The organism is Arthrobacter sp. LAPM80 (genome assembly GCF_046736435.1).
Taxonomy (GTDB): domain Bacteria; phylum Actinomycetota; class Actinomycetes; order Actinomycetales; family Micrococcaceae; genus Specibacter.
The window spans coordinates 1-57,671 of sequence record NZ_JBCHVD010000019.1 but is presented as its reverse complement, the minus strand read 5'-3'; the positions used below and the strand labels follow the sequence as shown (position 1 = coordinate 57,671).

At 64.1% G+C, this 57,671-nt stretch carries 44 protein-coding genes and 3 tRNA genes (1 of these 47 running past the window's edge); 17 read left to right on the top strand and 30 right to left on the bottom strand.

The window, feature by feature from the left end:
* Positions 1-1,031, top strand: the 3' portion of a protein-coding gene (glgP, locus tag AAGW05_RS15745) for an alpha-glucan family phosphorylase (protein ID WP_411805503.1). 1,585 nt of this gene lie to the left of the window's left edge; 1,031 of the gene's 2,616 nt are visible here — the last part of the coding sequence; the start codon falls outside the window, past its left edge; its stop codon occupies positions 1,029-1,031.
* An 83-nt stretch (positions 1,032-1,114) separates the two neighbouring features.
* Here the strand turns inward: glgP and glgX are convergent, their stop codons facing one another.
* The 6 genes from glgX to AAGW05_RS15715 all read right to left on the bottom strand — a co-directional run bounded on the left by glgX (position 1,115) and on the right by AAGW05_RS15715 (position 8,011).
* Positions 1,115-3,289, bottom strand: a complete 2,175-nt coding sequence (gene glgX / locus AAGW05_RS15740; RefSeq protein ID WP_411805502.1) for a glycogen debranching protein GlgX — start codon at positions 3,287-3,289, stop codon at positions 1,115-1,117.
* Between the two features lie 2 nt (positions 3,290-3,291).
* On the bottom strand, positions 3,292-4,287 hold the full coding sequence (gene rlmB / locus AAGW05_RS15735; RefSeq protein WP_411805501.1) for a 23S rRNA (guanosine(2251)-2'-O)-methyltransferase RlmB: 996 nt from the start codon (positions 4,285-4,287) through the stop codon (positions 3,292-3,294).
* Between the two features lie 377 nt (positions 4,288-4,664).
* Complete coding sequence (cysS, locus tag AAGW05_RS15730; protein ID WP_411805500.1) at positions 4,665-6,089, bottom strand: cysteine--tRNA ligase; 1,425 nt, start codon at positions 6,087-6,089, stop codon at positions 4,665-4,667.
* A gap of 4 nt (positions 6,090-6,093) precedes the next feature.
* A complete protein-coding gene (gene ispF, locus AAGW05_RS15725) occupies positions 6,094-6,606 on the bottom strand; it encodes a 2-C-methyl-D-erythritol 2,4-cyclodiphosphate synthase (protein WP_411805499.1) in 513 nt (170 codons plus the stop codon).
* 4 nt (positions 6,607-6,610) lie between these two features.
* A complete protein-coding gene (gene ispD, locus AAGW05_RS15720) occupies positions 6,611-7,390 on the bottom strand; it encodes a 2-C-methyl-D-erythritol 4-phosphate cytidylyltransferase (RefSeq protein ID WP_411805498.1) in 780 nt (259 codons plus the stop codon).
* A gap of 138 nt (positions 7,391-7,528) precedes the next feature.
* A complete protein-coding gene (locus tag AAGW05_RS15715; RefSeq protein WP_411805497.1) occupies positions 7,529-8,011 on the bottom strand; it encodes a CarD family transcriptional regulator in 483 nt (160 codons plus the stop codon).
* A 275-nt stretch (positions 8,012-8,286) separates the two neighbouring features.
* Between AAGW05_RS15715 and AAGW05_RS15710 the strand changes: the two genes are divergently transcribed.
* Positions 8,287-8,805, top strand: coding sequence for a hypothetical protein (locus AAGW05_RS15710; RefSeq protein WP_411805496.1), 519 nt, complete (start codon positions 8,287-8,289; stop codon positions 8,803-8,805).
* 222 nt (positions 8,806-9,027) lie between these two features.
* On the opposite strand, the gene AAGW05_RS15705 is transcribed toward AAGW05_RS15710, so the two are convergent.
* The 3 genes from AAGW05_RS15705 to AAGW05_RS15695 all read right to left on the bottom strand — a co-directional run bounded on the left by AAGW05_RS15705 (position 9,028) and on the right by AAGW05_RS15695 (position 15,922).
* Positions 9,028-13,785 carry a beta-galactosidase gene (locus AAGW05_RS15705; protein WP_411805495.1) on the bottom strand — a complete coding sequence of 1,586 codons (4,758 nt, stop codon included), beginning with the start codon at positions 13,783-13,785 and terminating at the stop codon, positions 9,028-9,030.
* Positions 13,786-13,942: 157 nt separating this feature from the next.
* On the bottom strand, positions 13,943-14,623 hold the full coding sequence (locus tag AAGW05_RS15700; protein ID WP_411805494.1) for a response regulator: 681 nt from the start codon (positions 14,621-14,623) through the stop codon (positions 13,943-13,945).
* A 21-nt stretch (positions 14,624-14,644) separates the two neighbouring features.
* Positions 14,645-15,922: a sensor histidine kinase gene (locus AAGW05_RS15695; protein WP_411805493.1), complete on the bottom strand. Its 1,278-nt coding sequence runs from the start codon at positions 15,920-15,922 to the stop codon at positions 14,645-14,647.
* 162 nt (positions 15,923-16,084) lie between these two features.
* Between AAGW05_RS15695 and phoU the strand changes: the two genes are divergently transcribed.
* Positions 16,085-16,747, top strand: coding sequence for a phosphate signaling complex protein PhoU (phoU, locus tag AAGW05_RS15690; protein ID WP_411805492.1), 663 nt, complete (start codon positions 16,085-16,087; stop codon positions 16,745-16,747).
* 121 nt (positions 16,748-16,868) lie between these two features.
* On the opposite strand, the gene AAGW05_RS15685 is transcribed toward phoU, so the two are convergent.
* Entirely contained in the window at positions 16,869-17,615 is a 747-nt protein-coding gene (locus tag AAGW05_RS15685; RefSeq protein WP_411805491.1) for a phosphoglyceromutase, read from the bottom strand.
* A gap of 165 nt (positions 17,616-17,780) precedes the next feature.
* Between AAGW05_RS15685 and AAGW05_RS15680 the strand changes: the two genes are divergently transcribed.
* Both AAGW05_RS15680 and AAGW05_RS15675 read left to right on the top strand, forming a co-directional pair.
* Entirely contained in the window at positions 17,781-18,635 is an 855-nt protein-coding gene (locus AAGW05_RS15680; RefSeq protein WP_411805490.1) for a class I SAM-dependent methyltransferase, read from the top strand.
* A complete protein-coding gene (locus tag AAGW05_RS15675) occupies positions 18,586-19,086 on the top strand; it encodes a PhzF family phenazine biosynthesis protein (RefSeq protein ID WP_411805508.1) in 501 nt (166 codons plus the stop codon). Before AAGW05_RS15680 ends, AAGW05_RS15675 begins: the two co-directional genes overlap by 50 nt.
* A gap of 116 nt (positions 19,087-19,202) precedes the next feature.
* Here the strand turns inward: AAGW05_RS15675 and AAGW05_RS15670 are convergent, their stop codons facing one another.
* Both AAGW05_RS15670 and AAGW05_RS15665 read right to left on the bottom strand, forming a co-directional pair.
* Complete coding sequence (locus AAGW05_RS15670) at positions 19,203-19,562, bottom strand: DUF2516 family protein (RefSeq protein WP_411805489.1); 360 nt, start codon at positions 19,560-19,562, stop codon at positions 19,203-19,205.
* A gap of 74 nt (positions 19,563-19,636) precedes the next feature.
* Entirely contained in the window at positions 19,637-20,830 is a 1,194-nt protein-coding gene (locus tag AAGW05_RS15665) for a trans-sulfuration enzyme family protein (protein ID WP_411805488.1), read from the bottom strand.
* 129 nt (positions 20,831-20,959) lie between these two features.
* Between AAGW05_RS15665 and tmk the strand changes: the two genes are divergently transcribed.
* The 5 genes from tmk to AAGW05_RS15640 all read left to right on the top strand — a co-directional run bounded on the left by tmk (position 20,960) and on the right by AAGW05_RS15640 (position 25,962).
* Positions 20,960-21,679, top strand: a complete 720-nt coding sequence (gene tmk, locus AAGW05_RS15660) for a dTMP kinase (RefSeq protein ID WP_411805487.1) — start codon at positions 20,960-20,962, stop codon at positions 21,677-21,679.
* Entirely contained in the window at positions 21,676-22,845 is a 1,170-nt protein-coding gene (locus tag AAGW05_RS15655; RefSeq protein ID WP_411805486.1) for a DNA polymerase III subunit delta', read from the top strand. The genes tmk and AAGW05_RS15655 overlap by 4 nt, the downstream gene beginning before the upstream one ends.
* A gap of 18 nt (positions 22,846-22,863) precedes the next feature.
* Positions 22,864-24,420, top strand: coding sequence for an alpha/beta hydrolase (locus tag AAGW05_RS15650; protein WP_411805485.1), 1,557 nt, complete (start codon positions 22,864-22,866; stop codon positions 24,418-24,420).
* Positions 24,421-24,530: 110 nt separating this feature from the next.
* A tRNA-Thr gene (locus tag AAGW05_RS15645) sits at positions 24,531-24,606 on the top strand.
* 168 nt (positions 24,607-24,774) lie between these two features.
* A complete protein-coding gene (locus AAGW05_RS15640; RefSeq protein ID WP_411805484.1) occupies positions 24,775-25,962 on the top strand; it encodes a low temperature requirement protein A in 1,188 nt (395 codons plus the stop codon).
* A gap of 54 nt (positions 25,963-26,016) precedes the next feature.
* Here the strand turns inward: AAGW05_RS15640 and AAGW05_RS15635 are convergent, their stop codons facing one another.
* The 8 genes from AAGW05_RS15635 to AAGW05_RS15600 all read right to left on the bottom strand — a co-directional run bounded on the left by AAGW05_RS15635 (position 26,017) and on the right by AAGW05_RS15600 (position 34,921).
* On the bottom strand, positions 26,017-27,195 hold the full coding sequence (locus tag AAGW05_RS15635) for an ABC transporter ATP-binding protein (RefSeq protein WP_411805483.1): 1,179 nt from the start codon (positions 27,193-27,195) through the stop codon (positions 26,017-26,019).
* Entirely contained in the window at positions 27,192-28,790 is a 1,599-nt protein-coding gene (locus AAGW05_RS15630) for an ABC transporter permease (RefSeq protein WP_411805482.1), read from the bottom strand. Before AAGW05_RS15630 ends, AAGW05_RS15635 begins: the two co-directional genes overlap by 4 nt.
* 5 nt (positions 28,791-28,795) lie before the next feature.
* Complete coding sequence (locus tag AAGW05_RS15625) at positions 28,796-29,860, bottom strand: iron ABC transporter substrate-binding protein (protein WP_411805507.1); 1,065 nt, start codon at positions 29,858-29,860, stop codon at positions 28,796-28,798.
* A gap of 130 nt (positions 29,861-29,990) precedes the next feature.
* Positions 29,991-30,497, bottom strand: coding sequence for a hypothetical protein (locus AAGW05_RS15620; protein WP_411805481.1), 507 nt, complete (start codon positions 30,495-30,497; stop codon positions 29,991-29,993).
* 5 nt (positions 30,498-30,502) lie between these two features.
* On the bottom strand, positions 30,503-31,141 hold the full coding sequence (locus AAGW05_RS15615; RefSeq protein WP_411805480.1) for a bacterial proteasome activator family protein: 639 nt from the start codon (positions 31,139-31,141) through the stop codon (positions 30,503-30,505).
* Positions 31,142-31,289: 148 nt separating this feature from the next.
* Positions 31,290-31,490: a YbdD/YjiX family protein gene (locus tag AAGW05_RS15610; RefSeq protein ID WP_411805479.1), complete on the bottom strand. Its 201-nt coding sequence runs from the start codon at positions 31,488-31,490 to the stop codon at positions 31,290-31,292.
* Between the two features lie 2 nt (positions 31,491-31,492).
* Positions 31,493-33,760, bottom strand: coding sequence for a carbon starvation CstA family protein (locus AAGW05_RS15605; RefSeq protein ID WP_411805478.1), 2,268 nt, complete (start codon positions 33,758-33,760; stop codon positions 31,493-31,495).
* Positions 33,761-33,937: 177 nt separating this feature from the next.
* Positions 33,938-34,921 carry an NAD(P)H-quinone oxidoreductase gene (locus AAGW05_RS15600; RefSeq protein WP_411805477.1) on the bottom strand — a complete coding sequence of 328 codons (984 nt, stop codon included), beginning with the start codon at positions 34,919-34,921 and terminating at the stop codon, positions 33,938-33,940.
* 95 nt (positions 34,922-35,016) lie between these two features.
* Between AAGW05_RS15600 and AAGW05_RS15595 the strand changes: the two genes are divergently transcribed.
* Positions 35,017-35,104 (top strand) — tRNA-Ser (locus tag AAGW05_RS15595).
* Positions 35,105-35,444: 340 nt separating this feature from the next.
* Positions 35,445-40,157, top strand: coding sequence for an ExeM/NucH family extracellular endonuclease (locus AAGW05_RS15590; protein WP_411805476.1), 4,713 nt, complete (start codon positions 35,445-35,447; stop codon positions 40,155-40,157).
* A 97-nt stretch (positions 40,158-40,254) separates the two neighbouring features.
* Here the strand turns inward: AAGW05_RS15590 and AAGW05_RS15585 are convergent, their stop codons facing one another.
* On the bottom strand, positions 40,255-42,210 hold the full coding sequence (locus tag AAGW05_RS15585; protein ID WP_411805475.1) for an FAD/NAD(P)-binding protein: 1,956 nt from the start codon (positions 42,208-42,210) through the stop codon (positions 40,255-40,257).
* A gap of 52 nt (positions 42,211-42,262) precedes the next feature.
* Between AAGW05_RS15585 and AAGW05_RS15580 the strand changes: the two genes are divergently transcribed.
* The 3 genes from AAGW05_RS15580 (at position 42,263) to AAGW05_RS15570 (ending at position 45,412) form a co-directional block, all read left to right on the top strand.
* Positions 42,263-44,380 (top strand): prolyl oligopeptidase family serine peptidase, encoded by a 2,118-nt coding sequence (locus AAGW05_RS15580; protein WP_411805474.1) that lies wholly within the window; start codon positions 42,263-42,265, stop codon positions 44,378-44,380.
* 132 nt (positions 44,381-44,512) lie between these two features.
* Positions 44,513-44,603, top strand: a tRNA-Ser gene (locus AAGW05_RS15575).
* Positions 44,604-44,740: 137 nt separating this feature from the next.
* Positions 44,741-45,412: a FadR/GntR family transcriptional regulator gene (locus AAGW05_RS15570; RefSeq protein WP_411805473.1), complete on the top strand. Its 672-nt coding sequence runs from the start codon at positions 44,741-44,743 to the stop codon at positions 45,410-45,412.
* Between the two features lie 97 nt (positions 45,413-45,509).
* On the opposite strand, the gene AAGW05_RS15565 is transcribed toward AAGW05_RS15570, so the two are convergent.
* From AAGW05_RS15565 to AAGW05_RS15530, 8 genes are all read right to left on the bottom strand, one after another.
* A complete protein-coding gene (locus AAGW05_RS15565) occupies positions 45,510-46,493 on the bottom strand; it encodes an ABC transporter substrate-binding protein (protein ID WP_411805472.1) in 984 nt (327 codons plus the stop codon).
* A 65-nt stretch (positions 46,494-46,558) separates the two neighbouring features.
* Complete coding sequence (locus AAGW05_RS15560) at positions 46,559-47,581, bottom strand: ABC transporter permease (RefSeq protein ID WP_411805471.1); 1,023 nt, start codon at positions 47,579-47,581, stop codon at positions 46,559-46,561.
* Positions 47,582-47,599: 18 nt separating this feature from the next.
* Positions 47,600-49,141, bottom strand: coding sequence for a sugar ABC transporter ATP-binding protein (locus AAGW05_RS15555; protein ID WP_411805470.1), 1,542 nt, complete (start codon positions 49,139-49,141; stop codon positions 47,600-47,602).
* Positions 49,142-49,359: 218 nt separating this feature from the next.
* The gene (locus tag AAGW05_RS15550) at positions 49,360-50,217 is read right to left on the bottom strand and encodes an amidohydrolase family protein (RefSeq protein WP_411805469.1); all 858 of its coding nucleotides are present in this window, start codon (positions 50,215-50,217) and stop codon (positions 49,360-49,362) included.
* 4 nt (positions 50,218-50,221) lie between these two features.
* The gene (locus AAGW05_RS15545) at positions 50,222-51,190 is read right to left on the bottom strand and encodes an aldo/keto reductase (protein WP_411805468.1); all 969 of its coding nucleotides are present in this window, start codon (positions 51,188-51,190) and stop codon (positions 50,222-50,224) included.
* Positions 51,187-51,501 carry an L-rhamnose mutarotase gene (locus AAGW05_RS15540; RefSeq protein ID WP_411805467.1) on the bottom strand — a complete coding sequence of 105 codons (315 nt, stop codon included), beginning with the start codon at positions 51,499-51,501 and terminating at the stop codon, positions 51,187-51,189. The genes AAGW05_RS15545 and AAGW05_RS15540 overlap by 4 nt, the downstream gene beginning before the upstream one ends.
* Entirely contained in the window at positions 51,498-52,076 is a 579-nt protein-coding gene (locus AAGW05_RS15535; protein ID WP_411805466.1) for an alpha-L-fucosidase, read from the bottom strand. Before AAGW05_RS15535 ends, AAGW05_RS15540 begins: the two co-directional genes overlap by 4 nt.
* A gap of 4 nt (positions 52,077-52,080) precedes the next feature.
* Positions 52,081-53,430, bottom strand: coding sequence for an L-fuconate dehydratase (locus AAGW05_RS15530; RefSeq protein WP_411805464.1), 1,350 nt, complete (start codon positions 53,428-53,430; stop codon positions 52,081-52,083).
* 206 nt (positions 53,431-53,636) lie between these two features.
* Between AAGW05_RS15530 and AAGW05_RS15525 the strand changes: the two genes are divergently transcribed.
* Both AAGW05_RS15525 and AAGW05_RS15520 read left to right on the top strand, forming a co-directional pair.
* Positions 53,637-54,521, top strand: a complete 885-nt coding sequence (locus tag AAGW05_RS15525) for a fumarylacetoacetate hydrolase family protein (RefSeq protein WP_411805463.1) — start codon at positions 53,637-53,639, stop codon at positions 54,519-54,521.
* Positions 54,522-55,280, top strand: coding sequence for an SDR family NAD(P)-dependent oxidoreductase (locus AAGW05_RS15520; protein ID WP_411805462.1), 759 nt, complete (start codon positions 54,522-54,524; stop codon positions 55,278-55,280).
* 72 nt (positions 55,281-55,352) lie between these two features.
* Here AAGW05_RS15520 and AAGW05_RS15515 read toward each other — a convergent pair whose 3' ends face one another.
* A complete protein-coding gene (locus AAGW05_RS15515) occupies positions 55,353-57,539 on the bottom strand; it encodes a RecQ family ATP-dependent DNA helicase (RefSeq protein ID WP_411805461.1) in 2,187 nt (728 codons plus the stop codon).
* Positions 57,540-57,671 lie beyond the last annotated feature (132 nt).

The window sequence follows — 57,671 nt, the reverse complement described above, 5'->3', positions numbered from 1 at the left end:
AGGCGCTGCTGCTGCATCCGGAGCACCCGATCCAGATCATCATCGCCGGAAAGTCGCACCCCGCCGACGACGCGGGCAAGAAGATGATCCAGGACCTGGTGCAGTTCACCGACGACCCCGAGGTGCGCCACAGGATCGTATTCCTGCCCAACTACGACATCGCCATGGCCCGCACGCTGTTCCCCGGCTGCGACGTGTGGCTCAACAACCCGCTCCGGCCGCTGGAGGCGTGCGGCACCTCGGGCATGAAGGCCGCCATCAACGGCTCATTGAACCTTTCGGTCATGGACGGCTGGTGGGATGAGATGTACGACGGCGAAAACGGCTGGGCGATCCCCACGGCAAATACCGGCACCAGCGAGGAGGAACGCGACGACATCGAAGCCGCGGCCCTGTACGAGTTGCTGGAAAAGCAGGTCGCACCCCGCTTCTACGGCGAGGTGGTGGCTGCCGCCGCCGGTGCGGCAGGCCCGTCCCAGCCGCACAACGGGGGCCTGCCGTCCCACTGGATTTCCATGATCAAGCACACCCTGGCGCATCTGGGCCCTGCCGTGTCAGCGAACCGCATGGTGGCCGAATACGTGCAGCGTTTGTACCAGCCTGCCGCTGTGGCGGGGCGCCTGGCCCGGGCCGACTCCTACTCCGCCGCGAAGGAGCTCGCGGCCTGGGTTGCGAGGGTCAGGCCGGCGTGGCAGGACGTTCACATTGAGCATGTTGACTCGCACGGGCTCACCGACGAACCGCAAATTGGAGAATCGCTGCAGGTCCGCGCCCACCTCAACCTTGGCCGGCTTTCACCCGAGGACGTGCACGTCAGCGTTGTCTACGGGACAGCCGGCGACTCCGACGAGCTGAGCGAAACCCGCGTCCTCACCCTGGACTCGGTGGAGGAGGACGGCCCCGGCCGCTATCAGTTCTCGGCCGGGCTGCTCATTGATCGATCGGGGAACTTTGGCTACGGCGTCCAGGTCCTCCCCCGCCACGAGGCACTGGGCAATCCTGCAGAGTTGGGGCTCATCACCACCGCGTAGGGCCCCGTTGAGATTGGAGATAATGACGCCCCGTCAGCGTCCGCCGTGCCGGCGGCCGCCCCGGGGCGTCATGATCTCCAATCTCAACTGGCGGTGAGGTCGTTGCGGTACAGCTGGACGGTGTTGGCTTCGACCCGTACGGCGGCGCCCGCCTCCACCACAGGAATGGACCGCGGCAGGTGGAAGGTGGGTTCGCCGTCGGGCGTCGTTGACGACGCCGCGGTGGTCATCCGCAACATGTAAGGCCTGGGCGCCTCGGCAGCGGAGCCTTCAGGGACGGAATCGGCGGCACCAAAGCGCGGATTGGCGGGCAGGATCACGTCCTCATCGGTGATGCCGGTGTTGAACACGACCAGACCGTCAACCGTGCCATCGGGGGAACCGAGCAACATGGTCAGGACGCGTTCGTACGGGTTCTTCCACCGCTCGGCAGTCATGGCCAGGCCATCGGCGCCGAACCAGTGGATGAAGGACTGTCCGCCGCGGGTGGGATAGCTGCTTGGCTGGGCGGCCAGGAAGTGCTTGCGGATCCGCAGCAGGCGGGTCGTGGCGGCCATCATGGTCTTGGCCTCGTCATCCATGGTCCAGTCGACCCAGGCAATTTCATTGTCCTGGCAGTAGACGTTGTTGTTTCCGCCCTGGCTGCGTCCAATCTCATCCCCTGCCGTGATCATCGGAACGCCCTGGGCCAGGAGCATGGTGGCCATGAGGTTCCGGCTGGTCCTGGCACGCTTGGCCTGGGTATCGGGGTTATTGGTGATGCCCTCGACGCCGTGGTTCCAGCTGCGGTTGTTGCTGGTGCCGTCGCGGTTGTCTTCCTGGTTGTCCTGGTTGTGCTTGTGGTTGTACGCGGTGAGATCGGCAAGCGTAAAACCATCATGTGCAGTAATCAGGTTGATGGATGACAGGCGGCTGCGGCCCGATTCGGCGAACAGCTCGACAGAGCCACCCAGCGCATCACCAAACCTGGCCAGCCCGTTGTGGTGGTAGCCGGACAGCATGGCAGCCCTGTCGGTGAGCCACACTTCACGCACTGTGTCGCGGAACGAGTCGTTCCAGTCGGCCCAGCCAGTAGGGAATTTTCCCGTCTGCCAGCCGCCGTAGCCAACATCCCACGGCTCCGAAATGAGCTTCGTCGAGGACAGCACGCCGTCGGTGGCCGCTGCCAGCAGGAACGGGTGCTGATTGGTGAACTCGTGGACGCCGTTGCGCGCCAGGGAAACTGCAAGGTCAAAGCGGAAGCCGTCGATGTGGAACTCTTCGACCCAGTACCGCAGCGAATCCATGGCCATCTTGATGACGTGGGGATTGCCAAAGTTCAGGGTGTTCCCGCACCCGGTGGTGTCGTAGTAGTGGCCGTCGCGCATGCGGTAGTACTGCTCCTCGGCCAGGCCGCGCCAGCTGTAGCTTGGCCCGCCGGCCCCGCCCTCGGCCGTGTGGTTGTACACAACGTCAAGGATCACCTCGATGCCGGCCATGTGCAGCAGCTTGATCATGCCCTTGAGCTCGGCCTGGACCGCAGCCGGACCGGCCGCGCGCGCGGCGGCACTTGCGTACTTCACGTGCGGGGCAAAGAAGCCCAGGGTGTTGTAACCCCAGTAATTGCTCATCCCTGAACCGACAAGGTGTGGCTCGTCGATGTGGAAATGAATAGGCAAAAGCTCGACGGCGGTCACGCCCAGGTCCTGCAGGTGCTTGATCATGGCGGGGTGGGCCATGCCGGCATAGCTTCCACGGATTTCCTCAGGCACATCCGGGTGCAGCATTGTCTGGCCGCGCACGTGTGCTTCGTAGAAAATGGTTTCGCGCCATGGCGTGTTGGGGCGGGCGACGGTGCCCCAGTCAAATTCCGAATCCATGCGCACCGACAGGTACCTTGTGACACCGTCGGGGCCGCATTGTTCGTCGATGTAGCGGCCGTACGGATCCAGCAGCAGCTGCACTGCCTCAGGATCGATCAACAGCATTTCAGCCTGCGCTGCCTCAAGGCCCACGTGGAAACCATAGCGGCTTCCAACAGGCATGTTCTCGACCAGAACGTGGTGCACGCCGTCGGTCTTGTCAGGCAGGATCATTGCCTTCCACTGCCCGCCGGGAGGCTGGAAGCACAGCACGACGCTGTGGTAGGCGGGCGAATAGACTGCAACGTTCACCGCCGCTGGCCCCTCCTCCCGCGGAATGTCACTGACACCCAGCGGAAAGCGGCGTGACTGTGCTGCCCCCAGAGTGCTGATGGCCTCGACGACGGTGACTGACACCGTCAGGCCTTTGCCGCGCGTTGCCTCGAGATCTCGTACAGGCTGATGCCCACTGCCATGGAGGCATTGAGGGATTCCATGGCCGAGTTGATCGGGATTGACACAATTTGGTCGCAGTTCTCGCGCACCAGGCGGGACAGGCCCTTGCCCTCTGAGCCGACAACGATGCACACCGGTTCCTGGGCCAGGGTGAGGTCGGGCAGCGAAACGTCGCCGTCGCCGTCGAGCCCCAACACGAAGAAGCCCATCTTCTGGAACGCACCGATGGCACGGTTCAGGTTGGGCGCCTTGGCGACGGGGACGCGCACCGCTGCGCCGGCACTGGTCTTCCAGGCTGCGGCCGTCACGCCGGCGCTGCGGCGTTCGGGGATGATGACGGCGTGTCCGGAGAATGCCGACACGCTGCGGATGATCGCACCGAGGTTGCGGGTGTCTGTGATCCCGTCAAGGGCGACGATGAGGGGCGCGTTGGCAATGTGCCCGCGCTTCCACTTGGCCATGATCTCGCTCGCGGTATCCACGGCGTCCTCGTACTCGTACGGGGGAATCTGCAGGACCAGGCCCTGGTGGATGGCGTCTTCGGTCAAGCGGTCAAGTTCAGGCTTCTGCGCTTCAAGCAGCGGGATGCCACGCTCGGCAGCCAGCTTGATGGATTCGCGGACGCGGTCGTCCATGTCAACGCGCACGGCCACGTAGAGTGCCTTCGCGGGGATTGCGGCGCGCAGTGCCTCCAGGACGGAGTTGCGGCCCGTGACGAGTTCCTCCATGGCCTTGCCCTTGGGGCCGCTGTTGCGGCGCGGCGAGGCACTCGTGCCGGCGCGCTTGGCAGCGGAACGCTCGGCCAACTCATTGTTCTTGTACGCCTTGTGGTAGGTGCGCTCTGCAGCCTTGGGAGTGGGGCCCTTGCCCTCAAGTGCCTTGCGACCAAGCCCGCCCGTGCCCTTGATGGGGCCCTTCTTGAGCTTGCGTACTGCTCCGCGGTGTGAATCATTGGCCATGGTGAAACCCTTACGATTGGTGCGGCGCCTTTTATGCAGACCCCGAAGTTCGTCAAACAAATCTTTGAGCGGGCACGTTTTTGGCACGCCTCATAACGGGAAACAAAACACCCGTAGCTAATAGCCTACGTCCTCAATGCAAATCGAGGCATGGCTGGCACCCAAAAGTGCGCATTCTCACCGTTACTGCTGGCGTGGCGATACCCCGTCCGGCGTCGCTTCGGGTTTCGGGTGAGGGAGCGTTCCTTCCAACACGACGAAAGGTGAGGGAGCGTTCCTCCCAACACGACGAAAGGTGAGGGAGCGTTCCTCCCAACACGACGAAAGGTGAGGGAGCGTTCCTCCCAACACTACGAAAGGTGAGGGAGCGTTGGGGGCTACTTTTTCAGGGACCAAGTTGAACCGTTGGCGGAATCGGCCACTTCCACGCCGGCTGCCGCCAGAAGATCACGGATTCTATCCGATTCGGCCCAGTTCTTCTCGGCCCTGGCCAGCGCACGCGCCTCAAGCTGGGCTTTCAGGAGCACCTCAAGCGCGCCAAGTGCGGCCGGCGACCCTGCCGCCGCGGCCCACTGTTCATCCAGCGGGTTGATCCCCAAGGCGTCCGTCATGGCAAAGGCGGCAAGGAAGGCTTCTTCCGCGGCAGCCTTGTCCTGTGCCGCAAGCGCGGTGTTGCCGGTCCTGACGGTTTCATGGAGCACGGCCAGGGCCGCGGGGACGTTCAGGTCCTCGTCCATGGCTGCACGGAAGGCCTCCGGCAGCGCCAGAGTGCCCGACGTCATGAATCCGCCGTCGGGGAAGACCTGCCCAAGGGCCGCCTGCATGAACGTCTCAATGCGTTCGACGGCGGCCCCGGCCTCAGTGAGCGAGCCCGGACGGTAGTCAAGCACCGAGCGGTAGTGGGCCTGGCCCAGGTAGTAGCGGACAACCAGCGGGCGCGCGATCTCAAGCATTTCGCGCGGGTTGATGGTGTTGCCGATGGACTTGGACATCTTTTCACCCTCAAAGGTGACCATGCCGTTGTGCATCCAGAAATTTGCGAACCCGTGGCCGGCAGCCTGGGACTGGGCCATCTCGTTTTCGTGGTGCGGGAAGCGCAGGTCCAGCCCGCCGCCGTGGATGTCGAACTCCGTGCCAAGGTACTTGGTGACCATGGCCGAGCACTCCAGGTGCCAGCCAGGACGCCCCGCACCCCACGGGGACTCCCACCTGGCAGTCTCCGGCTCGCCCTCCTTGAAGCCCTTCCACAGCGCAAAGTCGCGCGGATCGCGCTTGCCCCGGGGGTCGGCGTCGGGCGCGGCCTGCATGTCGTCAATGTTCTGGTTTGTCAGCGAGCCGTACTGCTTCCATGAGCGCACGTCGAAGTAGACGTCGCCGGAATCATCGAGGGCCGGGTAGGCGTGGCCGCGCTCGATGAGGTTGGCAATCAGGGCGTGCATTTCGGGAATGTGGCCGGTGGCGCGGGGCTCATAGGTGGGCTTGAGAATGCCGAGGGCGTCATAGGCGTCCTCGAAGGCCTGCTCAAACCTGTAGGCCAGCGCCCACCACGGCTCGTTGTTTTCGGCGGCCTTGAGCAGGATCTTGTCGTCAATGTCAGTCACATTGCGGACAACTGTGACCTCGTAGCCACTGACCTTGAGCCAGCGCGTCAGCTGATCAAAGGCAAGCGCGGAGCGGACATGGCCGATGTGCGGCTCACCCTGAACGGTGGCGCCGCAGTAGTAGAGCGAAACCTGCCCGTCCTTGAGCGGAACAAAGTCGCGGACGGCAGAGGTGGCGGAGTCATGGAAGCGCAGGGTCACGGCTCTAGGGTATCCCGTCGCCCGTGTCAGTGGGCACCATGGCGACCACGAGCGCGGTGGCCACCGCGGTGATGCCCTCACTTCGACCGGGGAACCCCAACCCGTCCGACGTCGTTGCACTGACCGAGACGGGTGCGCCGGCGGCCTCGCTCAAGGCAGCTTCGGCCTCGGCTCGGCGTGGACTGAATTTGGGCCGGTTGCCAATAAATTGCACGGCAATGTTGCCGATCTCAAAGCCTGCCACCCTGACAATGCGTGCGGCTTCGGCCAGCAGGCGCACGCCCGATGCGCCCTGATATTCGGGGCGGTCTGTGCCAAAGTGTGTGCCGAGGTCGCCCACCCCTGCAGCGGAGAACAGGGCGTCGGCGGCCGCGTGGGCCACGGCGTCGCCGTCTGAATGTCCACTGAGGCCGCGTTCACCCTCCCACAGCAGGCCGGCGAGCCACAGGGGTGCGGGGTTGTCCTCGGGCGCGAAGGCGTGGATGTCCACGCCAATGCCGGTGCGGGGCAGGATCACGGGTCTATCCCTCCACCCAGCGGGGTCGCAACGGGCCCGCGAGCATGGCCTCGGCCAGCAGCAGGTCCATGGGCGTGGTGACCTTGAAGCTGTGGGTCGATCCCTGCACCACGTACACATCGTCCCCCAGCGCCTCGACAAGCATGGCGTCATCGGTAATGAGGGAGGCGGCTGCGGCGTCGAGCGTCAGTAGGTGGGCGTAGGCCCGGCGCAGGGTCGCAAGCTCGAAGCCCTGGGGTGTCTGAACTGCGCGCAACTGCATCCTGGCGGGGGTGTCAACGACCTTCTCCAGCCCTGCGCCGGTGGCGGGAAGGCTGGCCGGAACGACCGTCTTGATGGTGTCTGTCACTGCCAGCGCGGGGATGACGGCCTTGGCCCCGTCGCGTAGGGCTGCCGCGACCCGGTTGAAAACGCCCGACGGCGTCAGTGGCCGGGCGGCGTCGTGGATCATGACGGTTGTGACGCCGTCGGCAATGGCATCCAGGGCCACGTTGACGGACGCTGAGCGCTCATCTCCGCCGTCGACGACACTGAACATCAGGCCTGCCGTCGCCGCCTCGGCACCAAGCCGGCGGCAGATGTCAGCCAGTTCGGAGTCCTGGGAAGGAATGGCTACGCAGATTTGCGCGGCGATTCCCGCCTTCATGACGCCGCGGACGGCGTGGACCAGCATGGCGTCACCGCCAAGGGGCACGCGCGCCTTTGGAACCCCATGGCCCAGGCGCTGCCCGGATCCTGCTGCAACTATCACCACGGCACACGAGCCGGCCTTCACCTCAGTCATGGTTCCTACAGTAGTCGGCCCCGGCCGGATTGACAGGAACTCCCTGGCCTCCGGGCCTCTTTCCCGGGCGCGCTGCGGGCGCGAAAGAGCCCCCGCACCCTATGGGTGTGGGGGCTCTTTGGTAAAAACTGTGAAAACTTATGAAGCCAAAACCTCGTCGAGAACCTCGGATGCCTTCTCTTCGTCGGTCTTTTCCGCCAACGCAAGCTCCGAAATCAGGATCTGACGGGCCTTCGCGAGCAAACGCTTCTCACCGGCAGAAACGCCGCGGTCGTTGTCCCGGCGCCAGAGATCGCGGACAACTTCTGCGACCTTGATGACATCACCGGAGGCAAGCTTTTCAAGGTTTGCCTTGTACCGGCGTGACCAGTTGGCGGGCTCTTCCGTGAACTCTGCTCGAAGGACTTCGAAAACGTGCTCGAGGCCTTCCTTGCCTACAACATCGCGAACACCAACAAGGTCAACGTTCTCAGCGGGAACTTCAATTGTCAGATCCCCCTGCGCAACCTTGAGCTTGAGGTACATCTTTTCTTCACCACGAACGGTGCGCATCTTGATCTCTTCGATCTTCGCGGCACCATGGTGCGGATAAACTACTGTCTCGCCAACCTCAAAGAGCATGTGGATTCTCCCTTTCCAATACCCCTAGTTTACCACGGTTAACGTGACACTCCCTTGAGTTTCCGCAGGTCAGGGGCCGCGAACGCTACGCTGACCGCGCAATTGTTCCAACAATTGGAGATTTGCCCGGCCCTTGACTAAAGCAACAGGAGATGCATCGCCCAGCCGGTGCTGCACAGAACAAAGTTGCCCCGCAAAGGCGGAAGCGCACATTCATGTCATTTGCGGATAAGCTGGGCAAAGATATTTTGTCTTTTCCATGAGGAGTTACTGACGTGAGAATCGCTGCCGGCATTCGCGGGACCAAACGAGTACAGCGCCTTGGCTTGATTGCCGCCTTCGGTGTTGGCGCATTGACGTTCACTGGTTGCAGTGCCATCAACGCGCAAAGCACAACCATGGAGGTCACCGTCGCCGACGGGGTGAACTTCAAACTGGGCAGCATGGACCTGCGCAACGTCCTGATCGTCGCCAAGGCGGCAGGTGAGCCCGGACGCGTGGTTGGCACGTTCTACAACAACGCCGATTCCGACATCACACTGACCATCAGCGGCGCCCAGGGCTCGCAGACGGAAATCACCGTCAAACCCGGCGTGCCCACGGTTCTGGCCACCGACACCGACAAGGCAATCCTCAGCACCATGGCCGAGCCTCCGGGCGCCATGGAGACCATCAAGCTTCGGACCTCGGGCGCGTCCTCCGAAACAGGCTCGCTGAAGGTTCCCGTCCTGGACGGCACCCTCGCCGAGTACAAGAACCTCGTACCGACCGCAGCGGCCACCAAGGCGCCGTAGCTTCTTCGCACTGCCATTGCTGCAGTGCAGCATTTCAAGTGGGGCCGTTTGTCGTCAACGACAGACGGCCCCACTTTTTGTGCCCTTTTTCAGGCCCGGATCTACTGGCCCAATGATTCAGTGGGCGGCTTAACCACAGCGGGCGGGCACCGGAGAGTAAATTCCAGTGCCCGCCCGAAGCGGCCTGCTGTCAGTGCGCACCAGGATCAGCGCGCATGGCTGCTAGTGGTTTGCTGCCCTGCGGCGACCGACCACAAACGCTGCCGTGCCTGCCAGGACCAGCAGGACTGCCAGTCCCCCGACCAGCTTGCTGTTGGCGCCAGTGCTGGCCAGGTCGTCCTGCGCGGCCGGGCTGCTGTTGGCAGTCGTCGGTTTCGGTGATGTACTGCCGGTGGCTGCACCTGTGGGTTTGACCGATTCCGAGGGTGTTGCCGACGCGGTCACTGTGGCCGATGCCGAGGCTGTGGCCGACGCCGTCGGAGTTGCCGACGCCGAGGGTGTGGCCGACGCCGAGGGTGTTGCCGACTCCGTCGGTGTGGCCGACGCCGAGGGTGTGGCCGACGCCGTCGGTGTGGCCGACGCCGTCGGAGTTGCCGACGCCGAGGGTGTTGCCGACGCCGAGGGTGTTGCCGACGCCGAGGGTGTGGCCGACGCGGTCGGAGTTGCCGACGCCGAGGGTGTGGCCGACGCGGTCGGAGCAACAGCATCGCCGACCGTGATGGCTACTGTCTTGGCGGCTAGGACCGATCCGGAGACAGCGTCCTTGATGGTTGCCGTTGCCGTGAAGTTCCCACTCTTGGCGAAGCTGCGCTCGGCGGTGTACTTGCCATCCACGACGGGAACCGTCACGGCGGCGCTGCCGTCACCAAAATCGATGACTGCGTTGGTCAGTGCGCCGTTGCCGATGGCCGCCAAAGCGGAGGTGCCGCTGACGGTTGCCGGCTGGCCGACGTCGACCGTTGACTTCGCAGCCACTGCAGTCACCACCGGAAGGGTGTAGTTCGGTGCGGTGTTCAGCTTTGTCGGGACGCCGCCGAGGCTGGTGCCGCGATCTACCAGGGTGAAGGAGTCCGGTCCTTGGGCGTCACGCTCTGTGGTCAGGGCGATGGCCAGGGCGTTGTTTCCGGACTTGTTCAGGAAACCGCTGGGGATGGTGAAGGTGCTCTGCGGACCAACGTTGCCCACCCAGGTGCCGGTGTTCCAGCCGTTGACGTAGATCACGGCGCGGGCATATGACTGCCGGCCGTTCTCAAACTTGGCGTCATTGATTTTCAAGCCGATGGCGGTGTCGGTGCCGGCCGGAACGGACAGGTCGAAGGTGGTGCGATACCAGGTGACCCCGGCCTTGGCGGGCTTGAAGGTCGTGGTGGCGGCCCATTCCTTGTCCGGGTATGCCGGCAGGTACCAGCCGGCACGTTCGCCATAGAGACCACCGGTGTTGTACATGGTCCTGTCGGTATCGACCGGGGCTGCCTTGTCCTTGGCGCCCTGCAGCTTCCAAGTGACGTTGCCGGTGCTGGGCAGAACCGCATCAAACAGGCCTCGGTTCTGACGTGAGAGGCCGTCATCGGACCAGTCAAGGTTCTGGCCCTGGTTGCGGACGACCGCTGAAACGAGTGTCTCCTCGCCGTTCTTAATGACGCCGGCGGGAACAGCAAGGGTCGCCATAGAGCCATTGGCCGAGGCTGCGCCAACAAACGTGCCGTTCACCCACACAAGCATGTTGGCAGCAGTGCCACCCTGGCCGCGCAGCTGAATGCTGGTGGCGGCCGAGGAAGCCGTGAACTTGGCCCGGTACCAGGTGTCACCTTCATAGAAGCCGTAGAACGCAGTGTCCAGTACCTTGCCCTGGTTGGGGCCGGGGCCCTGGCGTGCGTTCGCCGCCGTGGTCGCATTTGCGAGTGTCCACGTGGAATCGTCAAACGCGACGGCGGACTCCGGGTTTTCGCCCGAGACCTTCCAGTTGGTCAGCGCCGGCAGAACCGCAGGAGCGGGACCCGCCAGGCTCGCGACGAGCTGGCCGTTGGCACCTGGCGTGGTGGCCAGAGCAACACCGTTCCAGGTGGCCTTGGTGATGCCGGCGGGAACGTAAATGTTGATGGGGCGTGCCGCCTTGGTGTCACCCACCAGGTTCACGGTGTCGCCGACGAACTCGGCTGAGCGGAGCAGGTCGACACCTGTAACCATAACCGTCTTGTTGGTGGTGCCACCCTTGACGATGCCCTCAACACTCCACTGCTGGCCGGTGGCCGAGCGGTCCGTGGTGACAACGGTCAGGGTCGGGGCGCCGCCGCCTGTGATCTTGAACGAGGTGTTGTTGCCATGAACGTAGTTCAAGCGCAACTGCTTGCTAGCTGGATCCCAGGTGCTTTCCACGGGCGTGCCACCCAGGGTGGTCACCACGGGGGTCGAGGCGTACTGCAGGACAGTCTCGCCGTCGTCATTCTTGGCACCGTTGAGTACCAGCAGGCTCCCGGTGGCTACGGGCATCTTGGCGAACAGCTCGGAGGTGCTGTAGAGCATTTTCTGACCGTCGAAGGCGTAATCGGCGATGACCATGTTCGCATCACGGCCGTGCAGCTTAAGGAACGTGCCGGCCTTCTGCGGGACACGGGCAAAGGTGATGGCAGTCGACGGCACCTCCGGGGTGGTTGCGGCCGGGGTTGAGGTCTCAATGGCGTCGATGGAGATGAACGTTCCCACCGAAGCGGTGGCACCCTTGACACCGGTATTGACCACCTTGATGGTGTGTTCAACAGCAGGGTCAAGGCCCTTTTTCTCAAAGGCCGTCTGACCCGGCGTGCTGGCGACGGCGACCTGGTAGGTGTTGGTCTGGCCGACCTTGACACCGTCAATGAAGACGTCCCCGATGGCGTGGTTGTAGGCGGTTGCCGAGATCAGCTTTACCTCCGCGGCCTTGAACGTGTACTCGTAGTACGCACCGGTCTTGGCACTGTTGCTCTCGGTGCCCATGTAGTCGTTGGCCGTCCAGGTTTTGCCGGTGTCATGGCTCCAATCGGAAACGGTTCCCGTCTTGGAATAGACAATGGCGGGGTCCATGTCATCGATCTTCTTGGTGACGGGGGCCGCCGGAGCAACCGGGCCCGCGGCGGCGGGAATAACGTCGAAGGCGTCGATGGTGACAAAGTTGCCTTGGCTGCCGGCGTCCTTCTGACCGGTGACCACAATCTTGATGGTGTGCGGAACGGCGGGGTCCAGGCCGTCTTTCTGGAACGCCACGTACTGGAAGTTGGCGTTCTGGCCGCGGAAGGTGTTGGTCTGGCCCACCTTGACACCGTCAATGTAGACATCGCCGTAGCCGTGGTTGACCGACTGTGCGGAAATGACACGGATGCCCGCGCCGGTGAACGTGTAGGAGACGGAGTCGCCGGTCTTGTCGCTGAAGGATTCGGTGCCCTTGTAGTTTCCTGCGGCCCAGCCTTCACCGTTGGACTTGCCCCACGTACCCGTGTAGGTGATGGAGGGGTCCCTGTCATCGACCGTGTAGCTGGCAGCGACCACTTCTTGTCGTTGCGAGAGCGTCAGCGGGATAGAGTAGCTCAGCTCGGTGGTGCTGTTGCTGTCACCTTGGCGGAAGCCGAGGTAGCGGGCACCGTTGCCGGATACCGACTCGGCACCCTGCTTTTCGGTGGCGATGCGCTGGTAGGACTTGATGTTGCCCGCGCCACCCTCGATCGTGACAGGAGCTCCGGGCTGGGGAACCATGTTGGAGATCGGCGTGAAGTCCTTCTGGAAGTAACCGAGCTCCTTCTGCACGGATGCCTTGGGGGTGAGCTGGCGGTCCTCGTTGATCGCGGCGCCGTAGTCATAGGAGGTGAAGCCCGATGAGGGGGATCCGGTCCAACCCCAGTTGGTGCCGCCGTACTGCATGTAGTAGTTGAACATGTTGATGCCGTTGTTCAGGTTATTGACCCCGTACTGGCGGGTAAACGCTGAATCGACAAAATCGGCGCATTTGTCAGTGTTGAAGCTGGCACCCCAGGGGGTGAACGCACCGCCCTGGCCCTCGGCAATGAACATGGGACTGGTTGTGGTCCGTGCGCGGAAGCGGTCTTCCATGTCGGGGACCTGGCCACGGGCGTTTGAACAGGTGAAGCCCAGCGGGTACTGGTCGAAGGCGTAGTAGTCAAGACCCACATTGCCTCCGGCGGTTGAGCTGCCGGGAACGTAGGCGCCGTTGAAGCCCCAATCGTTGTGGAAGACCGGGACCGTGATGCCGTCTGCCTTGATCTGCTTGACCAGTGCCTTCATGAAGGCGGGGCGGTCCCCGCCTTCGTTCAGGAGCTCATTTTCGGCCTGATACGTCACGATGGAACCACCACCGTCGGTAACCTGGTGCTTGACGGCAATTTCGTTGAAGGCGTGGATCCAGCTCAACGACTCGCGCAGCGCTTCAGGGTCCGTGCTGCGCAGGGAACCGGCCCCGCTTTTGGTCAGGTAGGCCGGCAGGCCGCCCATGGAAATTTCCGCATTGACGTACGGTCCCGGGCGTGCAATGACGTACAGGCCCTCTTCTTCGGCCATGGTCAGGAGCAAGTTGATGTCTTTGATGCCGGTAAAGTCAAACTTTCCGGACTCGGTGGAGTGCAGGCCCCAGAAGAAGTACAACGACACGGCGTTAAAGCCGCTGGCCCGCATCTTCTGGAACATGTCGCGCCAGTCGTCGGTACCGGGCAGGCGCCAGTAGTGGAATTCACCGGACCAGACGTTCAGCCGCTGTCCGTCCACCATCATGGACTTCGAGTCAGACGTGACGGTGTGGGCCTTGCCGTCGTTGCCGGGGAAGATGACCTTGTCTCCGGACATGGCCGACTGAGCCACGGTTTCCACCGTCGCGTCGGAACCGATGGCCAGCGCAGGGCTGGATATGGTCATCAGACCCAGGGCGGCCGTCGCCATGATGGCGGCCGCCTTGAGTCCGCGGGTTCTCCCGCGGTCCCTAAATGAATGAGCAGTCATGGATAAAGTCCCTCTAATCATCGCGCGGCCGCACCGGCCACCGGCTTGTTATCCATCACAGCATATGAGGTACACCACACAGTGGCAACCAAAAACGAACACTTGGGCTCAGATGACGCATGACGACCAGGCGCCGGGGCGCCAGCGAAGGACGATCCTAGGCCTCGAACTTATAGCCCAACCCCCGCACCGTGACAAGATACTTGGGCGCTGCGGGATCTGGTTCGATCTTGCTGCGCAGGCGCTTGATGTGCACATCAAGGGTCTTGGTGTCGCCCACGTAGTCCGAGCCCCAGACCCTGTCGATGAGCTGGCCGCGGGTCAGCACCTTGCCCGCATTGCGCAGGAGCATCTCCAAGAGTTCAAATTCCTTCAGGGGGAACGCGGCCGTCTCCCCGTGGACGCTCACCACGTGCCGCTCCACATCCATACGCACCGGTCCGGCATGCACCGTGGAGGTGATGAGCTCCTCGGGTTCCCCCTGGCGCCGCAGCACGGCCCGGATCCGGGCAATCAGCTCGCGGGAGGAGTAGGGTTTCGTCACGTAGTCGTCGGCCCCCAGCTCCAGCCCCACCACCTTGTCAATTTCGGAGTCCTTGGCCGTGAGCATGATGACAGGCACGCTGGAGCGCTGGCGTAAATGCCGGCACACCTCGGTGCCGCTCATGCCCGGCAGCTGCAGGTCCAAAAGCACCAGGTCCGCGCCGTTGCGCTCAAACTCCACCAGCGCGTCAAGGCCGTTGTCAACAACCTGGACCTCGTACCCTTCCTTGCCCAGCAGAAACGACAGGGGGTCACTGATGGACTCCTCATCTTCGACAATCAAAATTCTGCTCACGCTCGTTGCGCTCCTTTTGGATCAGAGGGGGTGCCGGTCGGCGCGGTGGTGCGTTCCGCCGTCGGACGTTGGTGTGGAAAGTTCTGGCAGGCGAATGGTGAAGGTGGAACCCAGCTTCGGGGACGACCACAATGTCACCTCGCCGCCGTGGTTGCTCACGATGTGCTTGACGATGCTCAGGCCAAGCCCCGTGCCGCCGGTGTGGCGCGAACGGGCGGCATCGACGCGGTAGAAACGCTCGAAGACCCTGTCCTGATCGGGCGGGGACAGGCCGTCACCTTGGTCGGTGACACTGACGGACACGACGCCGTTTCCCACCGAAAGCCCGATGCCCACCTGAGTGTTGTCGGGCGAGTAGCGGACCGCGTTATCAATTAGGTTGCGCAGGGCCGTGACCAATTGGGACTGGTCCCCGTACACCTCGGCCGGCTGGGAAGCACCGACGGCGATGGTGATGTTCTTGCTCTGGGCCGGGAGCTTTGTCCTGTCCACGGCCTCGGCAATCACAGCGTTCATGTCAACCTCGGTGCCCACGCGCGCCACGTCCTTGCCCTGCAGCCGGGACAGCTCAATGATGTCCTGCACGAGCGCTGCCAGGCGCGCCGACTCCGTCATCATGCGTGAAGCGAAGCGGCGGACGGTTGCCTGGTCCTCGGGGGCTGATTCGAGAGCCTCGGCCAGGAGGGAGATGGCGCCAACAGGGGTCTTGAGTTCGTGGGAAACGTTGGCCACGAAGTCGTTCCTGACAGCCTCGGTGCGGGCGATTTCGGTGCGGTCATCCGCGAGCAGGAGGATGTACTCCTCCCCCAGGGGCGCGACCCGGATCTGGATGACGAGCGTGCCCTGGCCGGGGGCGCCGTGTGCGCTCAGTGAGTCGGGGATGGTCCGGGGTGCGTCGACGATCGTGCCTGCCTGTGCGCCCGGCCCCGTGGCGAGGACTGCCTCTGCCGCCGGAAGGTCAACGCGGGCCAGGATCAGGTCACGTTCCTCGATGACCCCGTCGCGGCGCACCCGCTGCGCCAGTTCAAGCAGCTCGCTGTGCACCACCGTGTGGCCCCGCACCAGGCCAAAGGCGTAGGCACCGGGGCTGGCGCGCACCACGCCGTCGACCGTGTCAATCACAATGTAAGCCTTGCCCACCACTGAAAGCACCTCGGCTGCACCGTCGGGCAAGGTCGGCTCGACGATGTCAACGGTGTGCCGGCGCGAGCGTTCGCTCAGGCTGAAGCCGAACACGCCAAACACGCCAAGGGCCAGGCCAATAAGCCCGGCTATCAGTCCAACCACCAAGGGATCCACCCAATAAGACTATGCGGTGGCTGCCTGAATTAGGACAAAACCACCACTTGGCGCCGCTCGTTCAGCAAACGTTCACTTTCGCGTGCCGAGCCGTTCATGTTGGGGTGGCATGCTGGAGCCAAGTCGGGGCCTCTGTTGCCCTGCCCATGAAAGGACACACGCGTGCGTAAAGTTTTCCAGGCCGAACTCCACCAAATTGGCGAGGGGCTCATCGAGATTTCCGCCCTGGTTGAAGAGGCCATCACCAAGGCCACGACAGCCTTTGCCGCGGCAGAGTTGCAGACAGCGCAGGAAGTCATCGCCGCCGACGCGCGCATCGACTTTCTGCAAAACGACCTCGACGAGCGTGCCATCGACGTTTTGGCACTTCAGGGACCCGTGGCCAGCGACCTGCGCATGATCGTCGGTTCGCTGCGCATGAGCGCTTCGCTTGAACGCATGGGCGACCTGGCCCGGCACATTGCCCAGCTGACCCGCCTGCGCTTCCCGAACGCTGTCATCCCGGCGCAGCTGACTGGGACCTTCGCCGAGCTGGCCCGCCTGGACATGGTCATCGCCAACAAGGTCACCGAGCTTCTGGATTCACGTGACTTGGAGCTGGTGGCTGACATTGCGGCGGCCAAGTCGCAGATCAGCAAGCTGCACAAGACGGTGTTCGCCACCATGGCCTCCCCCGAGTGGCACGAATCCCCCGCCACGACCGTGGATGTCACCCTCGCCAGCCGCTACTTCGAGCGCTTCGGCGACCACGGCGTCTCCGTTGCCCGGAAGGTCTCCTACCTTGTCACCGGCGAATGGCAGCCCGAGGATTTCCTCGCCAGCTAGATTCACCCCTTGGGAATCCGCCGAGTCAGCGGGTCCGCACCGAAACTGCTCCGTACATTGGCGGTTCTCGACGCGGACCCGCTGACTCGGCGTTTAACGCACTACGGCTGCGATGAGGTTCTTACTTCTTGCCCTGGTTCGCCACTGCCTGGATGGACGCTGCTGCGGCTTCCGGGTCCAGGTACTTGCCACCCGGTGTGATGGGGGCGAAGTTCTCGTCAAGTTCGTACACCAGCGGGATGCCCGTGGGGATGTTCAGGGAGGCGATGGCGTCATCCGAGATGCCGTCGAGGTGCTTGACCAGGGCGCGCAGCGAGTTGCCGTGGGCCGTGACCAGGACCGTCTTGCCGGCCTTGAGGTCTTCCTTGATCTCTGATTCCCAATACGGCAGCAGGCGGACGAGGACGTCCTTGAGGCACTCGGTGCGCGGCAGTGCGTCGCCCAGGTCTGTGTAACGGGGATCGTGTGCCTGGGAGAATTCGCTGTCATCAGAGAGGGCCGGCGGCGGGGTGTCGTAGCTGCGGCGCCATTCCATGAACTGCTCTTCGCCGTACTCGGCCAAGGTCTGGGCTTTGTCCTTGCCCTGCAACGCGCCGTAGTGGCGTTCGTTCAGGCGCCAGTCACGCTTGACGTCGATCCAGCCACGGTCGGCAACATCGAGAGCAATGTTTGCCGTGTTGATGGCCCGCTTGAGGCGCGAGGTGTACAGCACGTCCGGGAGAAGGTTGTTCTCGACCAGCAACTCACCACCGCGGGCGGCCTCTGTCCGGCCCTGGTCGTTCAGGTCAACGTCCACCCAACCGGTGAAAAGGTTCTTGGCGTTCCACTCACTGTGGCCATGGCGAAGCAAAATCAGCGTATAAGTCATGGTTTCATCCTACCGGGAGGGCCGTGTGGACTGGAATTGCTACGCGGGCCGGATCTGCCCGGCACTCCACCGGGCGGCCGCCCGTTGCCGTGAATGCCGCCATGCCTGGAGCCGGCGCCCGCAGTGCACCCCTAAACTTGTGGTGTGGTTCAACGTGCGCAGAGAGTGGGAAGCTCTTCAACCGACCCCTCAAACCGTGCCGTCCGCCAGCGCAACAAGCCCTTTGGCAACGTCACGCGCGGCACCACCAACCCCAACCGTTTGCGCCGCGTTGACCGCTGGCTCGCGGGCCCGCAGGCGTGGCGACTGAGGTACGAGAGCTGTCCCCTCGTGGTCGACCTGGGCTACGGCGGATCGCCCGCCACCGCCGTCGAACTGTATTCACGGATCCACGCCGTCTGCCCCGGCGCGCACGTCACCGGCATTGAAATCGAACCCGAGCGCGTCCGCATCGCCAAGCCGCTGGAACACGACGGCCTCGATTTCCGTGTGGGCGGCTTCGAAGTTCCCGTCCCCGGCACCGCAACCATGGTGCGTGCCTTCAACGTGCTGCGCCAATACGATGAGGCCGACGTCCGCCTCATCTGGGACACGGTCTGTTCGCGCCTGAGCCCCCACGGCATCTTCGTCGACGGCACCTGCGATGAGATCGGCCGCCGCAGCACCTGGGTTGCCCTGGACCGAAACGGCCCGCAGTCACTGACAATTTCCCTGCGGTTCGGCGCCTTCGAGCTGCCCTCCGATGTTGCCGAACGGCTCCCCAAGGCGCTCATCCACCACAACATGCCCGGCGAAAGGATCCACGACTTCCTCCAGGCCCTGGACAAGCACTGGCTTGCCGGCGCGGCGCTCGCCTCCTTCGGCAACCGGCAGCGCTGGCTGAACATGTGCCAGAACATGTACGACGCCGGATGGCCGGTGGTGCGTTCACCGTCCCGTTGGCGGTTGGGCGAGCTGACGGTCGCGTGGTCTGCAGTGGACCCCACCGATACAGCAGCAACCTCATCGTCCCTACCCTGAATGGACCCACTCAATATCTTCGTCCGCAGGCCTGCGCGACGTTCAGATGCAGGACATGGCCAGGGAGTGGGGATATTCCGAAACCGCGTTTCTCACCAGTGGACCCGATGAAGCCCGCCGGGGACGGATCCGTTACTTCTCGCCGGGTGCCGAGGTGCCCTTCTGCGGCCATGCAACCGTGGCCACGGCCGTTGCGCTGGCCGAGAAGTTCGGCGCCGGACAGTTTTTCCTTGACCCGGCCGCCGGTGAGGTCGTCCTGGCCACCGCTGACTCGGACCAGAGTGTGACCGCGTCCTTTACCAGCGTCGAGCCGGCCGCGACGGAGATTGATCCTGCCGTGCTGGAACGGTTGCTGGCACTGCTGTCGCTGGATGCCAGCCAGCTGCACCCTGATTTTCCGGGGCTTATTTACGGACCATCGGCGCCATCGCGGTCCCGGGGTCATTGCTGATCCGCCAGGGTCGGCATGTGGGCAGGCCAAACATCCTCAAGGTTTTTGTGCCCGAATATGGCGGAATCACCGTGACGGGCACGGCCAGCCACGTCGGCTGACGCTACCAGGGGAACTTACCAGGAGGAGCCGCGGTTTTGCTGGCCCTTGCCACGTCCACGCACCTCGACGAGGGCTGGGCGCACGTCGGCAAGGTACACACCGGCTGCGGTGACTCCGGCGAGGTTGAGGATCACGGGCATGCCCATGGTCGGAACCGTGAGGCTCATCAGTGGCCAAAAAATGTAGAGGAAGCCGAAGAAGACGGCGCCACCTGATAATGCCAGCCAAAAAGTTTTGGTCCGCTTGTAGACGCGCTCGAAGTCGGCGGCAGGACTGCGCAGGCAATCGATGAAAGCGCGCAGCTGAATGCCCAACGCCAGCAGCCCAAGTGCCACCAGGATGAGAAACTGCATAAAGTTCAAGAAAATGACCACGTCACAAGCTTACCGTCAGGCGGCCGGGTGGGAAGTGCCAGCGCGCTGAAAGAGCGCTGTGATTCCACCACCGGCTACTCCGCTGGCACCGACACTCCTGCCGCACCCTGTGCGAGCGCCTGCTCGAGGTCGTTCCAGAGGTCCTGAACATTTTCAATGCCAACACTTAGGCGCAGCAAGTTCTCAGGCACGGTGGCCGGTTCGTTGGCGTGGCGCCGGCGGCGCTCAATGAGGGATTCCACCCCGCCAAGCGATGTGGCCGGGGTCCACACGCGCAATGCGTCGACCAGGGTGTTCGCGGCAGCGGCACCGCCGGCAACCTCAACGCACAGGATCGAGCCGAAACCGGTCATCTGCGCCTTGGCCCGTTCATGGCCCGGATCCGAAGGCAGGCCGGGGAACAAAACCTTCGTGACGCCGTCGTGCAGTTCAAGACGCTGCGCCAACACCAGCGCGCTTGCCTGCGAGCGCTCAATGCGCAGGGCCAGGGTTCGCATCCCGCGCAGGGCCAGCCAGGCCTCGAACGGGCCGGCGATGGCGCCGTGGATGGAGCGGTAATGCAGGAGTTCACCGCGAAGTTCGGGGCTGGAGGTGGCAAGCGCCCCCAGGACGACGTCGGAGTGGCCGGCGAGATACTTGGTGACAGAATGCAGCACGATATCCGAGCCCAGCTCCAGCGGCTTCTGCACGAGCGGGGTGGAGAAGGTGTTGTCGGTGACGACGATCGCCCCGACGGCCCGCGCCGCGCGGCAGAGCACCTGGAGGTCGGCGACTTCAAGCATGGGGTTGGTGGGGCTCTCAAGCCACAGCATGTCCGCGGCCTTCCCGCCGGCACCTGTGAGCGCCGCGATGACCTCGTCGTTGTTGGCGATGTCTACTGTGTGCAGGGAAAACAGCCCCTTGGCTGCCTGCTCCTGCGCCATGACCAGGGCACCCTGATAGGAATGCCGGGGCATGACAACGACGCCCCCGACGGGGATCAGGGAAAGCGCCGCGGACACGGCGGCCAGGCCCGAGCTGAAGACAAGCGCCGGCAACGTGGCGCCTTCAAGCTGGGACAGGGCGTCCTCCAGCGGATCCCAGGTGGGATTCGAGTAACGCCCGTACGCCCTGTCGCCATCCTCCACGGTCCCCGTGCCCACATACGTCGAGGACAGCACAATGGGCGGGTTCACCGGGGCATCGTGGCTGCGCGCCGGCCGCCCCGCAGCCACAACAACGGTATCTGGGCTGAGCGGCTCGGGGTGTGAGGAATGCTGGTTCGTCATGGTTTCAACACTAGACCGCCCTCCGTGTCTGTTGGTGAAATATGACAGTTGGACAAAAAAGATTGTGGACAACCCCTGCCTGTGGACAAGCCTCGGGGCGCTTTCAGCTTGGGCCGGTAGGCTAGTGGGGTGACTCTTTCCTCTGCCCCGGAGCCGGGCTTATTCATTGCATTTGAAGGTGGCGACGGCGCGGGGAAATCAACCCAGGCCGCGCTGCTCACCCAGGCCATCTCCGACGCCGGACGCACGGTTTTGCGGACCCGTGAACCCGGCGGTACCCCCGTGGGCGAAAAGCTTCGCTCCCTGGTGCTTGAGCACGGCCAGGGTGACATCGACGCCAAGACCGAGGCCCTGATCTTTGCCGCCGCCCGGGCCGCACACGCCTGCCAGGTCATCGCCCCCGCCATTGCCCGCGGCGAGATCGTCATCAGCGACAGGTACGCCGACTCCTCCATTGCCTACCAGGGGGCCGGCCGCGACCTGGGCACAGGGGCCATTGCCAAGCTCAGCGACTGGGCCACTGACGGGCTGTGGCCTGACCTGACAGTGTTGCTGGATGTGACCCCCGAACAGGGACGGGACAGGCGCACGGCGGGCAACGCCGCCGAGGACCGCCTTGAATCCGAACCCGACGAGTTCCACTCAACGATTCGCACGGCATTCCTTGACCTCGCCGTCGAGTTCCCGCACAGATACCTTGTGCTGCCTGCCAGCGCCCCTGTCCACGAGCTTGCCGCGTCCATTGCCGAACGCGTCACGACCCTGCTCAGCCGGATAAGGAACACCGAAGAACCCACGACGCCGGAGACCGCGGCCGGACGCCACCGCGCGGATGCCGGCACCGCATGAGCGTCTGGACTGACCTGCAGGGCCAGGATTCGGTGGTGGCGCAGCTTCGCCGTGCCGCCCAGTCAGGGACGCCCACCCACGCCTGGCTGTTGACGGGCCCGCCGGGTTCGGGCCGGTCCAACGCTGCGCTCGCCTTTGCCGCCGCCCTGGTGTGCGAGCAGCCCGAACTGGTGGCCCGCGGCTGCGGCGTCTGCAAGGCCTGCCACACCACGATGAGCGGCACGAATGCCGACGTCACGTTCATTGCGACCGAAAAAACCACCATCGCCATCGACGAGGCCCGGTCCCTGGTGCGCAAGGCGTATGACAGCCCGTCCTCCGCACGCTGGCGCGTGATGATCGTGGGCGACGCCGACCGCATGGCAGAACGCACCACCAACGTACTGCTCAAGGCCATCGAGGAGCCGCCGCCGCGGACCATTTGGATCCTGTGCGCCCCCAGCCCCGCCGATGTGCTGCTCACGATCCGCTCACGCTGCCGCACCCTGACCCTGCGGGTGCCTGCCGTCGCGGATGTGGCAACCCTGCTGGTCCGCCGTGACGGCGTCGACCCGGAGCTGGCGCTCAATGCCGCCCGCGCCGCCCAAAGCCACATTGGGATTGCCCGGCGCCTGGCCACGGACGCCGGTGCCAGGGAACGCCGCGACGCGACCGTCAGGCTGCCCCTTGCCCTGCGTGATGTCACATCGGCCGTCCAGGCCGCCGCATCCCTGCTCGAACTGGCCCAGGCCGAGGCCGGCTCCTCCAATGAAGAGCGTGACGCCGTCGAGAAGGCCACGCTGCTGCGCAACCTTGGCGCGCCCGAGACGGGGACGCTGCCACCCTCCCTGCGCAGCCAGGTCCGTGCGCTTCAGGAGGACCAAAAGCGCCGTGCGAAGCGTTCGGTGACGGACCACCTGGACAGGGCACTGACGGACCTTTGCTCCTTCTACCGTGATGTGCTGGTGCTGCAGCTGAACGCCAGGGGAGGTTCCGGCGTCGAGCATTCCACGGTGGAACTTGTGAACGAACCCCTGCGCGCGGCGTTGCTGGAATTTGCCGCCCGCGCCCGCCCGGAGACCACCCTCGGACGCATGGACGCCGTCAACGCCACCCGACGCCGCCTCACCACCACCAATGTTGCCCAGCTGCTGGCCCTGGAGGCCATGGCTGTCAGCCTGCTCTAACTTGTGAAGGACTCCCCCATGCCCGCTGGAAATATTCGACGACGGCGCCCCCGCCGCCTGTTCCTCACCGCTGCCGCGGGGATTGCCGCGCTGCTGCTTGGCTCGTGCTCGGCGCTCCCGGCGCCCGCCCCGGCTCAGACCATGACGGCATCTGCGCCCCCGGAGGTGGTGGGCAATGTGCCGGCGGACCTTGCACAGTATTACTCACAGATCGTGACGTGGACGTCGTGCAATAGCGGATTCCAGTGTGCCGAGGTCAAGGTGCCCGGGAATTACGAGAACCCCGGCAAGGATTCCATCAAACTGGCTGTGACGCGGCTTCCGGCAACGGGCAAACGTCTTGGTTCCATGCTTGTCAACCCCGGCGGGCCGGGCGGCTCCGGCTATGACATGGTCAAGAACAGCGGCAAGGCCTATTTTTCCGCCAAGCTCCGCGGGGCCTATGACGTGGTGGGCTTTGACCCGCGCGGGGTGCAGCGCTCGGAAGGTGTGAAGTGCCTTGACGATGCCCGGATGGACGCCGCGCGCCAGGTTGACTACGACTTGTCCACCGACGCGGGCTTTGCCAAGGCCGAGGCTCAGAGCAAGTCCGAATCCGGGCTGTGCAAGGCAAATTCAGGGCCCGTACTGCACTATGTCGACACCGTCAGCTCGGCCCGCGACATGGACATTTTGCGTGCCGTGGTGGGCGACAAGGCGTTGAACTACATGGGATTCTCCTACGGCACCAAGCTGGGCGCCACCTACGCCGGGCTCTTCCCCGAGAAGGTTGGGAAGTTCTCCCTTGACGGCGCCTTGGATCCATCGCTGAACATCGACGAGGTGTCCATGGGCCAGGCCGTGGGCTTTGAAAATGCCCTGCGGGCGTGGGCCGCGGACTGCCTCGGCACCAAGGATTGCCCCGTGTCAGGCACCGTGGATGACGCCATGGCGCAGATCCGGGACCTGAACGCCGTGTACGCGGCACATCCGCAGCAAACATCCCAAGGCCGGGTGGTGACTGGTTCGGAGTTCACGGGCGCACTGGCGTTTGCCATGTACTCCACCGATCTGTGGGCACCCCTGACGGGCGCGCTGAAGCAGGCCTTCGCCGGTGACGCGACAGGCATGCTGATGCTTGCCGACTTCTCGGCCGACCGCGACTCCGACGGCAAGTACAACTCCAACACCGCTGCCGCGTTCACCGCCGTCAACTGCCTTGACTACCCCATGGACTGGGACCTTGCGCACATGCGCGCGCAGGCAGAACTGCTGAAGAAGGCGGCCCCGACGTTCGGGGAACTCTTGGGATACTCCGGGTTGAGTTGCAAGTACTGGCCGTTCCCGGCCGGCGGCAAGCCCGCCCCGATCCATGCGGCAGGTGCGGGCCCTATCCTGGTTGTCGGCACCACCGGAGACCCCGCAACGCCTTATTCATGGGCGCAGTCCCTGGCCAAACAGCTTGATTCCGGTGTCCTTGTGACGTGGAAGGGCCAGGGCCACACGGCGTACGGCCGGTCCAACGAATGCGTCACTTCCTCCGTTGACAACTACTTTGTGGACGGAAAGGTGCCCGCGAAGGGCACGACCTGCTAAATTTTTAGGAACTTTGTGTGCGCTCGATTTTGTACATCCGCCCCGCTCATATTAGAGTTGTTTCTTGTGTTCAGCCGGAAACTCCAGATGGGGATTTGGGGCTAGCACAGGCCTCCATAGCTCAGTTGGTAGAGCGTTTCACTCGTAATGAAAAGGTCAACAGTTCGATTCTGTTTGGAGGCTCCATCAAAACCCCCGGATTCCTTGGAATCCGGGGGTTTTCGGCTCTTTCGCTTGTGGCCGCCCCGTCCGCCCCGGTTGAAACAGCAGCTGATGCGATAATTCGGCCGGAAAACCGCATCAGCTGCTGTTTGGAATCCGCCGGGCACGATCCCGGGGGCATACCATGAGCCAATGATGGGAACTTCCCCGCCACCTCATGTCCCTGACCGGCAACCAGACCGCAAGCCGGCCCGTGAACCCGGGCGCGTGCACTGGATGGAATTGTTTTTCGACCTCGTGTTTGTGGCCTTCGTCGGGCAGCTGGCACACGGCATCCACGGCGATCCCGGCTGGCCCGAGTTCGGCACTTATCTCTTGCTCTTCTTCCCGGCATGGTGGGCGTGGGTGAACATCGTTTCGGTCATCAATCTCCTGCCGGGCCTGACCTCCAGGGGCCTTGGCGTGGCCATGCTGCTGGCCATGGGGGCATCCGGACTGATGGCGGCATCGGCCCCTGAGGCATTTGGCGACCGGGCCTGGGCGTTCTCCCTGGCAAACTCCGCCCTGCGCGTCCTGCTGCTCGTCTTGTGGTTGTATCAACACACGCAAAACTCCGCCGTGCCGTCGTGGCGCATCTGGATCTACAACGGCGGAACGTCAGTGCTCTGGCTTGTCGCGGCGGTCCTGCCGCTGCAGGACGCTGTCATTCTGTGGGCGTTCTCGATCGCCATCGAGGTGGGCATGGTCGCCATCAGCAGCCGGAGCGGGACGCACAACAGCCTCGGGGGCATCAACGTTGAGCACGCCGCCGAACGCCTCGGCCTCTTCGTCATCATTGTTCTGGGCGAGTCGGTCTTCACGATCGTCACCGAGGCCTCCTCGGACTGGGGCCCGGGCGCCGGACTGGCCTCGTCGCTTGGCTTTGTGATCGTGGCGCTGCTTGGCTGGGCATTCTTCCAATACGGCATGGGCACACTCACCAGCGGCTTGGAGAAGCTGCGCGAACGCGAGGATTTCTCCGGCATAATGCAGACAACGCTTTTCATGCCGTTTGCCATGGTCGTGGGCGTCACCTCGATCGCCGCCGGCATCGCCACCGCGATCCCCGCACCGTTCGATCCCCTGCCGTTCGGCGCGTCCATCGCCATCGGCGGCGGGGTGGCCCTGTTCTACAGCACCAACGCTGTGGTTTCGCTGCGCTATGGCCAGTCCGCCCGCACGGTGCTGCCATGGGCGGGCCCCACCATCTTGGCCGCGCTGGTACTTGTCCCGCTCGGCGCGACCGTGCCGGCCGCCGTCGAACTCGTCCTGGCGGCGGCCCTGCTGGTGCTCGTGACGGCATATGTGGAGCTCAAAGCACGACGGCGCCGCGCTCTCTGAGTGCGCGGGTTGGCCCACACCGCCGCGGGCCCCAACCCAGGGAGGAGTTGGGGATCAGTCCCAGGGGAAGACGACGCCCTCGCCGACAACCTTCAGGGACAGCTCGGTGCCGGGGCGGGCCAGCATGGCGTTCCAGTGCCTGATGCTGATGATCTCCCCACCCACCGGCTGGTGCGGGTCGCGCGGGTGTTCGGCGTCGACAAGGATGGGCTCCAGCTGGATCCTGACCGTAGTCTCCGGGCCGAAGTAGTCCGTGTCGACGACGCGGCCGCGGATGGGCCCGCCGGTGGCGATCCGGATTTGTTCGGGGCGCAGCATCAGGTGCACCTTGCCCTGGACCTGCGGGCGGCGGACGGGGATTCCGCCGAGTGAGCACAGGGCCAGGGAGCCTTCCAGCCACGCCTCAATGATGACGGCGTCGCCGAGGAATTCAGCCGTTGCCCGGTCCGCAGGGCGCGTGTAGACAACAAACGGGCTGCCGATCTGGGCAAGTTTCCCGTTGCGCATGACGGCCACCTGGTCGGCAAAGCTGAGGGCTTCGGCCTGGTCGTGGGTGACGAGAATGGTCGTCACCCCTGCCTGTTCAAGGGTTTGCGATACGGCCTTGCGCGTGGAGACGCGCAGCCCGGCGTCGAGGGCGCTGAACGGCTCATCCAGCAGCATCAGCTCGGGCTGGCGGGCGAGGGCCCGGGCCAGTGCCACACGCTGCTGCTGGCCGCCAGAGAGCTGGTGCGGGCGGCGCTTGGCGTAGGAGCGCTCCATCGACACCATCTCCAACAGCTCCCCCACCCGCAGTGCCGCAGCCTTGCCGCGCAGGGGAAGCCCGAAGGCAATGTTGGCGCCAACGCTCAGGTGTGGGAACAACGCCCCGTCCTGCGCCACGTAGCCCACGCTGCGCTTGTGCGAGGGAACCCACTTGGACGGGCCCGCGACCTCGGCCCCGCCCAGCGCGATCCGTCCGGCGTCGGGGGATGAAAAACCGGCAATCAGGCGCAGCAGCGTTGTCTTGCCGGATCCCGACGGGCCCACAATCGCTGTTGTGCGGCCCTGGGCGACAGCCAGGTCAACACCCTTGAGGACCTCTGTGCCGCCAAAGCCCTTGCGGACGTCGGTGATCTGCAGGTGATCGGGCACGTCGCTCGAGGCGTGGACGAAGGTCCTGTGCCCTGACGCGGCGGGGCTGGCGGACCCGGTGTCTACGGTGCCGCGGGAGTGTCGGGGCTGGGCTGTCATTGGCCTGCGGCTTTCTTGGATTGCACAAAAAGTAGATAGGTCATGGGCGCGGAGAGCACGATCATGAGCAGGGCGTACGGGGCTGCGCCCATGTAATCAATTTCGCTGCTCAGGGCCCAGAACTGCGTGGCAAGGGTCCGGGTGCCGTTGGGCGCAAGCAGCAGCGTCGCCGTCAGCTCGTTGACGACGCCGAGGAACACCAGGGCCGCCCCGCCCGCCGCGGCGGGTGCCGCAAGCCGCAAGGTGACACGCAAGAAGGCGATCAACGGCGGCTTGCCCAGGGCCTGGGCCGCCTCGTCGAGCTCGCGCGGAGCCTGCGCCAGTCCCGCCCGCAAGTTCACGAGCGCCCGCGGCATGAAAAGCAGCGCATAGGCGCCCACCAGCACCAGCGAGGTCTGGTAGATGGCTGGCACGTTGTGGACGGTGATGGTCACCAGGGCAAGCGCCACCACGATGCCCGGCATTGAACTTGAAATGTAGTTGACGGCCTCAAGAGGCTTGCTGATCGGGCCGGGGTGGCGGATCACCAGGTAGGCCAGCGGGAAGGCAAGCACTGTGGTCAGGACGGCCCCGGCCAGTCCGTAGCCAAGCGTCTGGACCAGCGCGTTGAGCAGATCGTCACGCTCCCACACCGCGCTGCCGCCTGCGATCAGCCAGCGGCCAACGTGCCACAGCGGCACACCCAGCGCCAGGATGCTCACCGCGACCAGGGCCAGCTGGGCGGGAACCTGGTACAGCCCCAGCCTCAGCCGGCCGGGATTCGACTGCGCACCTGCTCCCACCCTTGCATAGCGCGCGCTGCCACGTGACCTGGATTCGGCCAGCAGAAGCAGCAGACAGAACAGCACGAGCACGCTGGCAAGCATATTGGCCGCTGCGCCGTTGAAGGTTGACCTGAACTGGTCGTAAATGGCTGTGGTGAACGTGTCGAAGGCGATCATGGCGAAGGCACCGTATTCGGCGAGCAAATGCAGCGACACAAGCAGCGCCCCGCCCGCGGCGGCCAGGCGCAACTGCGGCAGGACGACCCTGAAGAACACCTTCCACGGCCCGAGCCCCAGTGACGCCGCGGACTGCTCAAGGGCCGGATCCAGCCGGCTCAGCACCGCCGCGACGGGGATGTACACCAGCGGGAAATAGGACAACACGGATATCAGCACGCCGCCAAAGATCCCGCCAAGTGTTGGATCTGCGCTGATCCAGGCGTAACTGTTCACGAACGCGGGAATGGCAAGCGGTGCGGCGAGGATCACGGCCCAGGCCTTGTTCCCGGCAAGGCTGGTGCGCTCCACCAGCCACGCGCCGCCAACCCCGATCACCACGCAGATCGGGACGGTGATCAGCACGAGGGAAGCGGTGTTAAGCAGCAATTCGCCAACGCGCGGGCGGAACACCAATTTCACAATGGTGTCCCACCCGGCGTTGACGGTTGCCGCCGCCACGAACCCCAGCGGCAGCAGGGAAAACGCGGCAATCAGCAAACAAAGTACGACGACGGGCCAGGGGCCAAGGCGTGAGCCCCGGCTCCCAGCCGCGATAAGTGACGTTTTGACACCCGGGTTGCGGGCCGCCGTCGTACTTTTTGAAGAAGTCATCTGACCTACAGTAGACCAGCCTGCGTCATCAGATCGATGACTTTGGCGGAGTTCAACTTGGCGGGGTCGATCTTCGGGGCCTGCAGGTCTGCCAGCGGGAGGAGCTCCTTGTTGGCGCCGACACCGCTGCCGACGGGATATTCGAAGGACGTGCCCGTCTGCAGAATTGTCTGACCTGCCTTGCCTGTGACGAATTCCAGGAACTTCTGGGCGCTCGCCTGGTGCTGGCTGGAGGCTAGGACGCCGCCGCCGGAGATGGAAACAAACGCGCCCGGATCCTGGTTCTTGAAGTAGTGCAGGGCCACGTTCTTGGAGTTCTCGCCAGTCTTGAACTGGTCACCAAAGTAGTAGTAGTGGTAAATGATGGCACCTTCAATGGTGCCGGCATTGACGGCCTTCATGGCTGCACTGTTGCCCTTGATGGCGGATGCGTTTTCCTTCATGGACTTCAACCAGGCAAGAGTGGCGTCCTCGCCCTTGAGTTCCAGCATGGCGGAAACGATGGCCTGGAAATCGGCCCCTGACGGTGAAGCGGCCCAGCGGCCCTTCCAGGAGGCATCGGAGAGGTCCATGATGGACTTGGGCAGCTGCGCTTCGGTCAGCTTCGTCTTGTCATAGGCGAAAACCGTGCTGCGCGCTGCAATGCCAGCCCACTTGTTGGTGGAGGGACGGTATTCGGCTGGCACCTGCTCTTGCACCTTGGCGCTGATATCAGCAAACAAGCCCGCGGTTTCAACCTGCGTCATGGCCGGGGAGTTTTCGGTCAAGAAGACATCCGCCGGTGACTTGGCGCCCTCCGCCACGATCTGGCTGCTCATCTCAAGATCGTCGCCGTTGCGCACAGTGACCTTGATGCCTGTTTCCTTGGTGAACGCATCAACCCAGGCCTGGGTCAGGGTGTCGTGTTGGGCGTTGTAGACGGTGATCGCGTCGGTGGCCGAGCCTTCGCCGCCCTTGCTTCCCGCCGGTGCCGCAGCGCCGCTGCACGCGGCAAGGGCCAATACCGTCGCTCCGGCGAGCACTGTCAACGCGCTTGCGCCGAACCTCTTCTTGGTGAAAAACGTCTTCATGGGAGCCTCTCGGCGGTAGGAATAATTAGCGAACGTAAGTTGATCGTATTCCATGAATAGGGCAGCCTTACCTCATTCGGGGCCATTTGTGATGCAGCTCACTTTAAGTTTATGACCTCTTGGGCACAACTTAGGGTGCCTTGTCAGCATGCGCGGCCTTGCTCAAAAGCTCCGCTGCGCCGTTGACGTGCCTGTGCACAATTTCCGCCTTGAGCGCGACGCCGGATGCCTCCCCGATGCCCAGGCGCACCAGGGCCAGGGCCTCGGCTGCCGCGGCGAGCGCGTTGCCGGCGCGGGAGAGTTCGCGGTGCACGTCGTTGAGGTACCCGCCGGTACCTGTAGGGATTTCCATTCCTTCGCTGGGGCCCGCACGCTGGGCTTCCGCGGCGATGCGGCGGACCATGGGCAATAGATCGGCCAGGCCGTCGGCCACTACCACCATCGCCCCGTACGTTTCGGCAGCCTGCCCAACTGCCTTGCCGGGCGCAGCCCCTGTCTCGTCCAGGCCCTCAAGCATTTGGTGGAATCGGTCAAGTCCGCGGCGGAATCTGTCGTGGGCGCGGCGCCACACGCCCTTACCCAGCTCGGCGTCGTCGAGTCGGCCCTGGCGCGAGGCGCCAAAAAGTCCCTTGAGCATGCGCGTTAGAGGTACTGTCCGGGTCCGCCGGAATCCGGCCGCACCATCCCCGGCTCGCCAAGGTCGCCGCCAGGACCGGCCGATGCGCGGCGGGGTTCACCGTTCTCGCCGACCACGACGCCGGGCGCGATGACTGTCCCCGGCGGGAGCTGGTGCAGTGCCAGGCGCGCAGCTGTTTGCTGGTTTGCTGTGGCTTGGGCGGCCAACGCGGTTTGGATGCCATGGAACAGACCCTCAAGCCAGCCAACCAGCTGCGCCTGGGCAATGCGCAGTTCGGCGTCGGAAGGCGCGGATTTTTCGGCAAACGGCAGGCTCAGCCTGTGCAGCTCATCAACGAGTTCAGGGGCAAGGCCATCCTCAAGCTCCTTGATGGAGGCCTGGTGGATTTCGGCTAGGCGGGTCCTGGCGGCGTCATCAAGGGGTGCGCTCTTGACCTCGTCGAGCAGCTGTTTGACCATGGTGCCAATGCGCATCACCTTGGCCGGCCGGTCGACCATCTCGGCCACGGTGGCGGGTTCGCCTGGTGCCTTGGGATTCACAGGTGCACCGGCAGGGGCAGCCGCCTGCCCGCCGTCCGTCGAATTCTCCAGGACTGTGCCGACGGCCGCATCTTCAGAGGCCGGGATCTGCGCCTTTTCACTCATGGTGCCAGTCTCTCACGCCGGGGCAAAACCGGCCCCTCCCATCTGTGACGCAGTAAGTGCAGCGGAAAGCGCTTGCTGGCGGCATTTTGCAGCAGCTACTGCGTCATAGAACGCGGGCAGGGTCGCGGGTGGGGTGGGCCGCGGAGGATCAGCAGCAGCGGCCCTCCGGGTTGGCGTCCTGGCGGCTGTAGTTGTCGCGCCAGAACTCCTTCACTGTCATGGGGGCAACGTCGCAGCCGGTGGCCAGGTGGTGCTCGAGGTACAACTCGTAGGAGTCCTCCCCCAACACCCCCTTGAGGTACCGGCCCACCGCGCCAACGCCGCGGCCTGCCCTGCGCAGCACGTCCATGGCTAGTGCCCCGACCTCACTGTTTGCTTGCCGGATTCTGCCCATTCCTTCATGATGGCCTTTTCGGACTCCGTTGGCGCCATGGATGCCGGCGCGAAGATCCGTGACCCGACGGCCGGGTCCTCCATGCTGGGGCCGCCGCCTGCACGGATGGAACGGAGGGAGACCATGACCGCCGTCGTGATGACGATGATCGAAAGCACCACAAACACGATGGACAGCGTGCCCTGGACTGAAGTGTTGCGGACAACGGCGTCCATGGCCTCGACCGTCTTGGCGTTGCCGAAGCTTGTCTTGCCCGCGGCCAGGGCATCCTTGTACGCCTGGTGCTGGGCCCAATAGCCCACACCCGGAGCCTTGGAGAAGATCTTCTGGTAGGAGGCCACAATTGTCACGACCGTGACGAAAGCCAGCGGCGCAATGATGATCCACAGGAATTTCAGCTTGGTGTTCTTGGCGGCAATGGTGAGGCAAACAGCCAAGGCAATCGCAGCCAGCAGCTGGTTGGCGATACCGAACAGCGGGAACAAGGTGTTGATGCCGCCGAGGGGATCCGTGACACCCATGATCAGGATGGCTCCCCAGCCGGCCACCATGATGGCGGTGGTGATCCACATGCCCGGAAGCCATGAGTTGTCCTTGAACTTCGGCACAAAGTTGCCGATGGAATCCTGGAGCATGAAGCGGGCAACGCGGGTTCCTGCGTCGACGGCGGTCAGGATGAACAGGGCCTCGAACATGATGGCGAAATGGTACCAGAAGCTCATCATGGCCTGTCCGCCGGCCACCTGCTGCATGATGTGGGCCAGCCCCACGGCCAGGGTGGGTGCGCCGCCTGTGCGCGAAACGATGGACTCCTCGCCGACGTTGGCCGCGGTTTGTGCCAGCGTGGCCGGGTCAACGTGCACGCCGCTCAGCCCGAGCGAGTTCACAAACGCTGCCGCGCCCTCAATGGTGCCGCCGGTTGCGCCCGCGGAGGCGTTCATGGCGAAGTAGATGCCGCGGTCAATGGACAGCGCCGCGACGAGCGCCATGATGGCAACGAAGGACTCCATGAGCATGCCGCCGTAGCCGATGTAGCGGGCCTGGCGTTCCTTTTCAATCAGCTTCGGGGTGGTGCCGGAGGCGATCAGTGCGTGGAATCCGGACAGCGCGCCACAGGCGATCGTGACGAACAGGAAGGGGAACAGCGAGCCGGAGAAGACGGGGCCGTCGGAGCGGGACGCGAATTCGCTGAAGGCCGGGACGTTGATGGTGGGGCGGACAAGCACGATGGAGCCGGCCAGCATCACGATGGTGCCGATCTTCATGAACGTGGAGAGGTAGTCGCGCGGGGCCAGCAGCAGCCAGACAGGAAGGATGGCGGCTATGAAACCGTAGACGATGACGGCCCACGCAAGGGTGGTGCGGTTAATGCTGAAGACGTCAGAACCCCACTCGGTGGCTGCAACCATGCCGCCGCCGATGATGGCTGCAAGCAGCAACACGAAGCCGATAAGCGAGACTTCCATGACCTTGCCGGGGCGCAGGTAGCGCAGGTAGACACCCATGAACAGTGCGATCGGGATGGTCATGGATACCGAGAACACGCCCCACGGGGACTCGCCCAGGGCATTGACGACCACGAGCGCAAGGATGGCGACGATGATGATCATGATCAAGAGCGTGGCGATCAGGGCCGCCGTGCCGCCGATGACGCCGAGTTCCTCGCGGGCCATCTGGCCCAGGGAGCGGCCGCCGCGGCGCATGGAGAAGAACAGGACAAGGTAGTCCTGGACGGCACCGGCAAGCACGACGCCGACGATGATCCAGATGGTGCCGGGCAGGTAACCCATTTGGGCGGCCAGGATGGGGCCGACCAGCGGGCCGGCGCCTGCAATGGCGGCAAAGTGGTGGCCGAAGAGGACGTTGCGGTCGGTGGCTACGTAGTCCTTGCCGTCGGCCTTGTATTCGGCCGGGGTTGCACGCTTGTCGTTGGGGCGGAGCAGGAATTTTTCAATGACCTTGGAGTAAAAGCGGTAGCCGATCAAGTAGGTGCAGACGGCTGCGAAAACAAACCATATGGCGTTGACGGTTTCCCCGCGCACCACGGCCAGGACAACCCAGGCAACTCCGCCCAGAAGGGCAATGGCCGCCCAGAGGGCAATCTTCAGCGGGGTCCATTTGTGCTTTTCCTCCTCAGCATCCACATCCACTGCCACGGGCGGCAGTTCTGGATCCTGGACGAGAAGATCGCCGGGATCGGCGGCCCTGTTCGACGGCATTGTCATCTTTTTCCCTACGCTAAGTCATAAATACGGCCTTTCGACATTAGCAATATGGCGCAGGGCACACGGAGGATGTGCTGTGGGTCATGCATGAAAATCTGCCAAAGGTGGCGTCCGTGCGATGAACGGCACCTCAACGGGGCGAAGGCGGCTCGGGCAGGGCATCGCGGACCGGATCCCTTAGATCGTCAGCAGCACCTTGCCAACGTGGGCGCCTGAATCAAAGTACTCATGCGCGGCGGCAACCTGTGCCAGCGGGAAGGTCTTATCCACCATGGGCTTGACGGCGCCGCTGGCAACCAATGGCCAGACATGGTCGCGCACGCCCTCCATGATGGCCGCCTTTTCCTCAACCGGCCGCGCCCGCAGGGTCGTGCCAATAATGGCCGCGCGCTTGGTGAGCAGCGCACCCAGGTTGAGTTCCGCCGTGGCGCCTCCCTGCAGCCCGATGACCACGAGCCGGCCGTAGGTGGCGAGCGCTGCAACGTTGCGGGCCAGGTACTTGGCGCCGACGACGTCGAGAATCACGTTCGCGCCCAGCCCGCCGGTGTGTTCCATGACCCGCTCGAGGAAATCCTCCGTGCGGTAGTTGACGGCCAGGTCGGCACCAAGGTAGCCGGTGAGCATGGCGACCTTCTCGTCGCTGCCCGCCGTGGCAATGACCTTGGCACCGGCGGCCTTCGCCAACTGGATGGCCATGGCGCCGATGCCGCCGGCGCCACCGTGGATCAGCACGGTCTCCCCCGCCTGCAGTTGTGCGGTCATGAAGAGGTTTGAGTGCACGGTGGCGGCAACCTCGGGCAGGGCTGCGGCGGAAATCACGTCAATACCCTCAGGCAGGGACAGCACCTGGCCCGCGGGAACTGCCACCTGGGACGCATAACCCCCACCTGTGAGCAACGCCACAACCTTCTCGCCCAGGCTGAACGGCCGGGTCACCTCGGGGCCGAAACCCGCGATCCGACCCGAGACTTCAAGTCCCAAAATTTCGGATGCGCCAGGGGGCGGCGGGTAGAAACCACGGCGCTGCTGTACGTCTGCGCGGTTGATTCCCGCGGCAATCACGTCAATGAGCACCTCGCCGGGCCCGGGGGCGGGAACCGGCGCCTCGGCCAGTGCCAGCACCTCCGGCCCACCTGCGCCCCTTGTAACAATTGCCTTCATGACCTTCTCCATCGCCTTTTCTTCCTGAAAAATCCTGGCCGCGCCAGTGCTCATTTTGGTTGCACAGCCCTGCCTATGAAACACTACTAGGGTAAGGAAGGTTGTCCGAGCGGCCGATGGAGCTGGTCTTGAAAACCAGTGTGCGGTAACCCCGTACCAAGAGTTCGAATCTCTTACCTTCCGCGCATGAAAGGGAAGCAGTCTCATCACGAGACTGCTTCCCTTTTGCGTTTAATGCTCCCGTACCAGAAAGCACTTGTTCAAACAACATTCCACTGCCGCGTGCCCCAAGCACACTTTTTGACACTTTTTCGCTTGTTTTCACACGAAAGTCTTGTGTTTCCTTGACCGTAGGCAACCGTTCATGATTGATTCACATCTATGTGTTTGGCTCAAACACGTTCCTGCAAGGTTGGTCGGGGGGCTCGCCTTTTCCTATTTCCGCTGAGTCCCTCCATACCGCACCTGCGGGTCATCATCACTCATGGCACAACGATGTGCCACACTTTCGAGAGTTGGGGACATGACGAGCAACACCTTCATCAAGGCAGGGCTGGGGGCCGTGCTGGCCTTTGGACTTGCCGTGGCCCCGCTGGCGATTTCGCCGGCACTGGCCGAGCAAAACGCCGCAACAGCGGATGACACCACGACGGCGGCGCTTGCGCCAGCGGCCGCCGTCACCGCAGCACCCCATGTGGTCATCAATGAGGCATACCTCAATGGTGGCAGCGCTGGCGCCACGTACGCCAACAAGTTCGTGGAGTTGTACAACCCCACGGATGCGTCCGTGGACCTCAGCGGATGGTCGCTGCAGTACCGCTCACCAGCAGGGACAGGACTCCCCGGAAACGTGGCGGCGCTGAGCGGCACCATTGCCGCCAAGGGCTACTTCCTGGTCAGCGGCACAACGAACGGCACCAATGGCCGCGCCCTGCCGCCCACCGACTACACGGCCAACACCATCAATCCCGGCGCAGGCGGGGGAACCCTCATCCTGTCGGACCAGGCCAAGGCCCTGCCTTCCCTGTCCACCGGATCCGTTGTTGGCGAGGCCGGCGTTGTGGATCTGTTGGGCTACGGCACCTCAAACACCTTCGAGACAGCTGACAGCCCGACCGGTTCGGTCTCGAAGTCCCTAAACCGCAGGGACTTCGCCGACACGGACAGCAATGCAGCCGACTTCACACCCGCCGACCCCACCCCCGTGGGCGCCAAGGGCGGGGACACCCCTGCGCCCCCGCCGGAAGATTCCGGCGCCAAGACCATCGCCGAAATTCAGGGCACCGGCGCCCAGAGCCCCCTGGTGAACACCACTGTCACCACCAAGGGCAAGGTCACGGCCGTGTACCCCGACGGTGGCTTCAGCGGGTACTACATCCAGACTCCGGGGACCGGCGGCGACCTTGACCTCGCCACCCACAAGGCATCGGACGCCGTTTTCGTCTACTCGCCTGCCACTGTGCGAAACGTCAAGGTGGGCGACTACGTCCAGGTCAGTGGCCTCGTCACCGAATTTGGCGGCGCAAGTGATGCCAACAAGACCACGGAAATCAATGTGGCCGCCGGCGGCATGAGCGTCCTGACGGATGCCGCCCCGGAGGTCAAAGCCACGGTGCTGACGACCCTGCCTGCCACCGACGTGCAGCGTGAAACACTTGAAGGCATGTTGGTGGCCCCGCAGGGCAAATACACCATCACCGACAACTACTCGCTGAACAACTATGGCGAGATTGGCTTGGCCGCCGGTGACAAGCCGCTCGAACAGCCCACCGCGATGGGAACCATCGGATCCGATGCGTACAACGCCGCGATTGCCAGGAACAAGGCAGCCGCCATTGGCATGGACGACGGCGCCAGCACCAGCTTCCTCACCAACCCGTCAGGGTCGTCAATCCCCCTGCCGTGGCTGACCGATGCATCCCCGATGCGCGTTGGCACGACGGCGGAATTCACCTCCCCGGTGATCTTTGACAACCGCAACAACGCCTACAAGTTCCAGCCGTTGACCGCGCTCACGGTTGGCAACGCCGACCAGGTCAAGCCGATCAACTTTGGCAGCAACCGTGCACCCACACCGGCCAATGTTGGCGGAAACCTGAAGGTTGCCTCCTTCAACGTGCAGAACTACTTCCCCACCACGGGCGACCAAGACCCCAAGTGCCAGTTCTACACTGACCGCGCGGGCAACCCCGTCACAGTCAAGACCGGCTGCCTGCAGCGCGGCGCCGCCAACCCGGCGAGCCTGAAGCGCCAGCAGGACAAGATCGTCTCAGGCATCAACGCTTCAGGCGCCGATGTACTCTCGCTGGAGGAAATTGAAAACTCCGCGAAGTTCGGCATGGACCGCGACCACGCGTTGTCCACGCTGGTTGCCGCGCTCAACGATGGCGCCCCGAACACCTGGGACTACGTCCGATCCCCTGCCCAGCGCCCGGCGCTAACGGACGAGGATGTCATCCGGACCGCCTTCATCTTCAAGAAGAATGTTGCGGCACCCGTTGGCAATTCCGTCATCCTCGACGACAAGGCATTCACCGGCATTGCACGCCAGCCGCTGGCCCAGTCGTTCAAGCTGGCCGGCGCCCCGGACTCGTCCAAGATGCTGCTCATCGTGAACCACTTCAAGTCCAAGGGTTCGGCGGCAACACCGGATGACACCGACAAGGGCCAGGGCAACTCCAACCTGGCACGCACCGCGCAGGCCAAGGCGCTGTTGGCGTTCTCCAACGCACAGCAGAGCGCCCAGGGCACCGACAAGGTACTGCTCATGGGCGACTTCAACGCCTACCTGTTCGAGGATCCCATTGTGACCCTCACCGCGGCCGGTTACACGGACCAGGATGCCAAGACCACCAAGCATTCGTACAGCTACGGCGGCATGGTCGGATCCCTGGACCACGTCCTGGCCTCGCCCGCAGCCGAGAAGCTCACCACCGGCGTCGACATTTGGAACATCAACTCCTCCGAATCCATTGCCATGGGCTACAGCCGCTACAACTACAACGTCACCGACTTCTTTGACACCTCCGCATTTGCCGCCTCCGATCACGACCCCGTGGTCGTCGGCCTGAACATGGGATCAACGGCGGCGACCAAGGAAATCACCCTCCTGAACATCAACGACTTCCACGGCCGTATCGACGCCAACACGGTGAAGTTTGCCGGCACGGTTGAACAGCTGCGTGCGGACTCCGGAGACGCCAACACGGCATTCCTTTCGGCAGGTGACAACATCGGCGCCAGCCTTTTTGCCTCGGCCTCACAGAACGACAAGCCCACCATCGACGTGCTGAACGCGCTGAAACTTCAGGCGTCCGCCGTCGGAAACCACGAGTTCGACAAGGGCTGGGCAGACCTTGATGCCCGTATCAGGGATGCAGCCGCCTGGGATTACCTTGGGGCCAACGTGTACGCGAAGGGCACCACCAACCCGGTGCTCGAGGAGTACAAGATCGTCACCCTCAACGGTGTGAAGGTTGCCATCATTGGCGCGCTCACCCAGGAAACCCCATCCTTGGTGACCCCGTCGGGCATCTCAATGCTTGAGTTCGGCGACCCGGTTGTCGCGGTGAACCGTGTGGCTAAGAAGATCACCGACGGCAAGCTCGCCGACGTCATCGTGGCCGAATACCACGAGGGCGCCGGCGCCGGCACTCCCGACGGAGCCACTTTTGAACAGGAAGTGGCTGCAGCAGGAGCGTTCCGGGAAATCGTGACGCAGACCAGCGCATCGGTCAATGCCATCTTCACAGGGCACACCCACAAGCAGTACGCGTGGGACGCCCCGATCCCCGGCGTTGCCGCAAACGCGGCACTGAAGACCCGCCCCGTGCTCCAGACAGGCAGCTACGGCGAGTTCATCGGCCAGGTCAAGCTGCAGGTGGATGCCTCCACCAACGCTGTTCTCTCCTACACGCAGGGCAATGTTCCCCGCACAACCGTGAACGACGCCACCTTGGTGGCCAAGTTCCCGCGTGTGGCCACGGTCAAGACCATCACGGACAAGGCCATCGCCGACGCCAAGATTGCCGGCAGCGTTCCGGTCGGCAAGATCTCCGCCGACATCACCACCGCCCAGACCTTCGACCCGGCTACGGGCAAGTACTCCCGTGACGACCGCGCCAACGAATCCGCGCTGGGCAACCTGGTGGGCAACTCCCTCCTGGATGCGCTGAAGTCGGAGCGGACGGGCGGGGCTGAGATCGGCGTCGTCAATCCCGGCGGCCTGCGTGCGGACCTGCTGTACAAGAACGACGGCTTCGCTGACGGTGTTGTCTCCTACGCCAACGCCAACGCGGTGCTGCCGTTCGTGAACAACCTGTGGACCACCTCCCTCACGGGCGCCCAGGTGAAGACCATGCTGGAGCAGCAGTGGCAGACCAACAAGGACGGCACCATCCCCAGCCGCCCGTTCCTGAACCTGGGCCTGTCCTCCAACGTGGACTACACCTACGACTCGAGTCGCACCTTGGGCGATCACATCACCTCGGTCACCATCAACGGTGCACCGTTGGATGCCAAGCGCTCCTACCGCGTGGGCACGTTCAGCTTCCTGGCAACGGGCGGCGATAACTTCCGCATCTTCACCCAGGGCACCAACACCAAGGATTCGGGCCTCATTGACCGCGACGCCTGGATTACCTACCTCGGTGAGAAGTCGAAGGCCACGCCGATTGCACCCGACTTCTCCCGCCGCGGCGTGGACGTGGTGGGTGCTCCGGCAGCTGTCACCGAAGGCCAGCAGGTCACCCTCGATTTGGTGAAGCTTGACCTGACCTCGCTCGGGGTCACCAGGTCAACCAAGGTCACGCTCCGTTACGAGCCCTCAGGCAGCGGCGGAGGCACCAACTTCGCCGTCCTGGCAGCCGCGGTCCTGCCGTCGGAACTGGGCACCTTCGCCGTCACCGACGGCGCCGCGACCCTGGGCTTCACCGTTCCGGCGCAGCTGAATGCCAGCCGCTTCACCATCACCACCGACGGCGGAACCTACGCCCGATTGCCGATCGCCATCCCGGTGACGGCCGATGCAGGAACGCCGACACCCACCGGAAGCACGACGCCGACCACCACCGCACCGGGCACCTCACCCTCCGCGACGGCCGGCTCGGGCAACGGTTCCGGCAACCTGGCCGCCACGGGAGCCACCGCGCTTCCGCTGGGTCTGGGCGCCCTTGTCCTGTTGGGCGCTGGCGCAGCAGTTGCCATGGCAGCACGCCGCAAGGCAGCCCGCCACTGACCGGCACACAGGGCAAAAATGCGCCCGCCCCCGCTTCTCGCGCCCGTTCAACGGGTACGAAAAGCAGGGGGCGGGCGCATTTTTTGCGGCGCGGAATTTAGGCAAGGATGGCGGCGGCGATCGCGTCGGCGTCCAGGACTGTGCGGTGCCCGCTGCGGTATTTCGCCGATGCCTCGGCCGCGATGGCCGTCCCCCACTGCACCGATGAAAGCTGGAGCCCCAGCACGTACAACCCGTCAACCGGGGCACCAGTTGCATCGAGCGGACGGTACGGCGGGGCCGACACGTCAAGGCCGCTCGTCACCACGGGTTCACCGTCGGAGGCGAGCATGAGGCGCGGGCGGGCCAGGCCGTCGTCCATGAGGTGCCGCAGCAGCTCGGATTCGCTGCTCCGGACGTTGTTGGCAGGGGCCAGCGCCTCGACGAGGTGGCGGGCCTGCCACGGGGTGTCGGCCACCCACGGCGAACTGGCCGTGAACAGCCCGTGCTTGATGCGGAACACGGGGTCGGGGCCGGCGAAATGCACCACCCCGGCACGCACCAACGCTGCCAGCTGCTCGACGCGCACGGCAGGCGGACCGCTTGCGAGTCCTTCGACGAAGCCCTCAAACCAGCCGCGCAGCTCCCCCAGCCACGATTCCTGTGTGATGCCTCGATCCGCCACGAGGGACTTGATGATGGCACGCCCCGCGTTCAGGGCACCGATGGCCATCTTGATGGGGTCCTCCTCGCCGCGGGCAGATCCCGCAGCGTCGGCGGCCAGATAGTCCAGGACCGCAGCGTCCAGGGCCTGGTGTGAGGGGAAGCGATGTTCGCCGCTTGCCCGCAGGGGGTGCCTTGCCAGGGGGCGGGCCAGGCCCTGCAGGTCAAGGACGTGGCCGTCCTGCACGTGCCGGCCCAGCAGTTCCTTCAGCCGCGGCACCCACGCCGGGTCCCCGCCGTCGAGCCCTTCATGCAGCAGCGCATCAAGCTCGGGCAGCAGCTGCAAAGAGACGGTCTCCGGACGGGTCCGGGCCAGCGTCGTGTAGTAGGCCCAGAGCGTGTCGCGGTGCAGCAGGGGCCAGATGTCGTGGTCAAAGCCTGCCGTGGCACCCATCGCCCGGATGGCGGCAACGGCGTCCTCGCCAAGGAAGCGCAGCGTGAGAGACTGCGGGTAATAGCTCGCCAGCTCCGCCTTCGCCCGGTATGGGGTGCCGCGCCGCGACGCGCCGACAATGACAGGCTCGCGCCCCGACGCAACGTAGCGCAGCGCCTCCCCCGCAGGCAGGCCTGTGGGTTCGAATGCCCCGCCACGCCCCTCCGTCAGCTGGCCGAGTACGTCAAAAAAGTTCAGTCCCATGCCGCGCACCAGCACGGTTTCCCCGGGCGGCAACCGATCCCAGTCGACGTCGTTCGGCACGGCAGGGGGCAAATACGTGAGCCCGTGGGAGCGGGCGTCTTCGCGCAGCTCGTGCTGGGCCGGGCTCAGCTCCGACTCCACGTGCCCCAGCGCCAGCACCACCTTGTCCGCGCTCAGGCGTTCGCCATCGGCAAGGACGACGTCGAACCCACCGTTTTCGTCGTCACGGACCACCCGCTCCGCCTCGGCGGCATGGACGGTGAGGCTCACGCCCTCGGGCATGTTTTCGGTGAGCTGGGCAAAGCACCAGCCCAGGTAGCGGCCGTAGAGGGCCCGGCTGGGGAAGTTCGAGGGGCCAAGGCCGGCAAGCTCCATTGTGTCGCCTTCGCTCAGCTGGCTCCACGGTGCCGTTTGCTGCGCGACGCGCCACTGGTTGAAGCTGCAGCCTGCCAGGGGTGGGGCCACGACGCCCTGATCGGGGATCAGGGTGGGGAAGAAACTTTGCGTGTTCATCAGGTACAGTCGCGACTGTTCGGTGCGCCAGACATGGCCCGGGCCGGGCGGAAATGGGTCGACAAGGTGGATGTCCAACCGTCCGGTTCCGCCGCCCTGTCCCGCGAGGTGCGCGTGCTGGGCCAGCAGCCGTTCCATGACTGAGCTCCCGCGGGGCCCCGCCCCCACTATGACAACGCTCTGCTCACCCAAGGAATCCACTCCTTGAGTTTACTTGAGCCCGGCCGGTGCGCCCCGTGCCTAGGATGGGGCTATGACCGACGCAGCCCTGCCCCCAAGCATTTCAGAACAGCCCCGTGACGAATTTCTCTGGCTCGAAGACATCCATGGCGACGATGCCATGGCCTGGGTCCGTGAGCGCAATGAGAGGACCGACGCGGCCCTGGTGAACCCCGCCTACACGGCGCTCGAAGCCAAGGTCCTTGAGGTGCTGGACTCCAAGGACAGGATTCCCATGGTCACCAAGCGTGGGAATTGGTACTACAACTTCTGGCGGGACGAGGCGAATCCACGCGGGCTGTGGCGCCGCACCTCGTGGGAAAGCTATACCGGTGGCGACACCGCGTGGGAGGTCCTGCTCGACGTCGATGCCCTGTGCGTCGCCGAGGATGCCGAGTGGATGTGGGCCGGGGCATCGCTGCTGCGCCCTGCACCTGGCGGGGAATACAGGCAGGCCATGGTGGCGCTGTCCCCCGACGGCGGCGACGCCGTTGCCTACAGGGAGTTCGACCTTGCCACCCTCGGTTTTGTGCAAGGCGGCTTTGACCTTCCGACGGCGAAGACCCGCCTTGGCTGGCTGGATGCTGACACGCTGTACGTCGGGACAGACACGGGCGAGGGCTCCATGACGGCCTCCTCCTACCCTGCCGCCACGCGGGTCCTGCACAGGGGCGAGCCATTGGCAGCACTCGCATCGAAGGAGCCCCTGTTCTCGGTGCCGCTTGACCACCTCAGCGGCGGTGTTTCCCACAGCAGCACCCCGGGTTTTGAGCGCGACGTTGCTTACGACGTCCTGGACTTTTTCAACACCCGCAGCTATCTGCGGGTTGGCGATGAATGGGTGCATATCGACGTCCCAGACGACATGAGCGTGTCCCTCCACCATGAGTGGCTGCTCCTGCGGCCGCGCACCGACTGGACCGTGGGCGGGGTACTGTATGCGGCTGGCACACTGCTCGCCGTTGAACTCGACGCCTTCATGGCCGGGGGCAGGGAACTGCGGACCATCTTCGCACCCACACCCACGCAATCGCTGCAGTCGTGGAGCTGGACCCAGGACTTCCTGCTGCTGAACTTGTTGTCGGATGTCTCATCGAAGATTCTTGTGCTTGACCCATCGGCCGAATGGGCGGCCGCCGAACTCGACGCCTGCCCGCCGCTGCACTCGGTTGACGCCTACGCCGTGGACGACGAGGACCCCGAGTCCGGCAACGACTATTGGCTCCTCACCTCGGGGTTCCTCACCCCCACCACCGTTTACCGCGGCACGCTTGACCCTCGCGAGCGCGCACCAGCAGCGCTGGTGCGGGAGGCGCCGTCGTTCTTCAATGCCGACAACTACAGCGTGGAGCAGCACTTCGCCACCTCCGCCGACGGCACGCGCGTGCCCTACTTCCAGGTGGGGCCCAAGAACCTGGTGCTCGACGGCGCGAACCCCACCTTGTTGAGCGGGTACGGCGGGTTTGAGGTGTCGCGCACGCCGGCATACAGCGGGGCCGTGGGGCGCAGCTGGCTTGAACGCGGGGGCGTGTTCGTGGTGGCCAACATCCGTGGCGGCGGCGAATACGGGCCCGCCTGGCATACGGCGGCCCTGCAGGAAAACCGCCACCGCGCGTACGAGGACTTCGCCGCCGTCGCCCGCGACCTGAGCGCGCGCGGGGTGGCTGCACCTGCCGCGCTGGGCTGTGCGGGCGGCAGCAACGGCGGCCTGCTGGTGGGCAACATGCTCACCCACTATCCGGAGCTGTTCGGCGCCGTATCGTGCGGGGTTCCGCTGCTTGACATGCGCCGCTACACGAAATTGTCGGCCGGGGCGTCCTGGATTGCCGAATATGGCGACCCCGACGTGCCCGAGCAATGGGAATTCATCAAAACCTTCTCGCCGTACCACCTGCTGCGTCCCGGCACCAGATATCCGGCCACGTTCATTTGGACGGCGACCTCCGATGACAGGGTAGGCCCGGTGCAAGCGCGCAAGATGGCTGCACGCATGGAATCCATGGGCATTCCCGTCTGGTTCCATGAGGCGCTGGAAGGTGGGCACGCAGGCGCTGGGAACAATGAGCAGGCAGCACGGCTGCACACCGCCTCGCATGAATTCCTGTGGCGGGCGCTGACCGGGGGCTTTGAGAAGGGACTTGGCGGCAGCTAGTGCTCCCTGCTCGGGCAAAAATAGCCAATGTCGCGTGATTTTCACCCAACACCTCCCCTCGTTTTGCTTTGCAGGGCAACTACTGGGTAAAGTTTGGGATGCTGGTTAGGGGCTTCTACCTTAGCCAGTGCTGGAGACGTGCCAGAGCGGCCGAATGGGCTTCACTGCTAATGAAGTGTGGGGCACAACTCCACCGGGGGTTCAAATCCCCCCGTCTCCGCCAAATGATGCGCCCCTTGATTCCTCGAGGGGCGCATTTTTGTTGCCCCGGCCCGTGGACGGACGGCTTGTGCGCAACATGATCGTCACGGTCGGCGTTTTCCCCCGCCCACTCAAACATCGGACCATTAGACTGGGGCTATGGCTGTAACTGATGAAGCAATTACCAAAATCAAGGACATGATCATCTCCGGTGAACTGTCCGCAGGTGACCGCCTGCCGCCAGAGAAGGAACTCAGTGAAAAGCTGGGGCTCTCCCGCAGTTCGCTGCGCGAGGCTGTCAAAGCGCTGGAAATCATCAGGATTCTCGATGTCCGCCGCGGCGACGGCACCTACGTGACAAGCCTTGAACCTAAGCTGCTGACCGAGGCCATGACGTTCATTGTCGACCTGCACCAGGACGAATCCATCCTGGACATTTTTGAGGTCCGCCGCATTCTCGAACCCGCCGCAGCAGCCATTGCCGCCGGGCGCATCACGCCCGGGCAAATAGCGGCATTGCGCGCCACAATGGAAAACATCGACGACGAGACGAGCGTTGAGCAGCTCGTTGAGCATGACTTAATCTTCCACGGGCTGATCACCGCCGCAGCCAACAACCCCTACATGGCGAGCGTTTTGGATGCTCTCTCAAGCAGCACTGTCAGGGCCCGCATTTGGCGCGGACTGACGCAGGAGAAAGCCGTGGACCGCACACTCTCCGAGCACTTAGCCATCATAGAGGCGCTGGAGCGTGGCGACGCAGAACTGGCCAAGTCCCTGCTGACGGTGCACATCAGCGGCGTCGAACACTGGCTCCGCCAGGCACTGTAACCCTGTACAGGGGCAGACCCGCAAAGTGCCCCGCCTAATCCAGCCACCCGTTAAACAAACTGGCCCGCAGTAAACTGCGGGCCAGTTGCGCGAGATTCTACTCGTAGAGGTTCGCGGCGATCTTGGGATCGGCAATGTTGGTCTTGTCGTACCAGTAGAAGCCGGTGTCGATGACCTTCTGAACCTTTTCGCCCTTGATGGCGGCAACGGCGGCCTTGACAGTCTCGTAGCCAATGCCCACCGGGTTCTGGGTCACGGCGCCTGCCATGAGGCCGTCCTTGATGGCGTCCATCTGTGCCTTGCCGGAGTCGAAGCCGACGATTGTCAGCTTGCCTGTCTTGTTCATCTCCTTGACAGCGTTGACAATACCGATGGCCGCGCCTTCGTTGGTGCCGTACATGCCGGCCAGGTTCGGATTCGCTGTCATCATGGCCTTGGCTGCGTCGGTGGACTTGGCCTGGTCGCCATCCGCGTACTGGATGTCAACGATCTTGATGTCCGGAGCGTTGGCCTTCATGTAGTCAACGAAGCCGTCGCGGCGGTCGGTGCCGGAGGTGGCCGTCTGGGAGTGGCCGATGATGCCGACCTCGCCCTTGTTGCCCAGCAGCTGAGCCATGTGCTTTGCAGCTTCGGCGGCGGCGGCCTTGTTGTCGGTGGAGGCGGTTGCCACGGGGATGTCGGATTCGACGCCGGAGTCAAAGGCAACCACGGGGATGTTCTTGCTCTTGGCATCTTTCAGGACGCCCTCGGCGGCCTTGGAGTCAAGGGCGGCCAGGGCCAGCGCCTGCGGGTTCTTCGCCATGGCGTTGTTCAGCTGGTCCATCTGCTGCTGAACGTTAGTTTCCTTGTCCGGGCCCTCGAAGGAGATTTCCACGTCGAATTCCTTCGCAGCGTTCTCGGCACCCTGCTTCACTGACTGCCAGAACTGGTGCTGGAAGCCCTTGGAAACGATGGCAATGTAAGGCTTCTTGCCATCGGCAGCGCCGCCGGCGGCCGGTTTTGCTGCTTCGGTGTCACAGGCCGCAACACCCAGGGAGAGGGCGGCTACTGAGGCCAGGGCGAGAAATTTTCTTCTTTGCATGGTCTTACTCCTTCATATGAACGCGTTGACAGATCGGTACTTCAGGAATTGCTCTTGAGGAATATTTAGTTGGTGGCCTTTTTGCGGCGCACCATGTCCAGGTACACGGCCAGCAGGATGACCACGCCGACTGCGACCTGCTGCCATTCCTGCGGGATCGACATGATCGAGAGTCCGTTGGTGAGCACCGACATGATCAGCGCGCCAATGACTGTGCCGATGATGGAGCCCTTGCCACCGGCAAGCGATGTTCCACCAATAACGACGGCGGCAATCGCCTGAAGCTCCAAGCCGGCGCCTCCTGCGGGCTGGGCCGAGTTGAGGCGGGCCGCGGCGACGACGCCGGCGAGGCCTGTGAAGCAGCCTGCGACGGTGTAGATCAAAACTGTCCACTTCTTGACGTTCACACCGGAGAGGGCTGTTGCCTGTTCGTTGCTGCCGATGGAGTAGGTGTAGCGGCCAAGGATGCTCTTGGAGAGCAGGAGTCCGGCGATGATGGCTGCCGCAAACAAGATGAACACGGCGTTGGGGATGACAAGGCCGGGGATTGACTTGCCGAGGGCGAAGATCTTCTGGAAGCCGGCAATCTCATTGGTGTAGATGGGCTTGGTGCCCGATATGACAAGGGCCAGGCCGGCGGCGACCATCATCATGGCCAGGGTTGCAATGAACGGCGGGATTTTCATGACTGCCACAAGGAAGCCGTTGATGCCGCCCATCAGCGCACCGAACAGCACACCGCAGAGCACGCCAACGATCATGGGCATGCCCATCTGGGTCATGAACACGGCCGTCATGACCGAGCACAGGGTCATGCCGGTGCCGATGGACAGGTCGATGCCGCCGGTGATGATGACGAAGGTGGTGCCAAGGGCCAGCAGGCCCGTCACCACGGTGGAGAGCAGGATGTTGGAGAGGTTCGCGGCCTGGTAGAAGTTGGAGCTTGCCACGGAGAAGAACAGCACCAATGCCAACAGGCTGGCGAAGGCCAGCAGCTGCTGGAAGCTTGCCCGGAGCCGGGTGTTGAATTCTGATTTTTTGTTGCTGGCAACCTTGGCGGCTTGCCCAGCGTCCTTTGTCAGGGTCATCGTCTTTGCCGTACTTTCTTACTTCGTGGTGCGCGGAGCGCTGGGGAGAGGTGTCAGGACGGACGATTCTATGTTTTGCGTAGCCAGTTCCATGATGTTCTCCTGGGTGGCTTCGGCGTTGGAGAGGAAGCCTGTGAGTCGGCCTTCGCTCATCACGGCAATGCGGTGCGAGAGGCGCAGCACCTCGGGCAGTTCCGAGGAAATCATGATGATGGACTTGCCCTGCACCAGCAGCTCGTTCAGCAGCGCATAGATTTCCTCCTTGGCGCCGACGTCGATCCCCCGGGTCGGCTCGTCAAAGATCAGGATGTCGCAGTCCTTGACCAGCCATTTGGCAATGACGATCTTCTGCTGGTTTCCACCGGAGAGGTTCTTGGCGATCTGCGCGCTTGACGGGGTCTTGATGCGCAGCTTGTCGATGTACGTCGTGGCCGTTGCCTTCATGGCCTTGTCGTCGAGCATGCCCATGCGGCTGAACATCTTCAGCGAACTCAGGGCAATGTTGTCCTTGACGTCGCGCTCGAGCAGCAGGCCAAGGTGCTTGCGGTCCTCGGAGAGGTAGCCGATGCCCATGCCGGCGGCCACTGCCGGGTTGCCGATGGTCACGGGCGTGCCGTTGAGCTCAATCGTGCCAGCCGATACGCGGTCGGCGCCGACGATGGCGCGGGCAATCTCGGTGCGGCCGGCGCCCATGAGCCCGGCGAAGCCGAGGATCTCGCCCTTGTGCAGCTCAAAGTTGATGTCGCGCAGGAAGTCCTTTGTCTCCAGTCCGCTGACCTTCAGGACCACCTCGTCCGACGGCGTATGGGTCGCCGGGCGCTGGTTGCCGGAAATCTCGCGGCCAACCATCAAGTTGATGACCTCGCGCATGGTGGTTTCCGCCGTGTCGAGTGTGTGGATGTATTCGCCGTCGCGGATCACCGTGATGCGGTTGGAGATGGCCTTAAGCTCATCCATGCGGTGCGAGATGTAGATGACGCCGGTCTGCTCGTTCGTGAAGTTGCGGATCAGATCATGGAGGGTGGCCACTTCGGCGTCATTCAATGCTGCCGTGGGCTCATCCATGATCAGGATGCGCGACTTGTAGGACAGCGCCTTGGCGATTTCGACCATCTGCTGCTTGGCAACCGTCAGGTCCCCGACGCGAGCCTTCGGGTCAAGGTCGATGTTGATCCGGTCGAACAGGAGGCGGGCCTTGCGGTTCAGTGCCCGTTCGCTCAGGAAGATGCCGCCGATGCGGGGCTCCCGGCCAATGTAAATGTTTTGGGCGACAGTCAGGTCCTGCATCAGGTTGAATTCCTGGTGGATGATGCTGATGCCGAGCTCCTGGGCGTGCTTGGTGCCGCTGATGGCGACCTCTTCGCCGTCGATCTCAAAGGTGCCCGAATCCGGCACATAGATGCCGGAGAGCAGCTTCATGAGAGTCGACTTGCCTGCACCGTTCTCGCCAACCAGCGCCAGGACTTCATTGTGGCCAAGATCCAGCTGCATTTCGGAGAGCGCCTTGACTCCGGGAAAGCTTTTGTTCACCCCGGATATCCGAAGAAGTTTCTTGCTCATACTGCCCTCTCAACCCTCAAAAAAAGAACTGACATCAGACCTCTTTTGAAGCCCCTCGTCGATGATCGAAACCGCATGGACACGAATTGCGCCACCATCCCTTAGGTATTCCCTTTAGGTATTCCGGCTTGCGGGGCAATTCGACTTTCATCATGCTATGTTATCCACGCCACAAATACACACATTTGGCGTCAATACATCCGATGTTTACATAATTGTTACCGCAGGTAGCTCGCCCGCGCCGTCCCGGACCACAGGGACAGTGATTCCGAAGGGGCCAGCGCCCCAAAAAGGGCCGCAGCCACGTCAACGGTTTCCCGGTAGCTGCCGCCGAGCAGGCTAACCGGCCAGTCGCCGCCGAACATCAGCCGCTCCGGGCCAAAGGCGTTCAAGGCGATGTCCCAGACCGGCTCAAGTGCCTGTGCCGAAAACGCCGCACCGCCTGTGTGCAGCCCGGAAAATTTCGCCACTGTGTTGGGCAGCGCCGCAACTTTGCTCAGCTGACGCCGCCACAGCTCCATCTGCTCCGCAGTTCCTGCGCGTGGGGGCTTGCCCAGATGGTCAACAACCACTGTGAGGTCGGGTAGGGCGCGGGCAAGGTCAGCCACCTGGCCCAGGTGGCGTGGAAAGGCGTCGGGAACATCAAAGGCCAATCCTGCCTTTGACACCAGGGCCAGCGACCGGCGCACGGAGTCGAGTTCAAGGACGTTGGCGCGCGGATCGTCGTGGATCAGGGTGCGCACGCCGCACAACGCGGGGTTGGCGCCCCAGGTGTCCAACAGGGCGGCCGTCGCGGACGGATCCTCGAGGGGAAGCCAGCCAACCACCCCGACGATCCAGTCGTTGGCGGCGGCAGCGGCGAGCATCGACTCGGTGTCCGCGGCCGTGTCATCTGCCTGCACCAGGATCGCCTGGCCAATTCCGGCACCCGAGAGTGCTTCATGTGCCTGCCCGGGCGTGAAGGTGTCGTACAGGATCCCGTGGTTCGGCGTCAGCCAGGAATACTGGCCGGGCGACGGCTCCCACAGGTGCAGGTGCGCATCGATGCGGGCAGGGGGCGCCGTCGACTCAGGCATGGACTCAGCCGTTGACAAGGGATGCATCCAGCAGGCCGCGTGCTGCCATCGCGGTCCACAGTTCGGCGGGAATCCCGGCAGCCATGCGTTCGGCGGTCTGGATGATTTGCTCCGGCCTGGAGGCACCCACCACCACCGTGCTCACGGCCGGGTGGTTGACGGCGAACTGCAAGGCCGCGGCGGGAAGCTCCACGCCGAACTCCTCGCAACACGCGGCCAGTGCCTTGGCCCGTGCAAGGATCCCGGCGGGTGCGGGCTGGTAGTTGTAGAAAGCATCGTCAGGGACAACAGCGCGGGCCAGGATCCCTGAGTTGTAGACGCCGACGTTGGCAACCTTGACGTTGCGCTCAAGGCACAGCGGGAGCAGATCGGCTGCTGCCGGCTGCTCCAGGAGCGTGTAGCGCCCGGCCAACATGATCAGGTCAAGGTCGGCACCAAGGACGCATTCGCGCAGGGCGGCGGCCGAGTTTGCGCCGACGCCGATGGCCCTGATCATGCCCTCGGCCCGCAGCTTCTCAAGCGCCGGCAGTGCCTCCTTGATGCCTGCCTCGAGATCGTAGACGTCGGGGTCGTGCAGATAGGCAATGTCGATCGACTCGAGGCCGGTGCGCTCCAGGGATTCCTCAATGCTGCGCCGGATGCCGGCTTCGGAAGGGTCCCAGCGCCGTACGGTGTCGGCAGGCACGTCGAAGCCCTGGGTGTCGCGGGCGCCGTCGGGGTTTACCGCAGGCTCAAGGATCCGCCCCACCTTGGTGGAGATCACGAACTCATCGCGCGGCTTGGTGGTCAGGAACGCGCCAAGGCGCCGCTCCGACAGGCCCAATCCATAGTGCGGCGCCGTGTCGAAGTACCTGATGCCCGCATCCCAGCCGGCGGCGATGGTCGCGGCAGCAACGTCGTCGGACATGGCGCGGTAAAGGTTGCCGATGCCTGCGGCGCCGAAGCCGAGGCGACCCAGTTCGGGAAGGCTCATGGCAGTTCCCACACCTTCGCCAGGCCCATGTCATCGCCCGAGTAGTCGTCTTGGACCTCGAGCAGTTCGGCCATGACGGCCTGCCATTCGATGTTGACCGGGTTGAGCGCCAATTCCTTGCGCATGCCCTGGTAGTCGGCGACCTCGACGACGTGGAAGAGGTCCCGGCCGCTGCGCCAGATGGTCCACCCGGTGACGCCGGCCGCGCGCAGGGCCGCGTCGAGATCGTCGCCGATGCGGGCGTGGACGGAGTCGTATTCCGCCTCCCGCCCTGGCTTCAGGCGCGTGTGCAGGGCAATCTTCTGGGTCATGGGAGGTCACTTTCGATGGTCAGGAACAGTTCGATGACGGGCACGCCCACACCGGGGCGCTGCACGGGCAGTTTCATTGTCAGGGTTCCGGGAGCCTGACCCGCCGGAGTCATGCGTCCGCCGGCCTGGCCAGGATCAAGGACCATCATATGGACTTCGGATGCGTCATTGAGCAATGGCGCATAGAGCACCTTTCCCGCCAGGGACTGGTGGGCGCGCGGATCGATCTGGCCGTAGTTGGTCAACAGCTCGCGCACCTGGCCGTGCAGGTACTCGCGGTACTTGGCGGCGTCGGGACCCTCGTTGCTTGCCTGCCCGCACGGGGTGTTTGTTGACTTGTACTCCGTCAGGGCGGAGTCCCACAGTGCGCATCCGTCGTGGTGTTTGGTGGTCAGGGCCACGTACTTCATGCCGGCATTTTTGGCCGCGGTGGCCCACTCGCGCGGATCGTACAGATCGGCCTCCAAGTGCTCGAAGTACTTGCTGTGCTCCTGCACGAACATGCCGAGTCCGTCTTCGGTGAACCAGGGGGCGTGGGGGACGGTTACCTGGGCCGGTGCGGCCAGTGCTGACATTGTCCTAGACCTGCGCCTTGTGCGCTTCGTCGGCAGCCACCGCGGCTTCGGCGGCGTCCGCGAGCCAGAAGGCGCCGTCGGGGAAGGTGTATTCGGCCACGGATGCTGCATGCATCTCACTGCCGCCGCCGGGCGCAACGGGCGGCCAGTAGCAGCCGTCATGCACGTCAATCGGGGTCACAAAGTGCTCGTGGAGGTGGTCAACGAATTCGATCATCCTGTCATCCTTCTTCCCGGAGACAGCCACAAAGTCAAACATTGACAGGTGCTGGACAGCCTCACACAAGCCCACGCCGCCTGCGTGCGGGCAGACCCTGACACCGAATTTTGCGGCCAGCAACAAGATGGCAACGTTCTCATTGACGCCGGCAACGCGGGCTGCGTCGATCTGGAGCACCTGCAGGGACTCCGCCTGGAGCATCTGCTTGAAGACCACGCGGTTTTGCACGTGCTCGCCCGTGGCCACCGGGATCGGTGCAACGCCGCGGGCAATGGCAGCGTGACCCAGGATGTCATCAGGGCTGGTGGGCTCCTCGATCCAGGCGATGTCGAATTCGGCCAGGTGGGACATCCACTCGATGGCCTGCCCAACATCCCATCGCTGGTTGGCGTCAACTGCAATCTTGATGTCGGGTCCGACGGCGGTACGTGCGGCGCGCAGCCGGCGCACGTCGTCCTGCAGGTCGGCGCCGACCTTGAGCTTGATCTGCTTGAATCCGTCGGCGACAGCCTCGTGGGCCAGGCGGGTCAGCTTTTCATCGGAGTAGCCCAACCAGCCCGGTGTGGTGGTGTAGCCCGGGTAGCCTTCGGCCAGCAGGGAAGCCGCCCGCTCTTCGCGGCCAGGCTCTGCGACGCGCAGGATTTCCAGCGCTTCCGCACGGGTCAGCGCATCGCTGAGGTAGCGGAAGTCGACAAGGTCAACGAGTTCCTCCGGGCTCATGGAACCCAGCAGCTGCCACAGCGGCAGGCCTGCCCGCTTGGCCTTCAGGTCCCACAGGGCATTCGTCACGGCGCCGATGGCCATGTGCATGACGCCCTTCTCCGGGCCAAGCCAGCGCAGCTGGGAGTCATTGATGAATTCCATGTACGTGGCACCCATATCGGCGAGGAGCTCCTCGGTGTTGCGGCCCAGCAGGTACGGCGTCAGCGCCTTGATGGCCGCTGTTTCAACGTCGTTGCCGCGGCCAATGGTGAACACAAAGCCGTGGCCTTCGTGACCGTCACTGCTGTCTGTCACCACGCGCAGGTAGGCGGCCGAGTAGTCCGGATCCGGGTTCATGGCGTCGGAGCCATCCAGATCACGCGACGTGGGAAAACGGACGTCGCTGGTCTCTACGGCAATGATTGTACTCACGGGCTGCTCCCTGTGGATGGGTATAAAAGGCAAGAATGTTACGTCAAGCTAAACATCCGATGTTTCACATGTCAACATTCGAGATGATGCGCAAATCACGGGTTAGTGTGGGTAAAGTGACCTAAAAGCTCAGATGTTAAGGCCCCGCCGCGGGCCTCCAACAACAAGATAACGCGCCGTTTACGACTGTAGAGGACATGAATTCAATGAAGATTGCACGCCTTGGAGAGCAGGGACGGGAAATTCCCGTTGTCGTTGCCGCCGACTCCACCGGAACCGAGCAAAGCTATGACGCCCGCTCCATAACCGACACCATCGACGGCGCCTTCCTCGCCAACGGTGGCGTCGCCGCCCTGCGCACCGCCCTGGACAACGGGACGCTTCCGGTACTGGAAAATGGCGCGGAATTGCGCATCGGCTCCCCCATCGCACGGCCCAACAACGTTGTCTGCATCGGCATGAACTACGCCGCACACGCCGCCGAGTCCGGCGCCCTGCCGCCCACCATTCCCGTGGTGTTCCTGAAGCCGAACAACACGGTTGCCGGGCCTTTTGATGCATCCCCGATCCCGCCGCTGGCCGCCAAGTATGACTGGGAGGTGGAACTGGGCGTGGTGATCGGCCGCGAGGTCAGCTACCTCTCAAGCCTTGAAGAGGCAGCCGATGCTGTTGCCGGCTACGTCATTGCCAACGACTTGTCCGAGCGCGATTACCAGCTCCCCGGTGCCGCAGGCCAGTGGACCAAGGGCAAGTCACTGCCCAAGTCCACCCCGCTTGGCCCGTGGTTTGTGCCGGCAGGCGATGTTGACGCCAACAGCCTCCGGCTCAAGAGTTGGGTCAACGGCGAACCCCGCCAGGACTCCAACACGGCAGATTTGATCTTCGACGTCCCCACGATCATCCACCACCTGAGCCAGTACATGGTGTTGGAGCCGGGCGACGTCGTGCTGACAGGCACCCCCGAGGGAGTTGCCCTCTCCGGCCGCTTCCCCTACATCCAGGACGGCGACGTCGTGGAGCTTGAAATCGACGGCCTGGGCCGCCAGCGTCAGGAATTCTTCCGCGCCGGAACCACCTCACAGGAGGCATAAATGAGCCAGGAACTCTCCACCCTCACCGCTGTCGTCACCGGCGGAGCATCGGGCATCGGTGCAGCCATCGCAGCGAAGCTACAGTCCATGGGCGCTCAGGTTTCAGTTCTTGACCTCAACACGGGCAACCTCCCCGAGGGCCAGATCGGCTTCGCCTGCAACGTCGCCGACGACGCTTCAGTCAGGGCCGCGATCGAGGGCACAGTCTCTGCCTTCGGCGGCATTGACATCGTCATTAACAACGCCGGCATCGGCGCCATCGGCACGGTCGAAGACAACGACGACGCCGAATGGGCGCGCGTTTGGGACATCAACGTTGTTGGCATGGTGCGCGTATCCCGCGCAGCAATGCCGCACCTGCGCAACTCCAAGGCAGCAGCAATCGTGAACACCTGCTCCATCGCCGCCACCGCGGGCCTGCCCCAGCGCGCTCTCTACACGGCCACCAAGGGCGCAGTCCTCTCCCTGACCCGTGCAATGGCAGCAGACCACCTCCGCGAAGGCGTCCGCGTCAATGCCGTCAACCCCGGCACAGCCGACACCCCCTGGATAGGACGCCTCATGGACCAGGCCACGGATCCGACAGCCGAGCGTGCAGCATTGAACGCCCGCCAGCCGCACGGCCGTCTCGTCGCAGCCGAAGAAGTAGCCGGCGCGGTTGCCTACCTCGCGAGCCCGCTCTCGGGTTCCACCACCGGAACCTCCATCGCCGTCGACGGCGGCATGCAGGAACTGCGCCTGCGCCCCGTGGGACAGTAACAACCCGCACTTAACGAACTGGCTGTGAGCCTGGTTGGAAGGCGGTCTGGGACTGGCTGGCAGGATGGGGGACTAGCCGGCCTGGGCCAGCACCAGCGGGAGGACCTGGTCCACGCCGCCCTGGCGCAGGGCACGCCCTGCAACCGTGAGGCTCCACCTGCTGTCCACCAGATCATCCAGGAGCAGGATGGGTCCTCGCGGGCAGGCTGCGAGCGCGGCTTCGAGGTCGGCTCCCACGGCGAACCTGTCCCAGACTCCGGCCAGGCGGTAGGCGCTGTTGCCGCCGCGCGCGCCGGTGGGTCCGCCGAACTGGAGGGACAGTTCACCCAGGTAGGGCAGCCTGCCGATCTCGCAGATCGCCTGGGCGAAGGACCGCAGCAGCTGGGGCCTTGTCCGTGATGGCATGGCCACCACTGCCACGGGGCGGCCTGCCCCTTCCCAGCCGTTCTGGCCCCATTCGCGCAGTACCGCAACCACGGCCTGGGCCATGGCGGGGTCTACGGGGGCGTCGGGCGCTGCGGCGGCGAACATGGCCCGCAGCGAGTTGCCCCAGCCGAGGTCTGTGAGCCTTGCCAGGGCCCGGCCGGTGGCAACAATTTCGTCGGCCTTGAGCTTTCCCTTGACCGGGACACCAAGACGGTCCATGCCAGTGGGCCACATGGCCCGCGGATCCAACGGAAGCCCGGCGTGTCGCAGCGACTCCCCCGCGGCCTCGGCCGCACTAGAGATCACGTCTGCGCTGAACCAGCGCCCGGCGCAATTATCGCACCGGCCGCACGGTGTTGCGGTGTCGTCGTCGAGCGCATCGGCCAGATACTCCATGCGACAGCCGGACATGCGCTCGTAGTCAACCATTGACTGCGCCTCGTCCACGCGGGCCTGCGCAATTCGCCTGTACCGTTGCTCGTCGTAAACCCACGGCTGGCCCGTGGATTCCCAGCCTCCAGTGACCCGCCGCACGGCACCGTCAACGGCCAGCACCTTCAACAGGAGCTCAAGCGGGGTGCGCCTGAGGTCAACGCGCGCCTCAAGCGCAGGCGTCGACATCGGCTTGGGAGCCTCGCCCAGGGCCGTCAGCACTGCCATGGCCTTGTCCTTGGCAGGCATCGACGCCGTGGCAAAGTACCGCCAAATGTCGGCATCCTCGCTGCCCGGCAGGAGCAGCACGTCGGCGTTGGCGCTGCCACGGCCCGCACGCCCCACCTGCTGGTAGTACGCCACGGGGGACGACGGCGCCCCCAGATGCACAACGAAGCCAAGGTCGGGCTTGTCGAACCCCATGCCCAGGGCACTGGTGGCCACGAGCGCCTTCACCTGGTTGTTCTTCAGGGAGTCCTCGAGCGCTTCGCGTTCCATGGTGTCGGTGCGGCCCGTATAGGCCTTGACGGCATGCCCGGCTCCGGCCAGCAGCCGGGCGGTGTCCTCCGCCGCCGAGACTGTCAGGGTGTAAATGATGCCGCTGCCGGGCAGTTCGGACAGGTGGGTGAGCAGCCAGCCGAGCCTGTCGCGGGAATCGGCAAGACGGAGCACACCAAGACGCAGGGACTTGCGGGCCAGCGGGCCCCTGATGGTGAAGACTCCTGCGCCCAGCTGCTCTTCAATGTCGGCGACAACGCGCGAGTTGGCCGTCGCGGTGGTGGCCAGCACGGGCACCGAGTCGGGCAGCTTGGCGATCAGGTCCGCGATGCGGCGGTAATCGGGGCGGAAATCATGGCCCCAGTCGGAGATGCAGTGCGCCTCATCAACCACCAGGAGCCCTGTGCGCCGAATCAGGGCGGGCAGCTGGTTCTCCTGGAACGAGGGGTTTGTCAGCCGCTCGGGCGACACCAACAGCACATCCACCTCGTCCGCTGCCAACGCCGCGGACACCTCGCCCCATTCGGTGGCATTGGCCGAGTTGATGGCCATGGCCCGCACTCCCGCACGCTCGGCGGCAGCCACCTGGTCACGCATCAGGGCCAGCAACGGCGAGACGATCAGGGTCGGGCCTGCGCCACGGGCCCTCAGCAGCAGCGAGGCAACGAAGTAGACAGCCGACTTTCCCCAACCGGTGCGTTGGACAACAAGCGCCCGCCTTCCGGCGTCGACCAATGCCTCGATGGCCTCGTACTGGCCGTCATGGAACACTGCGTCCTGACGTCCCACGAGGGCCCGCAGCACCTCAAGTGCCTGGGCCTGCGTACCGGATGAAGTGCCCGGCTCGGCAGGGTGGCCGGAGGGATCGGCCGTGAAGGCGCCTGGTGCTGGGTTCGATGTCATGCCTCCCAGTATTCCAGCGGACACCGACAAGATGGCGGCATCAACGGCCCCCGACCCACAAACTGTGGACAACTTCACCGTTTGGACTCCGGCGGTACCATGGGTAGGTGACTACTGAAGAGAATTCGCCGG

Coding starts and splice junctions, on each gene's coding strand:
- rlmB (WP_411805501.1), bottom strand. CDS start 4,287: ATGGCCAATGATTCACACCGCGGAGCAGTACGCAAGCTCAAGAAGGGC.
- ispD (WP_411805498.1), bottom strand. CDS start 7,390: ATGACTGAGGTGAAGGCCGGCTCGTGTGCCGTGGTGATAGTTGCAGCA.
- AAGW05_RS15715 (WP_411805497.1), bottom strand. CDS start 8,011: ATGCTCTTTGAGGTTGGCGAGACAGTAGTTTATCCGCACCATGGTGCC.
- AAGW05_RS15705 (WP_411805495.1), bottom strand. CDS start 13,785: ATGACTGCTCATTCATTTAGGGACCGCGGGAGAACCCGCGGACTCAAG.
- AAGW05_RS15685 (WP_411805491.1), bottom strand. CDS start 17,615: ATGACTTATACGCTGATTTTGCTTCGCCATGGCCACAGTGAGTGGAAC.
- AAGW05_RS15665 (WP_411805488.1), bottom strand. CDS start 20,830: ATGACGAACCAGCATTCCTCACACCCCGAGCCGCTCAGCCCAGATACC.
- AAGW05_RS15655 (WP_411805486.1), top strand. CDS start 21,676: ATGAGCGTCTGGACTGACCTGCAGGGCCAGGATTCGGTGGTGGCGCAG.
- AAGW05_RS15650 (WP_411805485.1), top strand. CDS start 22,864: ATGCCCGCTGGAAATATTCGACGACGGCGCCCCCGCCGCCTGTTCCTC.
- AAGW05_RS15640 (WP_411805484.1), top strand. CDS start 24,775: ATGATGGGAACTTCCCCGCCACCTCATGTCCCTGACCGGCAACCAGAC.
- AAGW05_RS15635 (WP_411805483.1), bottom strand. CDS start 27,195: ATGACAGCCCAGCCCCGACACTCCCGCGGCACCGTAGACACCGGGTCC.
- AAGW05_RS15630 (WP_411805482.1), bottom strand. CDS start 28,790: ATGACTTCTTCAAAAAGTACGACGGCGGCCCGCAACCCGGGTGTCAAA.
- AAGW05_RS15625 (WP_411805507.1), bottom strand. CDS start 29,860: ATGAAGACGTTTTTCACCAAGAAGAGGTTCGGCGCAAGCGCGTTGACA.
- AAGW05_RS15620 (WP_411805481.1), bottom strand. CDS start 30,497: ATGCTCAAGGGACTTTTTGGCGCCTCGCGCCAGGGCCGACTCGACGAC.
- AAGW05_RS15615 (WP_411805480.1), bottom strand. CDS start 31,141: ATGAGTGAAAAGGCGCAGATCCCGGCCTCTGAAGATGCGGCCGTCGGC.
- AAGW05_RS15610 (WP_411805479.1), bottom strand. CDS start 31,490: ATGGACGTGCTGCGCAGGGCAGGCCGCGGCGTTGGCGCGGTGGGCCGG.
- AAGW05_RS15605 (WP_411805478.1), bottom strand. CDS start 33,760: ATGACAATGCCGTCGAACAGGGCCGCCGATCCCGGCGATCTTCTCGTC.
- AAGW05_RS15600 (WP_411805477.1), bottom strand. CDS start 34,921: ATGAAGGCAATTGTTACAAGGGGCGCAGGTGGGCCGGAGGTGCTGGCA.
- AAGW05_RS15590 (WP_411805476.1), top strand. CDS start 35,445: ATGACGAGCAACACCTTCATCAAGGCAGGGCTGGGGGCCGTGCTGGCC.
- AAGW05_RS15580 (WP_411805474.1), top strand. CDS start 42,263: ATGACCGACGCAGCCCTGCCCCCAAGCATTTCAGAACAGCCCCGTGAC.
- AAGW05_RS15570 (WP_411805473.1), top strand. CDS start 44,741: ATGGCTGTAACTGATGAAGCAATTACCAAAATCAAGGACATGATCATC.
- AAGW05_RS15565 (WP_411805472.1), bottom strand. CDS start 46,493: ATGCAAAGAAGAAAATTTCTCGCCCTGGCCTCAGTAGCCGCCCTCTCC.
- AAGW05_RS15560 (WP_411805471.1), bottom strand. CDS start 47,581: ATGACCCTGACAAAGGACGCTGGGCAAGCCGCCAAGGTTGCCAGCAAC.
- AAGW05_RS15555 (WP_411805470.1), bottom strand. CDS start 49,141: ATGAGCAAGAAACTTCTTCGGATATCCGGGGTGAACAAAAGCTTTCCC.
- AAGW05_RS15550 (WP_411805469.1), bottom strand. CDS start 50,217: ATGCCTGAGTCGACGGCGCCCCCTGCCCGCATCGATGCGCACCTGCAC.
- AAGW05_RS15545 (WP_411805468.1), bottom strand. CDS start 51,190: ATGAGCCTTCCCGAACTGGGTCGCCTCGGCTTCGGCGCCGCAGGCATC.
- AAGW05_RS15540 (WP_411805467.1), bottom strand. CDS start 51,501: ATGACCCAGAAGATTGCCCTGCACACGCGCCTGAAGCCAGGGCGGGAG.
- AAGW05_RS15535 (WP_411805466.1), bottom strand. CDS start 52,076: ATGTCAGCACTGGCCGCACCGGCCCAGGTAACCGTCCCCCACGCCCCC.
- AAGW05_RS15525 (WP_411805463.1), top strand. CDS start 53,637: ATGAAGATTGCACGCCTTGGAGAGCAGGGACGGGAAATTCCCGTTGTC.
- AAGW05_RS15520 (WP_411805462.1), top strand. CDS start 54,522: ATGAGCCAGGAACTCTCCACCCTCACCGCTGTCGTCACCGGCGGAGCA.
- AAGW05_RS15515 (WP_411805461.1), bottom strand. CDS start 57,539: ATGACATCGAACCCAGCACCAGGCGCCTTCACGGCCGATCCCTCCGGC.